This is a genomic window from Parvibaculum sp. (genome assembly GCF_049651025.1).
Lineage (GTDB): Bacteria > Pseudomonadota > Alphaproteobacteria > Parvibaculales > Parvibaculaceae > Parvibaculum.
In genome coordinates, this window is the sequence record NZ_JBASBH010000008.1 from 1 (window position 1) to 42529 (window position 42529).

Sequence of the window (42529 nt, forward strand, 5' to 3'; positions counted from 1 at the left end):
GGTCTCAATGGCGCACCAAATATGAAGAGATGCTTGGCATCCGGCATCACGAAATCGTTCGTCATGGCCGCTATGACGCCACGCGGTTTCAGATCATCGAGTTGGTGCATGGAGACGGCGTAAAGGCGCTGCCGCTTTATGTGCGTGGCGGCACATGGTCTGGCCAGTCGCAACTTGAAGCCTATGCGCAATTGCTGCGCGTGCCTGTCATCGAGACGAGGCGCGATGTCAGAGAGTATCAAGGAAAGCGCTGATCTCGCTATCGCTCTTCAGGCGGAACAGTTTTGCGTGGGGCGCATATTGCGCGATGGCATCGATCGTCAACGCCTCGTGATTTTTCCTGAACGTCCAGATGTAGCGATAAAATTCCAGATCGATCTTCTCCGGGCACCCCGGGGCGAGGTCCGGTCGGTTGCGGCCGAACTGCCTCATCGTTCGCGCAAATGCGCGCCAGATGCAGGTCAGGCGCGGCTGATCTACCCAGACGATCATATCGGCGCGCGGCATACGAATGTCGAAGGTCTTTGCAAAATTTCCGTCGATGATCCAGCGGTCCTGCGCCACCGCCGCTTCGACCTTGGGGCGGAATTCCTCGTAAGAGCTTTCGACCCAGCCGGGTTTCCACCAGAGCACGTCGAGATGCGTCACGGGCAGATCGAGACGCTCGCCCAGGACCCGCGCGAGTGTTGACTTGCCGCCGCCGGAACAGCCGATAATCAGAATACGGTTCATGCGATGATCCCCCCGAAACGCATTCTAAAGCCCTCCCCCCTTGAGGGGGAAGGTTGAGACGGGGAGCGGCGAAGGAAGGTCAGCGTCGTTATTAGAACGCATATTCCTTGAAGGCCGGATCGATCGTGCCGCCCCAGCGCCCGTGATAGGCGTCAAGCATGATTTCGGCAGGGGATTTTCCGCTCTCGATGACTTCTTCCACAGCATGCAGGAAGGTCGTTTCGTCCGACGAGCCTGCGCCGTCGCCCTTTGCGCGAGCCTTGAGGCCGGCGCGGGAAATCTCGACCGCGCGGCGGCCGATGTCGTGCAGGGTGCCATTTCGGAAAGGCGTCTTCAGGCCGAGGCGCGGAACGTCATCGCGGAGCTTCTGGCGTTCGGCATCCGTCCAGTCCTTGACGAGATCCCAGGCCGCATCGAGCGAGACCTGATCATAGAGAAGCCCGACCCAGAATGCCGGCAGCGCGCAGATACGCGCCCAGGGGCCGCCATCGGCGCCGCGCATTTCCATGTAATTCTTCAGCCGCGCTTCGGGGAAGATCGTCGTCAGATGATTGATCCAGTCGCCGCGCGTCGGCGTTTCACCTTCGAGGCCGCGCAGCTTGCCGACCATGAAGTCCCGGAAGGACTGGCCGGTGACGTCAACGTAATGCCCGTTGCGATAGACGAAATACATCGGCACATCGAGCGCATAGTCGACATATTGCTCAAAACCGAAACCGCTTTCAAAAATGAAAGGGATCATGCCGGTGCGGGCGCGGTCCGTGTCGGTCCAGACATACGAGCGATAGGAAAGATAGCCGTTCGGCTTTCCTTCCGTGAACGGAGAGTTGGCGAAAATCGCCGTGGCGAGCGGCTGCAAGGCAACCGCGACACGAAGCTTCTTCACCATGTCCGGCTCGGACGAGAAGTCGAGGTTCACCTGCACGGTGCATGAGCGGTACATCATGTCGAGACCCATGGTCCCGACCTTTTTCATATACTCGGTCATGATCTTGTAGCGGCCCTTGGGCATGACCGGAATCTGGTCGCGCCGCCAGTTGGGCGTGAAGCCGAGACCGAGGAAACCGAGCCCGTGCTCGCCGCCCACCTCTTTCACTTGTGCAAGATGGTCGTGCAATTCTGCACAGGTCTGGTGGAGGGTTTCGACTGCGGCGCCCGACAGCTCAAATTGTCCGCCGGGTTCCAGCGAGATATTGCCGCCGCCCTTCGGGCTTTCCAGACCGATGATCGTCTCGCCTTCGCGGACGGGGAGCCAGCCGAAACGGGTCAACCCTTCAAGCATCGCGCGGATGCCGTGGGGGCCGTCATAGGGGACCGGCGAATTGTCGCTGATATGAAAAGGGAATTTCTCGTGTTCGGTGCCGATGCGCCATTGGTCTTTCGGCTTCGAGCCGCGCTCAAGCGCGGCCACAAGGTCGTCTCTACTGGTAACGGGCTCGGGCCCGGCAACGAGTACGCTCATAAGCGAGCCCCCTGGAGATTTTCAAGAAGACCGTGTTGTTTCGAGCGAGCCCCGCTTCGCATCCGGCCTTTGGCGTTGGCAAGATGTAGGAGCGCCAACCCGGCCTGACAAGCGTTAAAGAGACGGGCCGGTTAACGCAATCTCGCCATTCGCGTCTCTATTTTTCGCAGATATCGCGCCCGGGCCGCGTCTGTGGCGCTGTCCATCTTGAAAAGTGCCATCCAGGCGGTTTTGCAGGGGCGGCCGCAAAGCGCATGGATGCCGCGCATAATGATCCGGCGATGCGGCTCGCCGACATATTTTGCAAACCACCAGGGCGAACCGCAGCTTGTGATGCCGACCAGCAGGCGGATGTTCGTCAAGGCGGGACGGATCACCTTGCCGCCGTCGGCCATATGAAAGGCGATCCCCGGCGCAAAGGTGCGGTCGAACCAGCCCTTGAGGATAGCGGGCAGGCCGTACCACCAGGTCGGGAAGACGAAGGCCAGACCCTCGGCCCATTGAAGGTCGGCAACATGTTTGCGGACCTGAAGGGTGTTTTTCGTCTCGTCCTGATAATCGAGGCGCTCCTGACGGCTCAAACGCGGCTCGAAATTCTCGGCATAGAGATCGACGACGCGCACCTCGTGGCCTGCGCGCGCAAGACCGCGAAGCGCCGCATCGCGCATAGCGGCACCGAAACTTTCAGCGACCGGATGGGCATAAACAAGAAGCACACGCATGAATATCGTCCGTTACCAGTCGCCAAGCACGAGCTGCACAGCAGCAAGCGCCGCAATGGCTGCCGTATCGGCGCGCATGATGCGGGGACCGAGCGAGAGGGCCACAGTGTCCTTGCGCGCATGAAGCCGCGCGCGCTCACCCTCGTCGAAGCCGCCTTCCGGGCCGACCAGAAGCGCGAATGACTGCCCTCGCCCGCCCTCTTTCGCAAGACCTTCAAGAATGGCAAGTGCGCCGCCGGGCGCTGCTCCTTCGTCGCAGAAAAGAATGCGGCGGCCCGGTGCTTGTTCCGTCCAGCGATCGAGAATCGCGTCGAGCTTTTCCGCTTCGCGCACCTGCGGCACCGCAACAAGACCGCATTGCTCCGCCGCCTCGATCACATTGGCCTGAAGTCGCGCATCTTTTACGCGAGAGACAATGGTCCGCCGCGTGATAACGGGCTGGATAAGCCCCGCGCCCATTTCCGTCGCCTTCTGGGCGATGAAATCGAGCCGCGCCTTCTTGACCGGTGCGAAGAGCAACCAGATGTCGGGCAGCTCCATATGCGGGCGGGTGCGCTCGCTCACATGAAGGCGGCAGGATTTTTTCGCGGTCTCCACGATCTCGGCCACCCATTCGCCATCGCGCCCGTTGAACAGCAGGACGCGATCGCCCGTGCCCATGCGCAGCACATTCAGCAGGTAATGCGTCTGGTCTTTTTCAAGCATGATGTCGGCATTGGCCGCCAGATCCGCCTCGACATGGAGGCGCGTCTTGCCGGTGGCGCAATGGAGCGGCGTATCATCGTCATCGTCCAGATCGGTCGGCATGTTCGTTTATCGCCTTCAGGCTGATATGGTCGGCCAGTTATAAAGCTTTCCTCTTATAAAGAACGCCATGCAGACCAGAAAGACCGCACGCGTCCTGCTCTTCGACAAACAGGGGCGACTTCTTCTCATGCAGATGCACGATCCAAATGTCGCAGCCACAAACGGCGAAGTGGCGCGCGACGCCTATTGGGTCACTATCGGCGGCGAGATCGATGAGGGTGAGGATATTCATGCTGCAGCCCTGCGCGAGATCGCGGAGGAAACGGGCCATATGAACGTCAGGCTCGGGCCTGCGGTCTGGTATGGTGAGCATGTGCTGAATGTTCACGGCCAACCGCGGCTCTTTCAGGAAACCTTCGTCGTTGCCTTCACGGACGAGGACGGATTGAGCAACGCCTCATGGACCGATGAGGAGCGCCTTGTCATCAAGGGTATGAAGTGGTGGGACGTGGATGAACTCTATGCCTGCCGCGACACATTCTTTCCGACATCGCTGAAAGAGAATCTGCTGCCGATCCTCGAAGGCATATATCCTCCCGTTATCCTGCGCATTGAGCCGTGATCCCATGTCCCATCCCGATGCCTCTGAAGCTCGCGTTGCCGATGCGCCGCCGCAAAACTGGGTGGATCTTTATGCGCCCGCTTTCGCGCGCCCCTTCATGCGGCTTGCCCGTCTCGACCGGCCCATCGGCACGTGGCTGCTGCTCTGGCCGTGCTGGTGGTCGATTGCGCTGGCGGCAGATGGCTGGCCGAACCTCTGGCTGATGCTTCTCTTTGCTATCGGCGCTGTCGTCATGCGCGGCGCGGGCTGCACCTATAATGACATTGTGGATCGCGATTTCGACGGGCGTGTAGAGCGCACGAAGCTGCGGCCCATTCCAAGTGGCGCTGTGAGCGTGCGGGCAGCCTGGATATTTCTCGGCGCGCAATGCCTTGTCGGACTTGCCGTTCTGCTGTCGCTCTCCATGACGGCGATTGCACTCGGCTTTGCCTCCGTCGCGCTGATCGCGATCTATCCCTTCATGAAGCGCATCACCTATTGGCCGCAGGTCGTGCTCGGGCTTGCGTTCAACTGGGGTGCGCTGATGGGCTATGCGGCGGTGCGCGACACGCTGAGCCTCGCGCCGGTGCTGCTGTATCTCGGCGCGATTGCATGGACCATCGGCTACGACACGATCTATGCGCATCAGGACAAGGATGACGATGCATTGATCGGCGTCAAATCGACGGCGCTGCGCTTCGGGAAAACGACGCATAAATGGATGTGGGGCTTTTACGGCGTCATGGCGGTGGCACTGATTTCCGTCGGCATCGTCGCGCAACTCGGCTCGATCTATTATGCGGGCGTGTTTTTTGCGGGCGCGCAGCTTGTGTCGCAAATCCTGCGGCTCGATATCGACGATTCCGCGCGCTGCCTCACCATCTTCCGGTCCAATCGCGATTTCGGGCTGATCGTCTTTGCAGCCATCGTCGCGGGACGAGTTTTCAGCTAATCGGGCTTCACGTCCATCAGCCGGTCGATCTTGCGCAAGGCGGGAAAGAGCCACATCCACAGCGCGACAATGCCGATGGTACCGAGACCGCCTACAACGACCGAAGGCACGGTGCCAAGCCAGCCCGCCATGACGCCACTTTCAAATTCGCCCAGTTCGTTCGAGGCGCTGATGAAGAGAAGATCGACGGCGCTGACGCGACCGAGCTTGTCCTGCGGCGTGGCGAGCGGGATCAGCGTGGAGCGCACATAGACGCTCACCATGTCGGACGCACCCATCACGAGGAGTGCGCCCATCGAGAGCATGAAATGCTCCGAAAGGCCGAAGACGATTGTCGCGACGCCGAATATCGCGACGCAGCCGAACATGATGAGGCCCGTATATCGCTGCAAGGGCATTGCGATCAGCAGGAAATTGACCAGCACCGCGCCGAGCGCCGGTGCCGAACGCAGCAGGCCGAGGCCTTGCGGACCCACATGCAGAATGTCGCTGGCGTAAATCGGCATCAGCGCCGTCGCCCCGCCGAGCAAGACGGCAAAGAGATCGAGCGAGATGGCGCCGAGAATGATCGGCTTCTGGCGGATATAGGCGATGCCAGCGGTCAAACGCCCGAAGGCCGAGAGCGTCGGATCGGCAGGCTCCTGGCGATGGCGCGTGCGAATGGCGATGAAGGCGACCGCCACTGCGAGAAAGAACACAAGGCAGGTGCCGTAAGCGACGAACGGGCCCCAGATGTAAAGAATGCCGCCAAGCGCCGGGCCGACGATCACCGCGACCTGAAACGAAGACGAGGAAATCGCGATGCCGCGCGGCAACTGCACCTTCGACACGAGAAGCGGGACGAAGGCGCGCAGCGCAGGGCCGGAAAAGGCGCGCGCTGTGCCGAAGATCGCCAGCACCAGATAAAAGGGCCAGATGGAGTGATGCCCCACACCGGTCCAGGTGAGCAATATCAGCAGTGAGACCGAGACGGCTTGCAGAAAATAGCTCGCCGCAATGATGAAGCGGCGGTCGATGCGGTCGGCAATATCGCCTGCTGGCAAGAGCAGCAGCACCATGGGCAGGAATTGCGCGAGGCCGACAAAGCCGAGCGCCATCGGACTCTTGGTGATCTCGTAAACCTGCCAACCGACAGCGACCGACTGGATTTGCGTGCCGAGCGTGCCGAGAAATCGACCAGCAAGAAAGAAGCGAAAATCCCGCAAGCTCAGAACGCTGCGCAAGCTGACGCCGGTGGAAAGGGATTCGCTCATGTCGGATTGGCTCCTGCGGGGGAGCTTTATCGCCGAGTTCGAGCCGGGTGTCGCGGATTTCCCCTCGTCGAAAAGGCAAAACATCGCTGCGGAAAGGCAAATCCGGCATTTCCGAGCCTGAAGCAAAAATGACGCAGGTGTCACATCTTGATTACGGGTCGTATCGGGTTATATTTGTTGCATCGCAGCATTTCTGCGCGATGTATCGAAGAAAGGAAGAACCCATGTTCAGAGAATGGCTCAGTGCAGCAGCGGCCTCTGTCGGATTCTTCACCGGCATGACCTATTGGCACGAACTCCCGACGCGTCAGTTGGCCGTCATTCGCAATGCCTCGACGGTGGCCAGAAAGCCTGTTGCCGATCAGGAATTTGGCCTGCACACCGCGCTCAAGGCGGCGGCTGACTAAGCTGCGCCCTTAAACAACAGAACTTTCGTTCATTCTGTGAATGGGAGTTCTGTTGCGGCGCGGAAATTCAAGTTCATTTATTTATCGGGCCTGTCGTCAAGCTTGACGACTCGTTGTGAACAGTGGTTCAGTGTCCTCCTTGAATGGAGGTTCATGCCTTGGCCTATCGTCGCACCGACACCGTATCCGCGCGCCTTGCCGACAATCGCCGCGCAATTCTCAATGCCGCCCGCGATCTTGTTGCCGAAGGAGGCTTCGCCGCCGCCCAGATGACCGAGGTGGCGCGCAAGGCAGGCGTCGCGACAGGTACGCTTTATCGCTATTTTCCCTCCAAAGAAGAATTATGCCGTCAGGTGTTCCGCGAGGTTTCCGCCCGCGAGATGAACATGCTGGCCGGTATCGCTGCAGGCAACGGCACGGCGACGAGCCGTCTTGAGCGGGTCTTGCGCACCTTTGCGACGCGCGCGGTCAGCGGCAGACGCCTTGCTTACGCGTTGCTCGCCGAGCCCGTCGATGTGGGGCTCGCCGAAGAACGCGCGCGCTTCCGGCGCATGCATGGCGAGATTTTCGCAGGTATCCTGGAAGACGGCGTCGCGGCGGGCGAGTTCTCGCCGCTCAACGCCAAAGTTGCCGCCGCGTGCATAGCCGGCGCTATCCCCACGGCATTGATCGGGCCCCTTGCGCCCGAATCTCATGAACTTGAAGAAAATGGCGGGCGGGTGGTCGAGGAGATCATGCGCTTCTGCCTCGCCGGCGTCGAAGGCGCCGGGGACAAGAAATTATCCGAGGAAAGGGCAAGCGCATGATTGCGGCCACGAAACTTCTGACATCCGAACAGCTTGCCGTCGTGCGTCGGCGCTCGGACTTTCGCGGCCTCCTCGCGGTGGCTCACGCCTGGGGCGTCATATTCGGCGCGGTGGCGATTTTCGTCTGGCTGCCCAATCCGATCACCTTTCTTGCCGCCGTCCTGATTATCGGAACGCGCCAGCTCGGCCTTGCGATCCTGATGCATGACGGCGCACACGGCATTCTCTGCGACAATCCCAGGCTCAACATGTTCGTCAGCCAGTGGCTCTGCGCCTATCCGATGATGGCCGAGACGCAGGCCTATCGCCGCTATCATCTGACCCATCACGCCAATACGCAGCAAAAGGAAGATCCCGATCTCGTGCTCTCGGCCCCCTTTCCGATTACGAAGAAAAGCTTCCGCCGCAAGATGATCCGCGACCTCACCGGGCAGACGGGCTATCAGCAGCGCAAGGCGCAAATCCTCAACGCTCTGGGCAAGCCTGAATGGCCGCTCAGCCAGCGCCTCGAAAACTACTGGCGCAAGCTTGGCCGCGCGACCGTTGCGCAGGCCGTGATCTTTGTGATCCTGGCGCTGAGCGGCCACTGGTATCTCTACTTCGGGCTCTGGGTGCTGCCTTTCCTCACATGGCAGCAGGCGATCACGCGTATCCGCAATATCGCGGAACATGCGATGGTCCCCGACAATAACGACGATTTCCGCAATGCGCGCACGACCAAGGCGAACTGGCTCGAGCGCGCCCTCATTGCGCCCTATTGGGTCAACTACCACGTCGAGCATCATCTGATGATGTGGGTCCCTTGCTACAACCTGCCGAAAGCTCGCGCTTTCCTCATCGCCAACGGCTTCGGCCCGCGCATGGAAACGAAGTCCGGCTACCGCGAGGTTCTACGCATGGCGACATCGCGGCCCGACGATCAGGACCAGCGTGGCGAGCTTGTTCACAATGCGCGCAAGACTCGCGTTCAGGGCGTTGCGACCGAGGGATTCAAGCCCGTGGAGGACGCGATCGCCTGAGGTTGCCCGCGTGACGCAAAGGAAGCCTGAGGTCCGGCGCCTGGCTTTGCGTGTATTCTCCGCACCGTGCTAAACCACTCCCAATACGACATTGTTTTGAGGGAGAGACGTCATGGCCGAAACAGCGCAGCAAGGCGCGGAAGCCGACACAGACGAAGTGCGCGAAGCCCATCGCTTTGACGTGAAGCGGCTTGAAGCCTATTGTCGCGACGCGGTCGACGGCTTCAGCGGCACGCTTGAGGTGCGCCAGTTCTCCGGCGGGCAGTCGAACCCCACTTTCCTTCTGACATCCGATGGGCCGCGTGGCACGAAGCGCTACGTCATGCGCAAAAAGCCGCCCGGCGTGCTGCTCGCCAGCGCCCATCAGATCGACCGCGAATATCGCGTGATGAAGGCCCTGGCCGACAGCGATGTCCCGGTGCCGCACATGTATGCGCTGTGCGAGGATGACAGCGTCATCGGCACGGCCTTCTACATCATGGAATGTCTCGACGGCCGCGTCTTCCGCGATTCAACCATGCCGGAATCGAATGAAGGTGAGCGGCGGGCTGTTTATGCCAGCCTCGCCGAGAACCTCGCCAAGCTCCACAAAGTCGATTACGAAAAGGTCGGCCTCGGCGATTTCGGCAAGCCCGGCAATTATTTCGAGCGCCAGATCGGTCGCTGGATCAAACAATATCGCGGCGCGCAAACGGCCGACGTTCCCGCGATGGAAGAACTGATCAAATATCTGCCCGCGCATATTCCCGACGAGCAATCGGTCACCATTGCGCACGGCGACTATCGCAACGGCAATGTGATGTTCCACCCGACCGAGACGCGCATGATTGCGGTGCTCGACTGGGAATTGTGCACGATCGGCCATCCGCTCGCCGACGTCGCCTATAACTGCATGTACGATCTGTTGGGCGTCGCGGGTGGCGTCGGCCCGATCGACCGGAACCTGACGCCCGGCATTCCGACGGATGCGGAGTTTGTCGCGGAATATTGCCGCCATGCGGGCCGCGACGGCATTGCCGACTGGAACTTCTATCTTGCCTTCTCGATGTTCCGCCTCGCCTCGATCAGTCAGGGCGTCTACAAGCGCGGCCTCGACGGGAATGCAAGTTCGGAACGTGCGATGACGCTGGTCGACGCCTGCGCTAACCTTGCCAATCACGCCTGGGCAACAGTTCAGCGTCCGAATTGAAATTGCCCCACTGTCCGTATGCTTAGCATCGAGTAAACGGACAGTGGGCGGCGCTTCAAGATATATTAAGCCTCCCAGACCTAGCATTGCTCAACTTCGTACACGCACAGGATGTGCGGTATTCGGAAGATAATCGGCTTGGCCGATTGCTGGGGTGGGTAATGGTCGGTCGCAAGGATGCGAAATCTGGAGTCTGCGTAACGCCGAGTTGGCGCAACGATGGCGCTCCTGCCTCCGATTCAGGCCGCTTCTATCGCGCACTCCTTGAAAATACCGGCGACATTGTCACCCTGCTCGATGAGAACGGCATCATCATCTTCCAGAGTTCGGCGGTGATTGAAGTTCTGGGCTATGACGGCACGCGGCTGGTCGGCACATCGGTTCTCGACGGCATTCATTTTGAAGATCGCGAACGCGTAAGGCAGCGTCTGGAAAAATGCGTCGGCTCGCCCGATTGGGTGTCGATGGAGACATTCCGGCTGCCGCATCGCGACGGAAGCTGGCGCTGGATGGAAGCGCGGGCAAAAAACCTTCTCGAGGATGCCGATGTCGGCGCAATTCTCTGCGTTTCGCGCGACGTGACGGAAGCGCGGCGATTGCAGCATCAGTTGCATGAGGCCGAACGATTCGCGCGCTTCGGACATTGGCGCTGGGTCAAGGGCGCACCCTCGCCCACATGGTCGGACGGCGTTTTGAAAATTCTCGACCACACAGCCGTCACAATGCCTTCGGATGGCGACTGGTACAGCAAACTTATCCACCCGGATGACTGCAACGAATTGCTCTCGAAATTTCTCGACGCCTTCGAGACTAAGGAGGCCGTGCTTTGCACGTCACGCTTCCTCGCCCGCGACGGCACCTATCGCTATATCAAGACGCATGCCTATGCCGAACCGGATGCGCGCGATGAAATCGGTGCGCTGGTCGGACTCGCCGAGGACGTCACGCAGGAGGTGATGGCGCAGGAATCGCTTCAGCGCAGCGAGACCAAATATCGGCTGATCGCCGAGCGCGCGAGCGATATCATTCATCACATAGCGCCCGATGGCGACCTTTTGTATTTGTCCCCATCGCTCGAAGCCGTTCTCGGTTATGCGCCGGAAGACTTCCTTCTGTTCAGCAGCATAGACGACAAAATTCATCCCGACGATCTTCCGCGCCTTGCAAAAGCCTATAGCAAGTTCGTGCTCCACGATTCCACGGTGCGCTTCGAATATCGCCTGCGTCACAAGGCGGGCCACTATGTGTGGGTTGAATCGACGATGCGTGCGGTACGCAGCCCGGACGGCAAGATGGAAGAAATTATCGGCATGACGCGCGACATGACCCAGCGCAAGAAGCACGAGATCGAATTGATGGAGGCGCGCGAACGCGCTGAAGCGGCGAGCCGCACCAAGTCGCGTTTTCTTGCCAATATGAGCCACGAACTTCGCACGCCGCTGAATGCGATCATCGGCTTTTCGGATATGCTGCAACTTGAAATGTTCGGCAAGCTCGGCAATCCGCGCTACGTTGAATATGCGCAGCTCATCAATGAAAGCGGCGGCCTGCTCCTCGACCTCATCAGCGACATTCTCGACATGTCGAAAATCGAGGCGGGGAAATACAATCTCCATTGCGAGCCGGTTTGCGTGGAAAGCGTCATGGAGCAGGCGGTGAAGCTTGTACGCGGGCGCGCGGAGGCATCCGGCCTCGTACTTGACGTAAATCTTGCGCCGGGCGCTTCTGAAATGCCGCTCATTGCGGACGCCCGTGCGCTGAAACAGATACTCATCAATCTGCTTTCCAACGCCGTGAAGTTCACGTCTCCGGGCGGTCGGATTTCCGTCGGCGCCACGCCAATCGACTGCGGCATCCGCTTCACTGTGGAAGATAATGGCCGGGGTATCGCCAAGAACCACATTCCACGTCTCGCCCATGCCTTCGAGCAGGTTTCCGACGATGCGGAACTCAGCAAGCAGGGCACGGGCCTCGGCCTCGCCCTTGTGCGTTCGCTGGCGGAACTGCATGGCGGCTCGATATTGATCGAGAGCGAACTGGGTCAGGGCACCTGCGTCAGCGTCTACATACCTGCGGCTGCGGGTTTACAGGCGCAAGCGGCGCAGTAATTACTTTCAGCGCCCCATGACCTTGCGCAATGCGACCGCGAGTTCATCGAGAACGCGAACGACATGGGGGTCGTTCTTCAATCCACGATAATAGGCGCCAAGCGTCGGGACGTGTGCAAAGGGATCGACGGAGCCGAACATCGGCCCGATCTGATCATAGAAATAGAGCATCGGCGCCAGCGTACAATCGGCCAGGCTCAGCCTGTTGCCGATCGCATAGGGCGAGCCATCAAGATAGAAGGCCAGCCAGCGAATGCCCTTGTCGAGTTCAGCAAGCTCGCGATCGACCAGTGCCTGATCGCGGCCCTTGGGATTGATGTGGCCGAACAGCTTCGTCATCGGCTCCATGATATAGAGATCGCCGATGCGCGACAGAAGGCGCATGCGCGCGCGGCCCGCCACATCCTCCGGCCGGAGCGATATGCCCAGCCCCAGATCTTCGAGATATTCGCAAATGACTTCGGATTCAGGGAGCGCCATGCCGTTGTGCAACAGCGTCGGCACCTTCTGCATGGGGTTTAGTTTCTCAAGCTCGGCTTCAAGCTCGGTATTGCCGAAGGCGTCGACGATTTCAGCGTCGATCCCCTTGGCGTAGACGGCGAGACGGACACGCGCCGAGAAAGGTGAAAGCTGGGCATTCAGAATCTTTATGCTCATCGACGCTTCGTCCCCCTTGCCGTCGCGGCCTTCATGCGGGCCATTCCATAAGTAGGTATCAAAACGGCCGACCCACAAGAGCGAGCCGGCCGTTTTCAGTTCATATCATGCGAAGCTTACTCAGCCGCCGCACGCACCTTGTTCGAATACTTCTTGAGTTCGAGCTTGGCGATGGTGCGATTGTGCACTTCGTCCGGGCCGTCGGCCAGACGCAGCGTGCGGATGCCCGCATACATCTTGGCAAGACCGAAATCGGTGGTCACGCCAGCGCCGCCATGAGCCTGAATGGCATCGTCGATGATCTTCAGCGCGAGATTCGGCGCCGCGACCTTGATCATGGCGATCTCGGTGCGGGCGACCTTATTACCCACCGTGTCCATCATATAGGCGGCCTTCAGCGTGAGAAGGCGCGTCATTTCGATGTTGGTGCGCGCTTCACCGATGCGCTGTTCCCAAACGGAGTGATCGGCAAGCTTCTTGCCGAAAGCTTCGCGCGAGAGCAGACGCTTGCACATCATCTCAAGCGCGCGCTCTGCGACGCCGATGGTGCGCATGCAGTGATGAATGCGGCCAGGCCCAAGCCGACCCTGGCTGATTTCAAACCCGCGACCTTCACCGAGAAGCAGGTTTTCGGCAGGCACACGGACGTTCTCGAGGATGACTTCAGCGTGGCCATGCGGCGCATCGTCGAAGCCGAAGACCGGCAACATGCGGACAATCTTCACACCCTTGGCATCAAGCGGCACAAGGATCTGCGACTGCTGGCGATAGGTATCGGCCTTGGGATCGGTTTTGCCCATGACGATCGCGATCTTGCAGCGCGGATCGCCGACGCCCGAGGACCACCACTTGCGACCGTTGATGACATACTCGTTGCCATCGCGCTCGATGCGGGTCGCGATATTGGTCGCGTCCGACGAGGCGACTTCCGGTTCGGTCATCAGGAAGGCCGAACGGATCTTGCCCTCGAGGAGCGGCTCGAGATATTCGCGCTTGTGGCGCTCATTGCCGTAACGCTCAAGCACTTCCATGTTGCCGGTATCGGGCGCGGAGCAGTTGAACACTTCCGAGGCAAAGCCAACGCGGCCCATGATCTCGCAGAGCGAGGCATATTCCAGGTTGGAAAGACCGCCGCCGCGTTCCGATTCCGGAAGGAACAGGTTCCACAGGCCTTCTTCCTTGGCGATCGGCTTCAGATCTTCAAGGATCTGCGGCACCTGCCAGGGATTTCCCGCCGCGCGAAACGCGTCCATCTGGTCGGAATAGGTTTTTTCATTGGGATAGATGTACTTGTCCATGAACCGCTCAAGGCGGGCCTGGAGTTCTTTTGTCTTGTCAGAGAATTCGAAATCCATGAGTGCTCCCTTTATCTATTATGTGAGATGGAGAACGCCGAAACGCCCCCCTCAATGGCGAATGGGGGGACTTTAGCCGGTTGCCTCCGGCAAATCACGACTCAAATGTCCCAAATGCGGGGTGGGGATACGAGCTTGACGCGCGCGTCAGCTTCGCCGCGCCGCAAAAAACTCCCGAAGCAGATCGGCTGCCCGACGTTCGCTCAACCCACCATAGATTTCCGGTGCATGGTGGCAGGTGGAATGCGCAAAAATGCGAGGGCCGTGCTCGACGCCGCCGCCTTTTTCATCTGCCGCACCGAAATAGAGACGCCGCACGCGCGCGAATGAAATGGCCGTCGCGCACATGGGACAAGGCTCAAGCGTCACGTAAAGATCGCAACCGACGAGCCGTTCGGAACCGATCGCAACGCAAGCCTGGCGGATTGCCAGCATCTCGGCATGAGCGGTCGGGTCTTTCAGCTCGAGCGTGCGGTTTCCGGCAGCCGCAATGACGGCCCCCGCCCCATCGACGATCACGGCCCCGATGGGCACTTCCCCGCGCGCGCGCGCAGCCTCGGCCTCGGCAAAGGCAAGCTCCATGGGCTTCAAAACGGGGGCTAGGTCCTGGCTCATGGGCGGACCGTGCCCGGCAGGGCGGGCCTTCGTCAAGCACGGCTTGGGTTGGCGAATGGCACCTGCTAAAGAGAGGGCCATGAACGTCAATAAAAGCACCCGGCCCGGATCGCCCCGCACGCCCACCCTTTCGCCCCCCAGCGACAAGGATGGCGAACGCATCGCCAAAGTCATCGCCCGCGCAGGCATCTGCTCGCGCCGCGACGCCGAACGGCTGATCGGCGAGGGAAAAGTTACCGTCAACGGGAAGGCCATTTCCAGCCCCGCCCTCAACGTCAAGCGCAGCGATACGATCACGGTCGATGGTCAGTTGCTGCCTCGCATGGAGCCGACAAAGCTGTGGCGCTACCACAAGCCCGCCGGGCTCGTGACCACGGCAAAAGACCCCGAGGGGCGCACCACCGTCTTTGAGCGGCTGCCAGAGGGCATGCCGCGCGTCGTTTCGGTCGGGCGGCTCGATATCAATACAGAGGGCCTGCTGCTCCTCACCAATGATGGCGAACTGGCGCGGTTGCTGGAACTGCCGGCCACCGGCTGGACGCGGCGCTACCGCGTGCGCGCCTGGGGCGACATCACGCAGGCGCAGCTCGACAAGCTCAAGGACGGGATCGAGGTCGAGGGCGTGCGCTATGGTCCGATCGAAGCCTCGCTCGACAAGGTGCAAGGCTCGAACGTCTGGCTGACCGTCAGCCTCAAAGAGGGCAAGAACCGCGAAGTGAAGCGCGTGCTTGGCGCGCTCGGCCTGACCGTGAACCGGCTCATCCGTCTTTCCTTCGGCCCCTTTCAGGTCGGCGATCTCCTCGAGGGCGAAGTGGCGCAGGTGCCGAACCGCGTGCTGATGGATCAGCTCGGCGGACAGGGCGCGCAAATTGCGGGGAAGATCGAAGGCGAGGAGCCGGTGCGGCATCAGGATCGCAACAGGACGGAGCGTCCTTCGAAGCCCGTGCCTGCCAAGCCCGCACCGGCAAAGCCCGGAAGCGCGAAGCCGGTTGCGAGCAAAAAGCCGCGCGCCAAGAATTCGGGCGGCGCGAGCTTCATTGGCCGCAGACAGGCCGACGACTTCAAGAAGTCAGACGGACGCAAGAAGCCAGAGGGCTTCAAAAAAACTGAGGGTTTCAAAAAAACTGAGGGCTTCAGGAAGCCTGAGGGGTTCAAGAAGCCCGATACACTCAAGAAAGACGGGGCGGAAAAGCGCGCTGAGGGAAAACCCTTTGCCGACAAGCCGCGCGCGCGCAAGGCAGCGACGGGCAAAGCCGGCGCCGCACCGCGCAAGGCTGGTGGCGAGAAGAAATATTCGGCCACCAATCCCGACCGCAGCCGCCATGCCGACGGCACGAAGAAGTTCAGCAAGAATTACGTTCCCGAAAAGAAGGGCAGTCCGAAGGGCGGCGCACAGAAATCGCGCGCCGACGTCGCGAAGTCCCGCAAGCCCAGCCCGGATAAGAAACGCAAATGAGAATTGTCGGTGGAGCCCATAGAGGCCGCGTCATCGCTGCGCCTCCTGGCGATGTCATTCGCCCAACCGGCGACCGCGTGCGCGAGTCGCTGTTCAACATTCTCGCCCATCACGATTTCGGAGAATTCGATCTCGAAGGTGCGCGTGTACTCGACCTCTTTGCCGGTACAGGCGCGCTCGGGCTTGAAGCCATTTCACGCGGCGCGAGCTTCACGCTTTTCGTCGATGACAGCGCAGATGCTCGCGCGGCGATCCGCGAGAATGTCGAAACGCTCGGCCTCACCGGCAATGCAAAGCTATACAAGCGCGACGCGACAAAGCTTGGACCTCGTCCCGGCAGCGTCGGCCCGCATTTCTCGCTCCTCTTTGTCGATCCGCCCTATCGCAAGGGGCTTGCCGAACTCGCGCTCGTCTCCGCGCGCGAGGGCGACTGGCTCGCGCCCCATGCGCTTTGCGTCGTTGAGGAAAGTGTCGAAGCCAATTTCGTTGCGCCTTCAGGTTTCGACGAAATCGACCGGCGGAAATACGGCCTCACCGAAATCATTTTCCTGACACTGACCGAAGGCTCGCCCAAGTGACGTCCGCGCCGATCCTCACTGCATTCTCGACCATTGCGGAACGCTATGACGCGCTTCTTTGCGACGTCTGGGGCGTATTGCATAACGGCCATACGGCCTATCCCGGCGTCGCGGCCGCGCTTCACGCCTTCCGCGCCAAGGGTGGCCATGTGCTGCTGCTTTCCAACGCGCCACGGCCATCAAGCGAGCTTCCTGGAATGCTCGAACGCATGGGGATCGACGCCAGCGCCTATGACGGCATTCTGACTTCTGGCGATGCGACGCGCGCGCATCTTGCGGGCCACACCTATGGGCGCGATTGCTACCATATCGGCCCCGATCGCGATGTGCCGCTTTTCGACGGCACGGGCGTTTCGCGGGTCGACGAAGACCACGCCGCCTTTGTCCTCGTCACCGGACCTTTCAACGACGATGTCGAGGGGCCGGAGGACTATCGCGAGCAGTTCACGCGGCTTGTAGAACGCAGGCTGCCGCTCGTTTGCGCCAATCCCGACATCGTGGTCGAACGCGGCCCCCGGCACATCTATTGCGCAGGCGCGCTGGCGCGGCTTTATGAAGAGCTCGGCGGATCGGTCACCTATTTCGGCAAGCCGCACGGGCCGATCTATACGGTTGCACGGCAAAAGCTCATGCAGATCGCGGGACGCCCGTTTCCCGACACGCGCATCCTTGCTGTGGGCGACGGGGTGGCGACCGACATGAAGGGCGCGAATGCCCAAGGCATCGACGCGCTGTTCATCACCGGTGGCATTGCGGCGGCAGACTGCGGGGCCGATCCGGAAAGGCCCGAACCCGAACTCGTGGCGCAGGTCAGCGCCAAAGCAGGCATTCACCCAATTGCCGCCATGGCGCGATTGGTCTGGTAAACTGAAGATGAACGACGCTTCATCTCTTGTGATTTTACAAGCGCCCGAGATAAAGTGCGCGCCCTCACGTTCCGAAAACGGCAAACAGGCCTGATGCATATTCTTCGCCACTACTCGCCCGTGCCGCGACCGCTTCAGGGCGGCGTTTATGCGCTTGGCAATTTCGACGGCGTACATCGCGGGCACCAGAAGGTGATCGGTGAGGCGGCGCGGGTTGCGCGCGAACTCGGCGCGCCGCTCGGCGTCCTCGTTTTCGAGCCCCATCCCCGGCAGTTCTTTTTTCCCGATGAGCCGTTCTTCCGCCTGACGCCTTTTCGCGCCAAGGCGCGGCTTCTCGAAAAGCTCGGCGTCGAAATTCTGGCTGCCCTGCCCTTCGATGCCGAGATGGCAAAAAAGCTCGCGCCGGAATTCGTACTCGATGTGCTGGTCAACGGGCTCAACGCAACGCATGTCGTCGCCGGTTACGATTTTCGTTTCGCCAAGGGCCGCACGGGCGATGCCGCAGTGCTTTCCTATATGGGCGGCGAAGAAGGTTTCGGCGTATCGATCGTCGGCGAGGTTGCCCATGAGGGCGAGCCATATTCATCGACACGCATTCGCGAAAAGCTGGCGAGCGGCAATCCGCGCGGCGCAGCGGAACTGCTCGGCCATTGGTGGACTGTCGAATCGCATGTGATGACCGGCGATCAGCGCGGCCGCACCATTGGCTTTCCGACGGCAAATCTGTCGCTTGAAGATCATGTTCAGCCGGCGCTCGGCGTCTATGCGGTGCGCGTCGAAATCGAAGACGGGCCGCATAAGGGCTTCCATGACGGCGTTGCCAATCTGGGGCGGCGGCCGACCTTCGACAAAAAGGACATTGTTCTCGAAGTTCATCTGTTCGATTTCGCCGGCGATATTTACGGCCAGCATGTCGCTGTTTCCTTCGTCGACTATCTGCGACCGGAACTGAAGTTCGACGGGCTCGATGCGCTGAAAGCGCAGATTGCCAAGGACAGCGCACGCGCACGCGAAATCCTCGCATCCTTGCCGCACGAGTACGCCGATCTCGCGCTGTCGAAATGACCACTCCCGATCCAGTCGCCTTCATCCGCGCCAACACGATCTTGCACGAACCGCCCCTGATCCCGGAGATCAGGCTTCATCTCGCCAGCGAAATCGTGCCCATCTGGCAGATGACGGAGGAAGAACTCGAACGCACCGGCCTTCCGCCGCCGTTCTGGGCCTTTGCCTGGGCAGGCGGTCAGGCGCTTTCACGCTATATTCTCGACCATCCCGACGTCGTGCGCGGCAAGCGCATCCTCGATTTCGGTTCGGGCTCTGGCCTCATCGCTATTGCGGCCATGAAAGCAGGCGCGCGTTCAGTTCTTGCCGCCGACATTGATCCCTTCGCCGCCACTGCCATTGCGCTCAACGCCAAGGTGAATGATGTTTCAGTTGTTGTGACGGATGAGAACCTTATCGGCACCGCCAATCAGGGCTGGGACGTCGTGCTCATCGGCGACATGTGTTACGAGCGCCCGCTGGCCGAAAGTATTGAAATCTGGGTTCGCAATATGGTCGCGCAAGGCACCACGGCGCTGATCGGCGATCCCGGCCGGACCTATCTTCCGAAAATGGGCCTCGACAAGCTGATCTCTTATGCCGTCAAAACGACGCGCGAGCTTGAAGATACCGATGTTCGGAATACGAGTGTCTGGCGGATCGTATAAATGAACTTAAATTCATACTTTTGGTGAGCGGGTCAACGCCTTGGCTGCGGATGCGATCAGCAACAGCGTCCCGCCTGCCACCAGCAGATCGATGCCTAAAAGAATGCCGAGGGCGTAAAGCGATTGCTCCGGTAGCAACCAGAGCAGGATTGCCGCAAGCAGAAGACTTGAAACACCATTCACAAGTATCCAGCCCCATCCCGGAAAAGGATGAATCTGGGTTGCAGACAAAATTCGGATGATGCCGTCAGCGGCGAGGAAGCCGGCCAGGAGCAGCGTCAGGCTCAACGCACCCGCCACCGGATTTGCTAGAAACATCACGCCGACGCCGATGCTGAGAAGACCGGCCAGAAGGTTCAGCACGATCACGGGAGCGCCGCGCACGGAGAATGCGTGCACGATCTCGACGATGCCGGAGACGACCAATATCCAGCCGACGAATATGGCTGCGGCCAGGGTTCCGAAAAAAGGAAAGGCGATCGAGAGGATGCCGCCTATGACGAGCAGCCCGCCCGCGACGAGATAACGCCGCCGATATTGATGAATAACGCCTGCAATTGCAGATCCGGGATCGTTTACTGGACGCGCATCAGACATGGTGCACCCTGCTTTCATTATAAGTATAGCAGAGTCGCGCACTGCCTTGAACTCAAATTCACTTCTATCCGTTCTATTTTGGAACCAGCCCTTGCGAAAATGATCTTTGCTTGAGCGTGTCCGTTCCTGCAAAACAATCGAACCGGAATTCACACGGCGAGAAGGACTAACGATGACCGATCATGTGTTCGTGACGCTCGAAAACGGCGTTCAAACGTTGACGCTCAACCGGCCGGAGAAAAAGAACGCGCTGACGCCCGAAATGTACGGGGCGCTTGCCGATGGAATCGAACGGGCCGAGCGCGATCCGAAAATTCTCGTGACGCTCATCACCGCCGCTGGCGACGCCTTCACGGCGGGCAACGATCTGGGAGATTTTGCCAAGGCGGGCGCGACGCCAGCCGACGACAAGCCGGCGACGAAGCCCCATGTGACGCGCTTTCTGGAAAACATCGCCGAGGCGGAAAAGCCGATCGTGGCGGCAGTCAACGGTCTCGCGGTCGGCGTCGGCGTGACGATGCTGCTTCATTGCGATCTGGTCTATGCGGGCGCGAGCGCGACATTCCAGATGCCTTTCGTCAATCTCGGCCTGGTGCCGGAGGCGGGCTCAACCTTCCTGTTGCAGCGGCTCATCGGCATTCAGAAGGCGGCAGACCTTTTCCTTACGGGCAAGAAGATCGGCGCGGAGAAGGCGGAGGCGCTTGGTCTTGTCGCGGAAGTGTTCCCCGACAATGCGCTGCCCGGCGAAGCGCTGGCGCGCGCTCAGGCGCTTGCCGCAAAAGCGCCGAATGCGGTCAGGATCACCAAAGCCTTGCTGAAGGGGAAGGATCGTGCCCGCGTTGCCGAAGCGCGCGAGGCGGAAGCAAAACATTTCGGTGCGCAGCTTCGTTCGGCGGAAGTGAAGGAAGCGATCAGCGCATTCTTTGAAAAGCGCGCGCCCGATTTTTCGAAGCTCTCTTGATCCGCGGCGGCGGCACACCGACGTAGCACTAACCATTACAATTCAAAGGGAGGACAGTTCATGCCGCTTACGATGCATCAGGCTTCGGTTCCGATCATGCTGCAGATGTTTGGCAGCCTCACGGCCATTATCGACAAGGCGGCTGCACATTGCGAAGCGCGCGGGATCGACCCTGCCGTGCTGGTCAACTATCGGCTCGCGCCGGACATGTTGCCGTTCAAAAGCCAGATCCAGATCATGACGGATCAGGCAAAGGGCGCAGTCTCGCGGCTCGCCGGCGTCGATATTCCTTCATATGCCGACACGGAAACGAGCTTCGACGATCTCAAGGCGCGGATCGCGAAGACAGCCGACTATGTGAAGAGTTTCAAGCCTGAACAGATCGACGGATCGGAAGATCGGGAAGTTGTTCTGAAAATCGGGCCGACGGAACTGAAGCTCACCGGCCGCCAGTATTTCCTTCACTTCTTCCTGCCGAATTTCTATTTCCACGCGGCAACGGCGCACGACATTTTGCGTCATGCGGGCGTGCAGATCGGCAAGCGCGATTTCATCGGCTCTATCTGAATTAGATCGCTGAGAACAAAACCCCGGAGCATGCTCCGGGGTTTTGTTCTTCAGTAGGCTGTCGGACGGCTGCCAGTCGAAAGGCGTTGCGGCCAAAGGCGCGGACGGCCCGTGACGCCGAAGGTCATGGGACGGCGGGCGGAGAGCGGGTTCGCGCCCGCATGAGGTTGTGGCGCGTCGATGCGCAACGCGCCGAGGCGACGCTCGGCCGCCTGCAATTCGCCCTGACGGTCTTCAAGCAAAAGCGGCAGCGCAAGCGTGCGGCCCCATGAACGCCAACGCGCGGCGACATCCGCGCCATCGAACGAGGCGTGAAGCGCGATCGAACGGCGCTCGTCGTCGCGATGCACGAGCTGCACGAGAATGACGGGTTCGGCACCCTTGGCACCGCGCCATGCGACGCGCAGCGCCACGCCGCGATAGGCGGAGATGGGCTCGCTCCAGACGAATGGCCCGAGGATCGGCGAGGAATCCGTCGCCTTCACAGCGTCGCTATGAATGACCGCATAGCGAATGAAGCCGAAGAGGCGCGATATGGTTTCATTGGCGGGAATGGTGATCCGCTGCGGAAGCATGAAGGGATCGGAATCGATTTCGCCACTTGCCCAGCGCTTGCGCGACTGGTGAGGCTTTGCCGCCTGTCCCATGATCCAACCTCAAAACCGATGTAAGTTGTGCCAAGGCTAGACAGTCAAAGTTGGCATCCTGTTAACGGCCGCACGAAACAGGGCTTACAAAGCGTAAAATTCATCCGATTTGGCTTCACCGCGGCTTTCCGGCATTCTCGCGCCACATTGTCTGCCGTCCTTCGATCCGAGAGGCCCATGTCTTATTCCTCGCTCCGCGATTTTCTCGACAAACTCGAAGCCGAAGGCGAACTCGTGCGCGTGAAGGAGCCCGTCTCGACCGTCCTTGAAATGACGGAAATCCAGACGCGCCTGCTCGCGGAAAAAGGCCCGGCGGTCATTTTCGAAAATGTGCTGAAGGCGGATGGCACCGCCTCGCCCATGCCGGTGCTGGTCAATCTTTTCGGTACGGTCGAGCGCGTGGCGCTTGGCGTGACGATGCCTCGTTCGGATGGGGGCGGCGTCGAGCGGCGTTCGGCAAAGGACATGCGCGAAGTCGGCGAAATGCTGGCCTTTCTGCGCCAGCCCGAACCGCCGGGCGGTTTCCGCGAAGCCTTTTCGATGCTGCCGCTTCTGAAGACCGTGATGACGATGAAGCCGAAAACGCTTTCATCGGCGCCATGTCAGGAAGTGGTGCTGACGGGCGACGATATCGACCTCAATGCGTTACCGATCCAGACCTGCTGGCCCGACGAGCCCGCGCCGCTGATCACCTGGCCGCTGGTCGTGACCAAGGGCCCGGGGGACAAGCGCGAGGACGATTTCAATCTCGGCATCTACCGGATGCAGGTGCTGGCCAAGAACAAGACCATCATGCGCTGGCTCGCCCATCGCGGCGGGGCGCAGCATCATCAGAGATGGAAGGGCGAGAAGTCGGAGCCGCTTCCGGTCGCCTGCGTGATCGGCGCGGATCCGGGGACAATTCTGGCGGCGGTGACGCCGGTGCCCGATACGCTCTCGGAATATCAGTTTGCGGGGCTGCTGCGCGGCTCGAAAGTCGAGCTTGTCGAGTGCAAGACTGTGCCACTTCGTGTGCCTGCTCATGCAGAGATCGTGATCGAGGGTCACGTGTCGCTGGATGAGTATGCCGACGAGGGTCCCTATGGCGACCACACCGGATATTACAACTCGGTCGAGAAATTCCCGGTCTTCACCGTGTCGGCCATCACCATGCGCCGCAACCCGATCTACCTTTCGACCTTCACCGGCCGTCCGCCGGATGAACCTTCAGTTCTTGGCGAAGCATTGAACGAGGTATTCATTCCTTTGCTTCAGCAGCAGTTCCCGGAAATCATCGATTTCTGGTTACCCCCGGAAGGCTGCTCCTATCGCATCGCCGTGATTTCGATGAAGAAGGCTTATCCCGGCCATGCCAAGCGCGTGATGATGGGGGCGTGGTCCTATCTGCGCCAGTTCATGTACACGAAATGGGTCATCGTCGTGGATGACGACATCGACGCGCGCGACTGGAAGGAAGTCATGTGGGCGATCTCGACGCGCATGGACCCGGTGCGCGACGTGACGCTGATCGAGGGAACGCCCATCGACTATCTCGACTTCGCGAGCCCTGAATCCGGCCTCGGCGGAAAGATCGGCCTCGATGCCACCAATAAATGGGTGCCGGAGACGAAGCGCGAATGGGGCCGCGAAATCCGCATGGACCAGAACGTCATCGACGAGGTGACGCGCAAATGGGCGAAGCTCGGATTACCGGGCACGGGGAAGCCGATCTGGAAGTAATGGCGGGTTGTGCGGCGCGGATCGTTTGATCCGTTTTGCCGACCTATCGGCATTGGTTAAGGCCCCGGAAAGTTTGACGGCGGAACCTCGGCTCATCTCCAGATGCGAGGTGAGCCGTGGAACTTTTTCGGGCGTTGCGTTTCGTCTTTTCGTTCTGTCTTGTCGTCGCCCTGCCCGCTTGTGCACAGACGCGTGCGCCAACAGAGGCAACGGCGGCGCTTGCTCCGCTGCCGCGTTTCATGCCGACGGGAGAGTTTGTTGCGCCGCCTTCGGGCTTCATTGATTTTTGTCGCCGCAATAAGAGCGATTGCGATGGCGGCGACGCTTCACCCGTCGAGCTTGAGCTGACGGGTGAACGATGGGCGGAACTCAATGCCGTGAATGACGAGGTGAACGGATTTCCAGAAATTTCCGATGAAGCAAATTACGGGCAGCGCGAATATTGGACCTATGCGGGCGCGCATGGCGGCGATTGCGAGGACCTGGCGCTTCAAAAGCGACAACTACTCATAGAGAAAGGCTGGCCCGCCGATGCGCTTTTGCTGACGGTGGTGACGGCGTGGGAGGGCGCGGGCCATGCCGTTCTGCTCGTCGCAACGGATCGCGACGAATATGTTCTCGACAACAAGAACTGGGCGATCATCTCGTGGCGGGATGCGCCTTATGCGTGGATCAAACGCCAGTCGCGCGAGCGACCCTCTGTCTGGGTCAGTGTCGATGTGAAGGCCATGCAGGTCGCGGAGACGGCTTCGCTGAAGTGACGTCGCAAAAGAAGCCGTCTCCCCGGGCTTGACCCGGGGTCCATCTTTGCCGCGATGTCTGAAGGAAGATGGATGCCGGATCAAGTCCGGCATGACGATGAGGGGGAGGCCACGGGATACATCGGGCCGCGCAACGCTCCGAGAGGCAGATGGGTCCCGGGAACAAGTCCCGGGACGACGCTGAGTTTTTGGCGACACCTCGCCTATTCGTCTCCCCGGGCTTGACCCGGGGTCCATCTTTGCTGCGATGTCTGAAGGAAGATGGATGCCGGATCAAGTCCGGCATGACGATGGGCGGGAAGAACCGGCGGCTCTTTGCAGAATTGCTCTACGCCGCCTGCCCTTTTGTCTTGATCATCGAGACGATGATGCCTGCGGCGAGCAGGCCGAAGGTGACGCCGAGCGACAGAAGCGCGGGCACCTTGTCGACGAACTCGGCGTAGAAAATCTTGCCGCCGATGAAGACCAGAACGGCAGCGAGCGCATATTTCAGATAGGCGAAGCGATGGATGACGGCGGCGAGCGCGAAGTAGAGCGCGCGCAGGCCGAGCACGGCGAAGATATTGCTCGTGTAAACGATGAAGGGGTCTTGCGTGATCGCGAAAACGGCGGGAACGCTATCGACGGCGAAGACGAGGTCGGCACATTCGATCAGGACAAGCGCGAGAAGAAGCGGCGTTGCATGCCAGACGACGCGGCCGGTCTTGCTGTCGGGAATACATACGGTGAAGCTGTGGCCGTGCAGCTTGTCGGAAATACGTATGTGGCGCTTGAGATATTTCACCAGCGGGTGGTTCTCGATCGGCCGCTCATGATCCTTCGCAAAGACCATGCGGATGCCGGTGACGACGAGGAAGGCGCCGAAGATGTAAAGAACCCAGTGAAACTTCGCGATGAGCGCCGCGCCTATGCCGATCATGATGCCGCGCATGACGATGACGCCCAGAATGCCCCAGAAGAGCACGCGATGCTGATAGACGCGCGGGATGGCAAAGGCGGTGAAGATCAGCGAGATCACGAAGACGTTGTCTAGAGAGAGCGATTTCTCGACGAAGAAGCCGGTGAAAAAATTGAGACCGTCTTCATGTCCAAGCGTGTACCAGACGCCCGCGCCGAAAATGCTCGCGACTGTGATGTAGCCCGCCGAAAGCCAGAGGCTTTCGCTGACGCCGATTTCCTTGTCTTTCTTGTGAAGGATGCCGAGGTCAAATGCGAGAAGCGCGAAGATGACGAGAAAGAAAGCTCCCCAAGCCCAAAGCGGGGTGCCAAGCCATTCCATGGTGGACCTATCTCATATGCACGCCGCGGCCGCGCAAATGAATTTTCAGGTCCGACATCGCGATGGACGCCTCCATCGCCAGAGGGGCCCGGACCTCCTCTAGTGCATTAGATTTGGCGTATATCACACCCGAATTCAACTGTCGCGGGGTGCGACGCGCTGCCGCTTTTCAGGCTTTGGGTTTTACGAACTCGGCCTGAATGAACACACGCACATCATTGCCGACCGCCGGCCACCATGCGGACAGGCCCCATTGCGAACGGTTGAAGCTGCCTGTCGCTGAAAAACCCAGCGTATCCCTGCCTGTCAGCGGATCGGGGGCGCTGCCGTTGAAGGTGACGGCAAGGGTTACGGGGTGTGTGCGCCCGCGAATTGTGAGGTCGCCCGTCATGTCGCCGGTTTTCGCGCCGGTGCGCTTGATCGAGGTGCTGGAGAAAACGATCTCGGGCGATTTTGCGGCATCGAACATGTCGGGCCCAGTGAGCATCTTGTCGAGCTCGGGGTCGTTGGTATCGACACTTGCCGCGTCGATGCGGACCGTCACGCGGCTTTTTTCCGGCGCAGCGGGCACGGCATCGAGCGTCGCCGCGACCTTGTTGAAGCGCGTGACGAAACGCGAATAGCCGAAATGATCGACGTCGAAAATGACGCTCCAGTGATGCGGGTCGAGCTGATAGGTGCCCGCAGGCGCCTTCACCGGGTCGTTGTTCACCTCATGCGTCACGACTTTCAACGCCGTGCAGGAGCAAAGCGAGAAAGCCAGAAGCAGGGCTGCGATTTTTCCCGGCGCGGTTTTCATTTTCTTGTCGCGTGGAGATCGATCTTCACCTTGATATCGAGGCTCGCAATGGTGGAGGCGGAAAGCTGCTGCGTGTCGCCGACGCCGAAAGCGAGACGCTGCAGCGTCGTTTCGCCTACCACATGGGCCTTGTCGCCAGTGATGGTCAGGGTGAAGGGCAGCGCGACCTTCTTCGTGATGCCCTTCAACGTCAGCGTGCCATCGGCCACATATTTGTCGCCGCCGCTATGGCTGAAGCTCTTTGCCTCGAAGACGGCATCGGGAAATGCCGAGACATTGAACCAGCCCTCCTGCGGCAAAAACTCATCCGTCTGCGTGTCGCCGGTCTTGCAGGAGCCGGTATCGATCTTGACGTGGACGGATGATTGCGCGAGGGCCGCCGGATCGAAGGCGATGTCGGCTGTGAATTTCGCGCAATGACCGGCAAGCGGCTCGCTGCCGCTTTTCGTGCCTTCCCAGGCGATGGTGTTCGGGTCGGACACGGCGGCCCATTGCGTGACGGCGAGCGCCGGCGTGGTGAAAGCCATGACGGCTGCAAAGACAAGAATGCTTTTCACGGGCGCGACCTCTTTTCAAAAAGCGCCCACGTGGGGAGCATGCGGGCAAGCACATCGTCTTTCAGAATGAAATGATGCTTCAAAGCAGCGCCGATATGAAGGAGGACCAGCGCGATGGCGCTCCAGGCAAGGCCCCAATGCACCCATGAGGATGCTGCGCCTATCGCCGCCTTGTGTGTGCTGGCGGCAATGAAGCCGAGATGGGGCAGCTTCACATAGCCGTAGAGGATCGTCGGTATGCCGAGGGGCGAGGCCGATACGGTGATCCAGCCGGTGAGCGGCATGACAAGCAGGGCCACGTACAGGCCGTAATGCGTCAGATAGGCGGCGGCGCGCTCCCAGGGCTTCAGCGTTGCGGGGAGCGGCGGCACGCTGCCTGAAAGCCGCCAGAGAAGGCGCAGCACGACGAGCAGAAAAATCGTGACGCCGAGCGACTTGTGCAACTGGTAGAGCGGAAACGTGCGGGGATGGGTGAGCGGCAGGTTCGTCATGGTGAGGCCGATGCCGACCATCGCAAGAAAAAGCAGCGCGATGAGCCAATGCAGGGAGACGGCGACCAGGCCGAAGCGAATAGTGGTGTTTCGAAGCTGCATCGAACCTTCTTCTCCGCTGTCTGCACCGCATCATGATTATTGCAGCAGACAATCCCAAGTCACGTCTTCTTGAGGCGATCTGCGGCTTCGCTGACGGGTGCCATAATCCGTGAGGCCATGCTAGCTTTCGGGCGCAGAAAAACGAATCACGCCACGGCACAAAAGATGCTGCCGCGACCGCATCGGAGGGTCACATGCTGAGCTACTCGCTCGAAATCGTCGGCGTCTATGTCGGCATCAATCTGCTGATTAACCTGTTCCTTGCCTATCGCGTCTCGGCAAATCGCGTCCGCTCCAATGTGATGACGGGCACCGGCGACGATACGGGCCTCTACAATGCCAATCGCGCCCATGTAACCAATGTCGAATACACGCCGATCATTCTCATCGGCATGGTCGGGCTGCATCTCCTGTCCGGCTCGATCTATGTGATCCATGCCGTCGGCCTGCTGCTGACGGTCGGCCGCATCCTGCATGCGATCGGCCTGACGACAGCCGCCTCGAATTCCACGCCGCCGCGCCTCATCGGCACGGTGCTGACCTGGATCGCACAGCTCGTTGCGGGCGTTGCCTGCCTTTATTACGCGCTGCTCTGATACAGGGAGCGTCTGGCGTCCCTATCCCGCCGGGGCCTCGACCTATATAAGTGTCGGGGCCCTTGTTCGTTCGGGGGCCACTTCATCCTCAACAGAGAGCCGAGCGCCCATGTCCAGGACGCAATCCGCGCCATCTTCGCAAAACAGCGTCCTTGAAGACGCCGCCATGCTTGTCGAGCGCGCGCGCAAGGCGGGCGCGGAGGCAGCCGAGGCGATTGTCCTTGAGGGTCAGTCGCTTGGCGTGTCATGGCGGCTGGGCAAGCTTGAGGATGTGGAGCGGTCGGAAGGCCGCGATGTGGGCTTGCGCGTCTTTATCGGGCAGCGGCAGGCGACAGTTTCAACCACCGATCTTTCGGAACGCTCGCTCGGGCCGCTGATCGAGCGCGTGGTCGCCATGGCGCGGATTGCGCCGGAGGACCCCTATGCGGGGCTCGCCGACAAGGCGCTGCTGGCGCGCAACATCAAGTCGCTCGACATTGACGATGCGGCGCATGTGCCGACCGCCGAGGAGCTGGCGGATGCGGCCAGCGAGGCGGAAGCGGCGGCGCTGGCCGTCGCGGGCGTCACCAATTCCGGCGGCGCGGGCGCGAGCTGGGGACGCTCGGGCGTTGCGCTTGTGACCAGCGAGGGGTTTTCAGGCTCCTATTCCGGCACATCATTTTCCGTCTCCTGCTCGGTGCTGGCCGGTGAAGGCACGGGCATGGAGCGCGATTACGATTATTCCGCCGTGCGCCATCTGGCCGATCTCGAAGCGCCGGCAGGCATTGGCCGCTCGGCAGGCGAGCGCGCCGTGCGCCGCCTCAACCCGCGCAAGGTGAAGTCGCAGGCCGTGCCCATCATCTACGATCCGCGCGTTTCGGCGGGGCTGGTCGGGCATTTCGCGGGCGCGATTTCGGGCGCGGCGGTGGCGCGCAAGACGAGCTTTCTGCAGCACTCCATGGGCACGCGCGTTTTCGCCGAAGGCATCGCGATCATCGACGATCCGCACAGGCCGCGCGGGTTGCGCTCCAAGCCCTTCGACGGCGAAGGCGTTGAGAACCGGATGACGCGGCTGGTCGAGGACGGCGTTCTGACGACATGGATTCTCGACACCTCGTCGGCTCGCCAGCTCGGCCTCACGACGACGGGCCATGCGGCGCGCGGCACGGGCGGACCGCCCTCGCCTTCCACGACCAATCTCTACATGGCGCCAGGCAAGCTTTCGCCGGAAGAACTCATTGCCGATATCAAGGACGGTTTCTACGTCACGGAACTGATCGGCATGGGCATCAACGGCGTGACGGGCGACTATAGCCGCGGCGCGTCGGGCTTCTGGATCGAGAACGGCAAGCTCAGCTTTCCGGTCAGCGAGATCACGGTGGCGGGCAATCTCAAGACCATGTTCCTCAACATGACGCCTGCCAATAATCTGGTCTTCCGCGACGGCACGAACGCGCCAACCATTCGGGTTGAAGGAATGACCGTTGCAGGCACCTGACGAAGGCCATGGGCGCGAAGAAGACCGCGAATTGCTCGTCGCTGCCGTGCGCGAAGCCGGGCGCATTGCACTTACCTATTACCAGACCAAACTGAAGACCTGGATGAAGGGCAGTGACAGCATCGTCACGGAAGCCGACATTGCGGTCAACGATCAGCTTTACAGGGATCTGGCGCTTGCCCGCCCCGGCTATGGCTGGCTTTCGGAAGAGACGGAAGACGATATGGTGCGGCTTTCGCGCACGCGGGTCTGGGTCGTCGATCCCATCGACGGCACGCGCGCCTTCGCCAAGGGCAAGCCGCATTTCGTGATCTCCGTTGCGCTGGTCGAAGATGGACGGCCGGTTCTGGCGGCGCTGTTCAATCCGGCAACGGATGAATTTTTCGAGGCTGTGACAGGTGGCGGCGCGACGCTGAACGGCGAGCCCATTCGCGTCGGCGACAGGGCCGTCATCGAAGGCGCGCGCATGGCGGCACATGCGCCCATGTTCAAGCATCCGGCATGGCCCGAGCCCTGGCCCGAAATGGAAATCATCGAGCGCAATTCGGTCGCCTACCGGATCGCGCTCGTCGCCTGCAATGCGGCGGATGCGGCGCTTGCCCTCAACACGAAGAACGACTGGGACCTCGCCGCCGCCGATCTCGTGCTGAACGAGGCGGGCGGACTGCTGACCAGCCATGACGGCAAGGTGCTCATCTATAATCGCGAATTGCCGCGCCATCGGAGCCTGCTGGCGGCCGGCCCGAAGCTCCATGAGGCGCTCATGGCCCGTGTGGGCCTGCTGACGCTGCCTGCCTGAGCCGTCGCGCCTTACGAACCCGCGTGGAAATATGTAGAATAAGATGGCTCAGTCCGGGCGCGTCCGAAGAGGCAGGCTATGTCAAAACAGCTACTGCACCTCGTCCTTGGCGGTGAACTCAAGGAGCTTGGCGGCACCGAGTTCCGCGATACAAACGCTGTGGATATTGTCGGCATTTTCCCCAACTATGCGAGCGCATACACTGCGTGGAAATCGGCGGCGCTTCGCACCGTCGACAATGCCCATATGCGCTACTTCATCGTTCACCTGCATCGCCTGATGGACCCCGGCACAGACAAGGAAGACCACCACGAATGAACGGCAACCGCAGCGTCGGCCTCGGCGCATCTCCTGCAGTCAAGGCACCCGGCACCTCGCTCTCCATTGCCATGCTCTTCGTGTTTCTCGCGATTGTATTCGGCTGCGCAGCCGCAGGCGGCGCCGTGACGGTGGGCAATATCGACAACTGGTATGCAGGCATCGCCAAACCGGCCCTGACGCCTGCGAACTGGGTTTTCCCGATCGTCTGGAATTTCCTGTTCTTCCTGATGGGGGTTTCGGCCTGGCTTGCCTGGCGGGCTGCGGGCAGCATCAATGCGGCGGGCGGCGCCCTGTCGCTCTTCATCGCCCAGCTCATGCTGAATTTTGCCTGGAGCGTGATTTTCTTCGGGCTGCACAATCCCGGCCTCGCCCTGATCGAGGTCATCGTTCTTGATGCAGCGATCGTCGCGACGATCTGGTCGTTCCGGCAGCACAGCCTGCTCGCGGCGCTGATCCTCGTGCCCTATCTTGCCTGGAGCCTGTTTGCGACCTATCTGACGCTCGCGGTCTGGCTACTCAATCGCTAGGGCCGGGCCGCTTGCCGGAGCCAAAAAGCTCAACAGGCGCCTGTATTTACCATTGCGCGAGGGCGGCACCCATGGTGGCGCCGCCATGACCGGCATGTTAAGGTCCGCTCGCATTGCAACACGAGGCTGCAGTTGAACGAGACGACCTTACCGGGGCAAGAAGCCGGCGGGGCCACGGATGAGCGCCGGGCGCCTGCGCAAGGTCGTGCAATGCCGCCGCCCGATCTTGCAACCTTCAGCGTGCTGAAACGGACGACGCGCGACTATTTGCTGCCGAACTGGAAGCTCGTTCTCGTGTCGCTGGTTGCAAGCGCCGTGGTTGCCGCCTCGACGGGTGTGCTGCCGCTTCTCATCAAATATGTCTTCGACGATGTTCTGACGCAGAAGAACCAGGCGATGCTGGTGTTGATCGCGGTTGCGACCATCGGCGCCAGCGCCTTCAAGGGCGCGGCCTCCTATGCGTCGAACCTCACCAAGAACGCCATCGGCCAGAGGATCATTTCCGCGATCCAGACGCGCATGTTCGCGCGGATCGTCAAGGCCGATCTTGCATGGGTTTCGGGCACGCATTCGGGCCGGTTCATTTCGAGCTTCATGAACGATTCCTCGCGTGTGCGCGACGCCGTTACCATGTCGGTGATCGACTTCACGCAGAACCTGCTGACGGTCGTTGCGCTGATGGGCGCAATATTCTTCATGAACTGGAAGCTCGCGCTTCTGGCCTGCTCGGTCATTCCCTTCGGCATTCTCTATATGCGCAAGCTCGGCAAGAAAACGCGCAAGGCGAGCCGCAAGAGCCTTGAAGGCACGGGCGATCTTTCGGCGCTGATTTCGGAAGCGCTGGGCGGCATTCGCGTCGTCAAGGCCTATGGGCAGGAAGATCGCGAGATTGCGCGCGTCGAGCAGACGGTGAAGACCGTGCTGCGCCACATGATGCGCGGCTTCCGCGCCAAGGCAGCCGCAAGTCCGCTGACCGAGGCGCTATCGGGCGTCGGCATTGCAGGCGTCATCTATTTCGGCGGCATGAGCGTCATTCACGGGCCGCTGACGTCGGGCGAACTCGTCGCTTTCATTTCGGCGCTGATGCTCGCCTATCAGCCGCTCAAGGCCGTCGCGAACACGCAGACAATCATGCAGGAAGGCGTCGCCGCCGCGACGCGCGTTTTCCCCATTCTCGACATCGAGCCGGACATCATCGCGAACCCGAATGCACAGGCTCTGCGCGTGAGCGAAGGCGCCGTGCGCTTTGAGCATGTGAGCTTTGCCTATGGCGACGGCACGCGGGCGCTTGACGATATCAGCATCGAGATTCCCAAAGGCCATACGGTGGCGCTTGTCGGCCCGTCCGGCGGCGGCAAGAGCACGACGCTCAATCTCGTTCCACGCTTCTACGATCCGACGCAGGGACGCATCACCATTGACGGGCAGGATATTCGCGACGTGACGGTCGCTTCCTTGCGTCAGGCAAGCTCGCTGGTCACGCAAGACCCCTTCCTCTTCGACGATACGGTGCGGGCCAATATCGCCTATGGCCGCCCCGATGCGAGCGACGAGGAAATTGCCGAGGCGGCGCGCAATGCAGCCGCGCATGATTTCATCATGGCGCTTCCTCGCGGCTATGACACATCGGTCGGCGAGGCGGGCTTTCGGCTTTCGGGCGGACAGCGCCAGCGCATCGCCATTGCGCGCGCCATGCTGAAAAACGCACCGATCCTGCTGCTCGACGAGGCGACATCGGCGCTCGATACGGCGTCCGAGTTGCAGGTGCAGAAGGCGCTCGGCACCTTGATGGAAGGGCGCACGACGCTTGTCATCGCGCATCGCCTCTCGACAATCAAACATGCCAACAACATTTATGTAATCGATGGCGGCCGCGTGCTCGAACAGGGCACGCATGGCGAGCTGGTTGCCAAAGGCGGGCTTTATGCAGAACTGTCCCGCTCGCAATTTGCACCGGACGACGAGGCGGCGGACGACGCGCTGCTCGACGCGCCGCAAGCCGCCGTCGCGGGAGAATGAGCTTCGCGATGGTCGGTAAACGCATTGTCCAGAGTGAGGCATTCAAGACGGCGGTCGGCTTCACCGCTGCCATGCTCATCAAATTCGTGCGGCGCACCAGCCGCTTCGAGGTTCGTCGCGGCGATATTGCCCAGCGCTTCTGGACCGGCGACGAGCCGTTCATCGGCGCGACCTGGCACGGACAGAACCTGATCCTGCCGACCTTCTGGCACAATTGGCGCGAGATGCGCATTCTGGTTTCGCGGCATGGCGACGGCGAAATCGTCTCAAAGATCATGCATTTTCTCGGCGTCGGCACGATCCGCGGCTCGGGCGTGCCCAAGGGCGAGGAACGCCGCCAGAAGCAAAAGGGCAAAGGCGGCGCGGGCGCATTGCGCGCCATGGTGCGCGCGCTTGGCGAAAATATTTCCGTCGGCATGACCGCCGATCTGCCGCCCGGCCCGGCACGCCGCGCAGGCGAAGGCATTGTGATGCTGGCGCGGCTTTCAGGGCGGCCCATCGTTCCCGTCGCGGCGACGACGCGGGCGCGCATTCGCCTCAACAATTGGGACAAGTTCACGATCAACCTTCCCTTCTCCAAGGGCGCGCTTGTGTGGGGCGAGCCGATCTATGTGCCGCGCGATGCCGATCCTGAAACGCTCGAAGCCGCGCGGCTGCATGTCGAGGAACAACTCAACGCGCTGACGGAAGAAGCCGACCGCATTGTCGGGCGTCTTCCCAGCCGCGAGGACGAGGGAGCGCACAAGTCTTGAGCGCGATAACGACGCAAGCGCCCACGACGCAGCGTCGAAGCTTCGGCCTTGCCGCCTATCGGCTTGCGACACGCGCCATCGGGCCTGCCGTTCCATATCTGCTTTCGCGGCGCCTCATGCGCGGCAAGGAAGACGAGACGCGCATGGGCGAGCGCGTGGGCATGGCGTCACTTCCCCGCCCCGACGGAACGCTTGTCTGGATCCATGCAGCGAGCGTGGGCGAATCTCTTTCCGTGCTGCCGCTGATCGACGGATTTCTGAAAGCGCGCGCGAGGCTTCACGTCCTCATCACCACCGGCACCGTGACATCGGCGCGGCTGATGGAAGAACGTTTGCCGGACGAAGCGTTCCATCAATATGTGCCGCTCGATCATCCCGATTATTGCGCGCGGTTTCTCGACCATTGGAAGCCCGATCTCGGCATATGGGTCGAATCCGAATTCTGGCCGAACCTCATCGTCGCGACGCATGCGCGCGGCACGCCGCTGGCGCTGGTCAATGCGCGCATTACCGAGCGCAGCTTTCAGGGCTGGCAACGTTTTCCCGCCACGATCCGCAATCTGCTTGCGCGGTTTTCCGCCGTGCTGGCGCAGGATCAGGCGAGCGCCGCGCGGCTGCGCGCGCTTGGTGCGGCCAATGTCGTGACGCCCGGCAATATCAAGCACGACGCCGCGCCGCTGACGGCGGATGAGGATGAGCTTTCGCGCCTGCGTGGCGCTATCGGCGCGCGGCCCGTCTGGCTTGCGACCAATACGCATGAGGGCGAGGAAGAAGTCGCCGCCGATGTTCACGCGCTGCTTGCCCCGACGCATCCCGATCTGCTCACGCTGATCGTGCCGCGACATCCGGCGCGGGGAGACGCGATTGCCGCGGAATTGCGCGCGAACGGGCTTGATGTCGCGCAACGCTCCAGCGGCGATGCGATAACGCCGCAAACGGATGTTTATCTCGGTGACACGCTGGGTGAGCTCGGGCTTTTCTACAGGCTTGCCGATATTGTTTTCATCGGCGGCACGCTCGGGGCTGTCGGCGGGCATAATCCTTTCGAGCCTGCGCGGTTGCGCTCGGCGCTGATTGCGGGGCCCAGCGATTTCAACTTCGCCGAAGCCTTTGCGGGCTTCGCGGCGAGCAACGCGCTGCTTCGCATTGCCGATGCGAGCGAACTGGCAAGCGCCGTCGCCCTGCTTCTCGACAACAGTGAGGAGCGCGACCGTCGCGCTGCGGCGGCTGAACATATCGTCAGCGCGTCCAGCGATGCGACGCGCACCACGCTCGACACGCTGATGGTGCTGCTGCCCGCGGAGCTTGCGGTGAAAGGCATGGGCGCCCATGCGTGAACCGCGCTTCTGGCAGCATCCGCGTGGCGGCGGGGGATCGGTTCTCCCAAGCCTTCTCGCGCCTGCCGCATGGGCATGGGGCGCGGCGGGGCGCATGCGTCGCCGCTATACGGTGGCGCAGCATGCCGCCGTTCCGATCATCTGTATCGGGAATATTTCGGCGGGCGGGACGGGCAAGACGCCGCTGGCGCTGACGCTGGCCGAACGGCTCATCAAATCCGGCGAGGCCGTGCATTTCCTGACGCGCGGCTATGGCGGGCGCGAGAGCGGGCCGCTGCGCGTCGATCTCATGCGCGATACGGCGGCGGATGTGGGCGACGAGCCGCTGCTGCTTGCAGCCGTTGCGCCGACATGGGTTTCGGTGAACCGCGCGGAGGGCGCGGCTGCGGCGGCGCGGGCGGGCGCAAAGCTCATCATCATGGATGACGGGTTTCAGAACCCGTCGCTTGCGAAAGATATTTCACTGCTGGTGGTCGATGCCCATGCGGGCCTTGGCAATGGCAGGCTCATTCCTGCCGGGCCGTTGCGCGAGCGCGTGGCCGATGCGCTGGCGCGGACCGGCGCTATCGTCATTGTCGGACATGGACATGCGGCAGACGATCTGGCGGCGCGGGCCCGCAACCGCGCATTGCCGGTGTTTCGCGCGATCCTGCGCGCCGCGCCCGCACCGCAACTCGACGGCGCGCCGGTGCTTGCCTTTGCGGGGATCGGGCGGCCTGAAAAATTCTATATGACGCTGCGCGAGCTGCATGCCGATCTCGTCGGCATGGTTGATTTTCCAGATCATCACATGTTCAGCGAAGCGGATGCGCAGAGCCTTCTGGTGCGTGCGCGCGATCTCAATGCGACGCTGGTGACGACGGAGAAGGATCGCGTTCGCCTGCTGCATGCGCCGGAGGGAAGCGCGCGGGCGCGGCTGCGCGATGCGGTGAAGACCATCACCATACGCGCGATCATCGACGATTTTGCCGCCTTCGAGACGCTTATCCGCGATGCGATCGCGCTGGCTCGCCGACCGGCGAGACGCTGAGCGGCAGGCGCATGGCAAACAAGGATTTCCAATATCGCGTCGAGGCGCTGCTGCTCAAGGTGACGCTGGCGCTTTTCCGCCTGCCCGGCCTCGATCGCGCTTCGGCCATCGGCGGATGGCTTGGCCGCAGCATCGGGCCGAAGCTCGGCATTACGCGCCGCGCGCGACGACGGATCGCGCGCGCCATGCCGGAGCTTTCGGAAGCCGAAGTCGAGCGCGTCGTCGTGGCCATGTGGGACAATCTTGGCCGCGTCGCTTTTGAATATGCTCATCTCGACAAGTTCTATCGGCCCGAGGAGCGGCACCGCATCGAGGTTGTCGGTATCGAGGAGCTTCACGCGCATGTGAAAGCTGGCCGGGGCGGCATGCTGCTGTCAGGGCATTTCGGCAATTTCGAATTGCTGCCGATCGCCATGCATCTGGAAGGGCTGGAGGGCGGTCAGATTTATCGCCCGGCCAATAATCCTTACGTCAATGCGTGGATGCTCGACATGCGCAGCGCCGAGACGGGCGCGGTGCAAATTCCGAAGGGCCGCAAGGGCGCGCGCGATCTGGTGACGCTGCTGCGCGAGAATAAATTCGTGGCGATGCTCTACGATCAGAAGATGAATGACGGCATCGAGGCGAAGATGTTCGGCATTCCGTCGATGACGACGCCTGCACCGGCGGGGCTTGCGGTGCGCAATGGCACGGTGCTTTTTCCCGTTTGCATCGAGCGCAAGAGCGGCGCGCATTTTCGCGTGACCGTCTATCCGCAGATCGAAGCCGATCCCGGCGCCGATCCGGCAAGCGAGATCGTGCGCATCACGCAGGTGCTGAACGATTTTCTGGAAGCGCGTATTCGCGAGAAGCCGGAGAACTGGTTCTGGCTGCATAATCGCTGGTCGGAATAGTCGAGGCTGAGCGAGCGTCAGTCGCCGCCGACATTCATGCCTTGCTGCACGCCCTTTGCGGTGACGCCGCCGACCATCAAGGATGGATCGACACGCGCGCCGCGCCAGAGCATGCCCCAATGCAGATGCGGGCCGGTCGCCCTGCCCGTTCCGCCGACTTCGCCGATCTTCTGGCCCTGCTTCACGCGCTCGCCCGGCTTCACGTCGATGCGCGACATATGCATCATCTGGCTATAGACGCCCTGACCGTGGTCGATGAAGACGAGGCCGCCTTCAAAAAACATGTCGGGTTCGGCGAGGCGGATGATGCCGTCGGCGGGCGCGACGATGGGCGCGCCTTTCGGCGCGGCGACATCGACGCCGTAATGGGGATTGCGCGGCTCGCCGTTGAAAATGCGCTGGCTGCCGAAGACGCCGCTGATCGGGCCGCCGGACGGCCAGATGAATTTTTCGGCGAACCATTCTTCATTCGTGTCGCGCGGGCGCGAGGCGGCCTTCAATGCCTGTTCGCGTTTGATGCGCGCGATCTGCTCGGGCGGCGGCGTCACATATTTGGGCGCCATGCCCTTGATGCTCTGCACGTTCCAGGCGCGGGGCGCGATGGCGAGGTCTTTCGTCTCCGTCTGGCCTGAGGGCGAGGTGACGATGAGCGTCGCCTTTGCGCCGTGATCGCGGTCGAAGCCGATGGCGAAGAGGCCATGTTCGGAAACGATAAGCGCGTCGCCATCAAGCGTCACGCGCGCGCCGGGCTCCGTCTTGCCGACGACAATCGCGCCTTGCTGCAGCGGGCCTTTGAGCGAGACATCGGCACGGGCCGGCAATATGGCAAGGCTCGCGGCGAGCGCGACAGCCAGAGCGGCGATGCGATTCATTTAACTGGATGCTTTTCCTGATGGCGCTTCAGCGACGCCTCGGGGCTTGAATAAGCCTCCTGCAGATCGACGCTCCAGTAACGCAGATCGTCGAGGAGAATCTGCGCACCTGTCACGGCGCAAATGACATATGCGCCCGGACGCACGACGTGAAATTCGCCGTCGCCATATACGATTTCGGCCTGGCCGCCGCTGTTTTTGTCGATCCTGTTCATAAATACATTCTAGCCTGTGGTGCTTCCGGCATCAAATCTCTCGTTCGTTATTGTGAGATCCACAGGGCCGTGGCAATCCAGTCTACGTGACTTCATGAAAATAAATGCGTCGTCCCGGGACTTGTTCCCGGGACCCATCTTCCCTCACTCACCGCCGGTCCGCCATGGATCCCGGGGACAAGCCCCGGGATGACATCGTCGGAGGTAGCGAGTGCCTTTGATCTCTGCCTTGCAGCATCCTGAAGTCGATACGCCTCAAAGCAGGCTGCCTTGCGGGCCGGTATCTTCACTTTGCTTCTTGCGCGGGCGAGCCGGTGCAGCGAGCGGAGCATCGCCGCTGACGACAACGCCGAGCTTGTCTTGCGCCGCGAATTCGATGCTGAGCGCCTCGCCCGGCTTTCGCCCTGCCGAGCCGCGAACGGGTTTGCCGTCGCCAGCGCGGACCACGGCGAAGCCGCGCTCCAGCACGCCCTGATAGGAATAGGACTCCAGCAGCTTGCCCATGCCGTCGAGGCGGCGGCCAAGATCGGTGAGGTGGCGACGCTCGGCGGCGATGGCGCGGGCATCGAGCTGGCCGAGGCGCTTCTTGCCGTCGGCGATGCGGAAGCGGATGAGCTGCGTGCCGAGCTTGCCCTCGATGCGATGGAGACGCGCGCGCTTTACTTCCGCCGCGCGTTTCAGGGCAAGGCCGAGACGCTCGCTCGCATTGTCGAAACGCTGACGCGGCAGGGCTATCAGATCGGTCAATCGCGGCAGGGCGCGAACGAGGCCGCGCAATTGCGTGCGGCCATTTTCGAGCATGCGCATTTCAGCGCGCAGCATACGGCGCTCAAGATCAAGCACGGCGGCGATGCTGTCGGCGCGCACGGGCACGGCCATTTCGGCGGCGGCGGTCGGCGTGGGCGCACGACGGTCGGCGGCGTAGTCGATCAGCGTCGTATCGGTTTCATGGCCGACGGCGGCGATCAGCGGAATGTCGCTCGCGGCAGCGGCGCGCACCACCACTTCCTCGTTGAAGGCCCAGAGGTCTTCGATGGAACCGCCGCCACGCGCGACGATGAGAAGATCGGGGCGCGGGATCTTTCCGCCGGGCTTCAGCGCATTGAAGCCCGCGATTGCGGCGGCGACTTCGCCTGCCGCCGTCTCGCCCTGCACGCGCACGGGCCAGACGAGAACATGGCGCGGAAAGCGATCTGCAAGCCGATGCAGGATGTCGCGGATGACGGCGCCGGTCGGGCTGGTAATAACCCCGATGACATCGGGGAGATATGGCAGGGCCTTCTTGCGCTCCGGCGCGAAGAGACCTTCGGCGGCGAGCTTCTTCTTGCGCTCTTCAAGGAGCGCCATCAAAGCGCCGATGCCTGCCGGTTCAAGCTGCTCGATGACGATCTGGTATTTGGAGCTGCCGGGATAGGTGGTGAGTTTGCCGGTTGCGATGACCTCAAGACCCTCGGCGGGCTTGAAACGCAATTTCCCGTAAACACCCTTCCAGATCACCGCTTCGAGCCGCGCGCCTTCGTCTTTCAACGCAAAGTAGCTATGGCCGGAGGAATGCACGCCGCGAAAGCCGGTGATCTCGCCGCGCACGCGGACATGGCCGAATGTCTCCTCGACCGTGCGCTTCAGGGCGAAAGAAAGCTCGCTGACCGAAAACTCATGCGCATTTCCCGCCGATGCGCCTGAAATCTCGCCGGTCGAGGGGTGGCCTGAGGCCGATTTGCCTTTGACGGGCTGAGACATAAATGAGGTCCGGGTCAGGATTTCGGCGGGCTTGCCTCTGTCGTGTCGCATGTTACAAGTTTTTGCGTCAAAGCCGAATGCGGCTCTACCAATCCGAGAAGGATTTATCAGACGGCATGAATGTTCTTGTCATCGGCTCGGGCGGCCGGGAGCACGCGCTTTCCTGGAAAATCGCGGCAAGTCCGCTTGTCGAGAAACTCTATTGCGCGCCGGGCAATGGCGGCATAGCGCAGGTTGCCGAATGTGTGCCGCTGAAGCCGCTGGATTTCGACGCCATCGTCAAATTCTGCCGCGACAAGGATATCGGCTTCGTCGTCGTCGGCCCTGAAGACCCGCTGGTCGCCGGGCTTGTCGACAGGCTCGATGCCGAGGGCATCAAATCCTTCGGGCCGAGTGCGGCCGCCGCGCAGCTTGAAGGCTCCAAGGGCTTCACCAAAGACCTCTGCGCCGAGTTCAATATTCCCACCGCCGCTTATGGACGCTTTTCGCAAGCCGCAGCGGCGAAGGAATTTGCCCGTGCCAAGGGCGCGCCCATCGTCGTCAAGGCGGACGGGCTGGCAGCCGGCAAGGGCGTCATCATCGCCATGACCATCGGCGAGGCGGAAGAAGCCATCGACGAGATTTTCAGCGGCCGTTTCGGCAAGGCTGGCGCCGAGGTCGTGATCGAGGAATTCATGGAGGGCGAAGAGGCGAGCTTCTTTGCGCTTTGCGACGGCACGACAGCGCTGGCGCTTGCAACCGCGCAGGATCACAAGCGCGTCTTCGACAATGATGAAGGCCCGAACACGGGCGGCATGGGCGCTTATTCGCCTGCGCCGGTGCTGACGCCGGAGCTTGTCGAGCGCGTGATGCGCGAGATCATCGAGCCGACGGTCGCCGCCATGAAGTCGCGCGGGACGCCGTTCAAGGGCGTGCTCTTTGCCGGGCTGATGCTGACGAAGGATGGGCCGAAGCTCATCGAATATAATGCGCGCTTCGGCGATCCCGAGACGCAGGTGCTGATGACGCGGCTGGCCTCCGACATTCTGCCCGCGCTCATCGCCTCGCATGACGGGACGCTTGGCGATGTCGCGCTGAACTGGAAGGACGAGGCGGCGCTGACCGTCGTCATGGCGGCCAATGGCTATCCGGGCGACTACGCCCGGGACACGGAGATCGGCGGGCTTGAGGCTGCGAGCGGAGTGCCGGGCGTTCAGGTCTTTCATGCCGGCACGCGGGCCGATGGCGGGCGCATTCTTGCCAATGGCGGGCGCGTGCTCAACGTGACGGCAACGGGCAAGACGGTCGGCGATGCGCAGGCGCAGGCTTACAAGGCCGTGGCGCTGATCGACTGGCCGGGCGGCTTCTGCCGCAAGGATATCGGCTGGCGCGCGGTTGCCAGAGAAAAACAGCCTGTCTGACCGAAAGGTTGATATGAGCGCTTGAAGAGAAGTCCGTACACAAATAAAAAGGTAACGGGGAGATTCAGTTCATGAGTAACGCCACTACGGACGGGGCAGCAGAGCAGAGCCGCCAGGACCAGTTTGCGGGCACCAAAGAGGTTGCCGAGAGCCATCGCTTCGACGAGAAGCGCCTCGTGACCTATATGGAAGCCCATGTGGAGGGCTTCAAAGGCCCGCTGACAGTTCAACAGTTCAAGGGCGGACAATCGAACCCGACCTACCAACTCATTACGCCGTCACGCAAATATGTTCTGCGCCGCAAGCCGCCGGGGAAGCTGCTGCCTTCGGCCCATGCCGTCGACCGCGAATACAAGGTAATTACCGCGCTGCATAATGTCGGCTTTGCCGCGCCGCGCACCTATTGCCTTTGCGAAGACGACAGCGTGATCGGCACGGCATTCTACATCATGGACATGGTAGAAGGCCGCGTGCTGTGGGAACCGCTGCTGCCCGGACAGGACCCGGCGACGCGCTGGAAGATTTACGACTCGCTCAATGCGACGCTCGCGCATCTGCACACGATCGATTACGAGGCGGCGGGCCTTGGCGATTTCGGCAAGCCCGGCAATTATTTCTCGCGTCAGGTTTCGCGCTGGTCGAAGCAATATGTCGCGTCGGAAACCGAGACCATCACGGAAATGAACCGGCTGATGGAATGGCTGCCGGAGAATATTCCGGTGGAGGATTCCGTCAGCATCGTTCATGGCGATTATCGTCTCGACAATACGGTGCTGCATCCGACCGAGCCGCGCGTCATTGCCGTTCTCGACTGGGAGCTTTCGACGCTCGGTC

46 protein-coding genes are annotated in these 42529 nt (G+C 61.4%); 29 read left to right on the forward strand and 17 right to left on the reverse strand.

Annotation, left to right across the window (positions count from 1 at the left end; all coding sequences use genetic code 11):
* The coding region (locus WA943_RS00565; protein ID WP_424467626.1) for a hypothetical protein at positions 1–254 on the forward strand (254 nt) is incomplete at its 5' end.
* On the opposite strand, the gene WA943_RS00570 is transcribed toward WA943_RS00565, so the two are convergent.
* The 4 genes from WA943_RS00570 to WA943_RS00585 form a co-directional block, all read right to left on the reverse strand.
* Positions 229–732: a topology modulation protein gene (locus tag WA943_RS00570; protein WP_424467628.1), complete on the reverse strand. Its 504-nt coding sequence runs from the start codon at positions 730–732 to the stop codon at positions 229–231. The genes WA943_RS00565 and WA943_RS00570 overlap by 26 nt on opposite strands.
* Positions 733–823: 91 nt before the next feature.
* On the reverse strand, positions 824–2194 hold the full coding sequence (locus tag WA943_RS00575; RefSeq protein WP_424467630.1) for a glutamate--cysteine ligase: 1371 nt from the start codon (positions 2192–2194) through the stop codon (positions 824–826).
* Between the two features lie 131 nt (positions 2195–2325).
* On the reverse strand, positions 2326–2916 hold the full coding sequence (locus WA943_RS00580) for an NAD(P)H-dependent oxidoreductase (protein WP_424467632.1): 591 nt from the start codon (positions 2914–2916) through the stop codon (positions 2326–2328).
* Positions 2917–2928: 12 nt separating this feature from the next.
* Positions 2929–3723: a 16S rRNA (uracil(1498)-N(3))-methyltransferase gene (locus WA943_RS00585; RefSeq protein ID WP_424467634.1), complete on the reverse strand. Its 795-nt coding sequence runs from the start codon at positions 3721–3723 to the stop codon at positions 2929–2931.
* 67 nt (positions 3724–3790) lie between these two features.
* On the opposite strand from WA943_RS00585, the gene WA943_RS00590 reads away from it, so the two are divergent.
* Entirely contained in the window at positions 3791–4285 is a 495-nt protein-coding gene (locus WA943_RS00590) for an NUDIX hydrolase (protein WP_424467636.1), read from the forward strand.
* Positions 4286–4289: 4 nt separating this feature from the next.
* Positions 4290–5216, forward strand: a complete 927-nt coding sequence (gene ubiA / locus WA943_RS00595) for a 4-hydroxybenzoate octaprenyltransferase (protein WP_424467638.1) — start codon at positions 4290–4292, stop codon at positions 5214–5216.
* On the opposite strand, the gene WA943_RS00600 is transcribed toward ubiA, so the two are convergent.
* Positions 5213–6469 (reverse strand): MFS transporter, encoded by a 1257-nt coding sequence (locus WA943_RS00600; protein ID WP_424467640.1) that lies wholly within the window; start codon positions 6467–6469, stop codon positions 5213–5215. The genes ubiA and WA943_RS00600 overlap by 4 nt on opposite strands.
* A 224-nt stretch (positions 6470–6693) precedes the next feature.
* On the opposite strand from WA943_RS00600, the gene WA943_RS00605 reads away from it, so the two are divergent.
* The 5 genes from WA943_RS00605 to WA943_RS00625 all read left to right on the forward strand — a co-directional run bounded on the left by WA943_RS00605 (position 6694) and on the right by WA943_RS00625 (position 11998).
* Positions 6694–6876, forward strand: a complete 183-nt coding sequence (locus WA943_RS00605; RefSeq protein ID WP_424467642.1) for a hypothetical protein — start codon at positions 6694–6696, stop codon at positions 6874–6876.
* Between the two features lie 158 nt (positions 6877–7034).
* On the forward strand, positions 7035–7682 hold the full coding sequence (locus WA943_RS00610; RefSeq protein ID WP_424467644.1) for a TetR/AcrR family transcriptional regulator: 648 nt from the start codon (positions 7035–7037) through the stop codon (positions 7680–7682).
* Positions 7679–8701, forward strand: coding sequence for a fatty acid desaturase family protein (locus WA943_RS00615; RefSeq protein ID WP_424467646.1), 1023 nt, complete (start codon positions 7679–7681; stop codon positions 8699–8701). The genes WA943_RS00610 and WA943_RS00615 overlap by 4 nt, the downstream gene beginning before the upstream one ends.
* A gap of 112 nt (positions 8702–8813) precedes the next feature.
* Complete coding sequence (locus WA943_RS00620; protein WP_424467648.1) at positions 8814–9890, forward strand: phosphotransferase; 1077 nt, start codon at positions 8814–8816, stop codon at positions 9888–9890.
* Between the two features lie 161 nt (positions 9891–10051).
* Positions 10052–11998, forward strand: a complete 1947-nt coding sequence (locus WA943_RS00625) for a PAS domain-containing protein (RefSeq protein WP_424467650.1) — start codon at positions 10052–10054, stop codon at positions 11996–11998.
* Between the two features lie 6 nt (positions 11999–12004).
* On the opposite strand, the gene WA943_RS00630 is transcribed toward WA943_RS00625, so the two are convergent.
* The 3 genes from WA943_RS00630 to WA943_RS00640 all read right to left on the reverse strand — a co-directional run bounded on the left by WA943_RS00630 (position 12005) and on the right by WA943_RS00640 (position 14625).
* Positions 12005–12655: a glutathione S-transferase family protein gene (locus WA943_RS00630; RefSeq protein WP_424467652.1), complete on the reverse strand. Its 651-nt coding sequence runs from the start codon at positions 12653–12655 to the stop codon at positions 12005–12007.
* Between the two features lie 116 nt (positions 12656–12771).
* Positions 12772–14010 (reverse strand): acyl-CoA dehydrogenase family protein, encoded by a 1239-nt coding sequence (locus tag WA943_RS00635; RefSeq protein ID WP_424467654.1) that lies wholly within the window; start codon positions 14008–14010, stop codon positions 12772–12774.
* A gap of 147 nt (positions 14011–14157) precedes the next feature.
* On the reverse strand, positions 14158–14625 hold the full coding sequence (locus WA943_RS00640; protein ID WP_424467656.1) for a nucleoside deaminase: 468 nt from the start codon (positions 14623–14625) through the stop codon (positions 14158–14160).
* 79 nt (positions 14626–14704) lie between these two features.
* Between WA943_RS00640 and WA943_RS00645 the strand changes: the two genes are divergently transcribed.
* From WA943_RS00645 to WA943_RS00665, 5 genes are all read left to right on the forward strand, one after another.
* A complete protein-coding gene (locus tag WA943_RS00645; protein WP_424467658.1) occupies positions 14705–16081 on the forward strand; it encodes a pseudouridine synthase in 1377 nt (458 codons plus the stop codon).
* A complete protein-coding gene (gene rsmD, locus WA943_RS00650; RefSeq protein ID WP_424467660.1) occupies positions 16078–16659 on the forward strand; it encodes a 16S rRNA (guanine(966)-N(2))-methyltransferase RsmD in 582 nt (193 codons plus the stop codon). The genes WA943_RS00645 and rsmD overlap by 4 nt, the downstream gene beginning before the upstream one ends.
* Positions 16656–17525, forward strand: a complete 870-nt coding sequence (locus WA943_RS00655; RefSeq protein WP_424467662.1) for a TIGR01459 family HAD-type hydrolase — start codon at positions 16656–16658, stop codon at positions 17523–17525. Before rsmD ends, WA943_RS00655 begins: the two co-directional genes overlap by 4 nt.
* A gap of 93 nt (positions 17526–17618) precedes the next feature.
* Positions 17619–18590, forward strand: coding sequence for a bifunctional riboflavin kinase/FAD synthetase (locus tag WA943_RS00660; protein ID WP_424467664.1), 972 nt, complete (start codon positions 17619–17621; stop codon positions 18588–18590).
* Positions 18587–19237: a class I SAM-dependent methyltransferase gene (locus WA943_RS00665; protein ID WP_424467666.1), complete on the forward strand. Its 651-nt coding sequence runs from the start codon at positions 18587–18589 to the stop codon at positions 19235–19237. The genes WA943_RS00660 and WA943_RS00665 overlap by 4 nt, the downstream gene beginning before the upstream one ends.
* 12 nt (positions 19238–19249) lie before the next feature.
* Here the strand turns inward: WA943_RS00665 and WA943_RS00670 are convergent, their stop codons facing one another.
* Entirely contained in the window at positions 19250–19987 is a 738-nt protein-coding gene (locus WA943_RS00670; RefSeq protein ID WP_424467668.1) for an HdeD family acid-resistance protein, read from the reverse strand.
* Between the two features lie 19 nt (positions 19988–20006).
* Here WA943_RS00670 and WA943_RS00675 point away from each other — a divergent pair, with 19 nt between their 5' ends.
* Together WA943_RS00675 and WA943_RS00680 are read left to right on the forward strand one after the other, a co-directional pair.
* Positions 20007–20795 (forward strand): enoyl-CoA hydratase, encoded by a 789-nt coding sequence (locus WA943_RS00675; protein WP_424467670.1) that lies wholly within the window; start codon positions 20007–20009, stop codon positions 20793–20795.
* Between the two features lie 60 nt (positions 20796–20855).
* The gene (locus tag WA943_RS00680) at positions 20856–21362 is read left to right on the forward strand and encodes a DUF1993 domain-containing protein (protein ID WP_424467672.1); all 507 of its coding nucleotides are present in this window, start codon (positions 20856–20858) and stop codon (positions 21360–21362) included.
* 50 nt (positions 21363–21412) lie between these two features.
* On the opposite strand, the gene WA943_RS00685 is transcribed toward WA943_RS00680, so the two are convergent.
* Complete coding sequence (locus WA943_RS00685) at positions 21413–22009, reverse strand: DUF6101 family protein (RefSeq protein WP_424467674.1); 597 nt, start codon at positions 22007–22009, stop codon at positions 21413–21415.
* Positions 22010–22186: 177 nt separating this feature from the next.
* Between WA943_RS00685 and WA943_RS00690 the strand changes: the two genes are divergently transcribed.
* A complete protein-coding gene (locus WA943_RS00690) occupies positions 22187–23728 on the forward strand; it encodes a UbiD family decarboxylase (protein ID WP_424467676.1) in 1542 nt (513 codons plus the stop codon).
* Positions 23729–23844: 116 nt separating this feature from the next.
* Positions 23845–24489: a transglutaminase-like cysteine peptidase gene (locus WA943_RS00695; RefSeq protein ID WP_424467678.1), complete on the forward strand. Its 645-nt coding sequence runs from the start codon at positions 23845–23847 to the stop codon at positions 24487–24489.
* 328 nt (positions 24490–24817) lie between these two features.
* On the opposite strand, the gene WA943_RS00700 is transcribed toward WA943_RS00695, so the two are convergent.
* The 4 genes from WA943_RS00700 to WA943_RS00715 form a co-directional block, all read right to left on the reverse strand.
* Positions 24818–25768 (reverse strand): TerC family protein, encoded by a 951-nt coding sequence (locus WA943_RS00700; RefSeq protein ID WP_424467680.1) that lies wholly within the window; start codon positions 25766–25768, stop codon positions 24818–24820.
* Positions 25769–25937: 169 nt separating this feature from the next.
* Positions 25938–26567 carry a YceI family protein gene (locus WA943_RS00705; protein ID WP_424467682.1) on the reverse strand — a complete coding sequence of 210 codons (630 nt, stop codon included), beginning with the start codon at positions 26565–26567 and terminating at the stop codon, positions 25938–25940.
* Positions 26564–27124 carry a YceI family protein gene (locus WA943_RS00710; RefSeq protein WP_424467684.1) on the reverse strand — a complete coding sequence of 187 codons (561 nt, stop codon included), beginning with the start codon at positions 27122–27124 and terminating at the stop codon, positions 26564–26566. The genes WA943_RS00705 and WA943_RS00710 overlap by 4 nt, the downstream gene beginning before the upstream one ends.
* Entirely contained in the window at positions 27121–27717 is a 597-nt protein-coding gene (locus WA943_RS00715; protein WP_424467686.1) for a cytochrome b, read from the reverse strand. Before WA943_RS00715 ends, WA943_RS00710 begins: the two co-directional genes overlap by 4 nt.
* Before the next feature lie 194 nt (positions 27718–27911).
* Here WA943_RS00715 and WA943_RS00720 point away from each other — a divergent pair, with 194 nt between their 5' ends.
* The 10 genes from WA943_RS00720 (at position 27912) to WA943_RS00765 (ending at position 37468) form a co-directional block, all read left to right on the forward strand.
* Positions 27912–28313, forward strand: coding sequence for an MAPEG family protein (locus WA943_RS00720; RefSeq protein WP_424467688.1), 402 nt, complete (start codon positions 27912–27914; stop codon positions 28311–28313).
* Positions 28314–28422: 109 nt separating this feature from the next.
* Complete coding sequence (locus WA943_RS00725) at positions 28423–29790, forward strand: TldD/PmbA family protein (RefSeq protein WP_424467690.1); 1368 nt, start codon at positions 28423–28425, stop codon at positions 29788–29790.
* On the forward strand, positions 29777–30589 hold the full coding sequence (locus tag WA943_RS00730; protein ID WP_424467692.1) for a 3'(2'),5'-bisphosphate nucleotidase CysQ: 813 nt from the start codon (positions 29777–29779) through the stop codon (positions 30587–30589). Before WA943_RS00725 ends, WA943_RS00730 begins: the two co-directional genes overlap by 14 nt.
* 78 nt (positions 30590–30667) lie before the next feature.
* Positions 30668–30907: a DUF4170 domain-containing protein gene (locus WA943_RS00735; protein ID WP_424467694.1), complete on the forward strand. Its 240-nt coding sequence runs from the start codon at positions 30668–30670 to the stop codon at positions 30905–30907.
* A complete protein-coding gene (locus WA943_RS00740; protein WP_424467696.1) occupies positions 30904–31437 on the forward strand; it encodes a TspO/MBR family protein in 534 nt (177 codons plus the stop codon). The genes WA943_RS00735 and WA943_RS00740 overlap by 4 nt, the downstream gene beginning before the upstream one ends.
* A gap of 210 nt (positions 31438–31647) precedes the next feature.
* Positions 31648–33456, forward strand: coding sequence for an ABC transporter ATP-binding protein (locus WA943_RS00745; protein WP_424467698.1), 1809 nt, complete (start codon positions 31648–31650; stop codon positions 33454–33456).
* Positions 33453–34208 (forward strand): lysophospholipid acyltransferase family protein, encoded by a 756-nt coding sequence (locus tag WA943_RS00750; RefSeq protein ID WP_424467700.1) that lies wholly within the window; start codon positions 33453–33455, stop codon positions 34206–34208. The genes WA943_RS00745 and WA943_RS00750 overlap by 4 nt, the downstream gene beginning before the upstream one ends.
* On the forward strand, positions 34205–35545 hold the full coding sequence (locus WA943_RS00755; RefSeq protein WP_424467702.1) for a 3-deoxy-D-manno-octulosonic acid transferase: 1341 nt from the start codon (positions 34205–34207) through the stop codon (positions 35543–35545). The genes WA943_RS00750 and WA943_RS00755 overlap by 4 nt, the downstream gene beginning before the upstream one ends.
* Positions 35538–36575, forward strand: a complete 1038-nt coding sequence (gene lpxK, locus WA943_RS00760; RefSeq protein ID WP_424467704.1) for a tetraacyldisaccharide 4'-kinase — start codon at positions 35538–35540, stop codon at positions 36573–36575. Before WA943_RS00755 ends, lpxK begins: the two co-directional genes overlap by 8 nt.
* An 11-nt stretch (positions 36576–36586) precedes the next feature.
* Positions 36587–37468 (forward strand): lysophospholipid acyltransferase family protein, encoded by an 882-nt coding sequence (locus WA943_RS00765; RefSeq protein WP_424467706.1) that lies wholly within the window; start codon positions 36587–36589, stop codon positions 37466–37468.
* Between the two features lie 17 nt (positions 37469–37485).
* On the opposite strand, the gene WA943_RS00770 is transcribed toward WA943_RS00765, so the two are convergent.
* The 3 genes from WA943_RS00770 to xseA all read right to left on the reverse strand — a co-directional run bounded on the left by WA943_RS00770 (position 37486) and on the right by xseA (position 40295).
* Positions 37486–38340 (reverse strand): M23 family metallopeptidase, encoded by an 855-nt coding sequence (locus WA943_RS00770; protein ID WP_424467708.1) that lies wholly within the window; start codon positions 38338–38340, stop codon positions 37486–37488.
* Positions 38337–38555, reverse strand: a complete 219-nt coding sequence (locus WA943_RS00775) for a DUF2093 domain-containing protein (protein ID WP_424467710.1) — start codon at positions 38553–38555, stop codon at positions 38337–38339. Before WA943_RS00775 ends, WA943_RS00770 begins: the two co-directional genes overlap by 4 nt.
* Positions 38556–38810: 255 nt before the next feature.
* Positions 38811–40295 carry an exodeoxyribonuclease VII large subunit gene (xseA, locus tag WA943_RS00780; protein ID WP_424467712.1) on the reverse strand — a complete coding sequence of 495 codons (1485 nt, stop codon included), beginning with the start codon at positions 40293–40295 and terminating at the stop codon, positions 38811–38813.
* Between the two features lie 116 nt (positions 40296–40411).
* Here xseA and purD point away from each other — a divergent pair, with 116 nt between their 5' ends.
* Both purD and WA943_RS00790 read left to right on the forward strand, forming a co-directional pair.
* Positions 40412–41695 carry a phosphoribosylamine--glycine ligase gene (purD, locus tag WA943_RS00785; protein ID WP_424467714.1) on the forward strand — a complete coding sequence of 428 codons (1284 nt, stop codon included), beginning with the start codon at positions 40412–40414 and terminating at the stop codon, positions 41693–41695.
* A 71-nt stretch (positions 41696–41766) separates the two neighbouring features.
* A partial coding sequence (locus WA943_RS00790) for a phosphotransferase family protein (protein ID WP_424467716.1) occupies positions 41767–42529 on the forward strand: 763 nt, incomplete at its 3' end.

Excerpts from the sequence above, each read along its gene's own strand:
- WA943_RS00570 (WP_424467628.1), bottom strand. The coding sequence starts at position 732 with ATGAACCGTATTCTGATTATCGGCTGTTCCGGCGGCGGCAAGTCAACA.
- WA943_RS00575 (WP_424467630.1), bottom strand. The coding sequence starts at position 2,194 with ATGAGCGTACTCGTTGCCGGGCCCGAGCCCGTTACCAGTAGAGACGAC.
- WA943_RS00580 (WP_424467632.1), bottom strand. The coding sequence starts at position 2,916 with ATGCGTGTGCTTCTTGTTTATGCCCATCCGGTCGCTGAAAGTTTCGGT.
- WA943_RS00585 (WP_424467634.1), bottom strand. The coding sequence starts at position 3,723 with ATGCCGACCGATCTGGACGATGACGATGATACGCCGCTCCATTGCGCC.
- WA943_RS00590 (WP_424467636.1), top strand. The coding sequence starts at position 3,791 with ATGCAGACCAGAAAGACCGCACGCGTCCTGCTCTTCGACAAACAGGGG.
- ubiA (WP_424467638.1), top strand. The coding sequence starts at position 4,290 with ATGTCCCATCCCGATGCCTCTGAAGCTCGCGTTGCCGATGCGCCGCCG.
- WA943_RS00600 (WP_424467640.1), bottom strand. The coding sequence starts at position 6,469 with ATGAGCGAATCCCTTTCCACCGGCGTCAGCTTGCGCAGCGTTCTGAGC.
- WA943_RS00605 (WP_424467642.1), top strand. The coding sequence starts at position 6,694 with ATGTTCAGAGAATGGCTCAGTGCAGCAGCGGCCTCTGTCGGATTCTTC.
- WA943_RS00615 (WP_424467646.1), top strand. The coding sequence starts at position 7,679 with ATGATTGCGGCCACGAAACTTCTGACATCCGAACAGCTTGCCGTCGTG.
- WA943_RS00620 (WP_424467648.1), top strand. The coding sequence starts at position 8,814 with ATGGCCGAAACAGCGCAGCAAGGCGCGGAAGCCGACACAGACGAAGTG.
- WA943_RS00625 (WP_424467650.1), top strand. The coding sequence starts at position 10,052 with ATGGTCGGTCGCAAGGATGCGAAATCTGGAGTCTGCGTAACGCCGAGT.
- WA943_RS00630 (WP_424467652.1), bottom strand. The coding sequence starts at position 12,655 with ATGAGCATAAAGATTCTGAATGCCCAGCTTTCACCTTTCTCGGCGCGT.
- WA943_RS00635 (WP_424467654.1), bottom strand. The coding sequence starts at position 14,010 with ATGGATTTCGAATTCTCTGACAAGACAAAAGAACTCCAGGCCCGCCTT.
- WA943_RS00640 (WP_424467656.1), bottom strand. The coding sequence starts at position 14,625 with ATGAGCCAGGACCTAGCCCCCGTTTTGAAGCCCATGGAGCTTGCCTTT.
- WA943_RS00645 (WP_424467658.1), top strand. The coding sequence starts at position 14,705 with ATGAACGTCAATAAAAGCACCCGGCCCGGATCGCCCCGCACGCCCACC.
- rsmD (WP_424467660.1), top strand. The coding sequence starts at position 16,078 with ATGAGAATTGTCGGTGGAGCCCATAGAGGCCGCGTCATCGCTGCGCCT.
- WA943_RS00660 (WP_424467664.1), top strand. The coding sequence starts at position 17,619 with ATGCATATTCTTCGCCACTACTCGCCCGTGCCGCGACCGCTTCAGGGC.
- WA943_RS00665 (WP_424467666.1), top strand. The coding sequence starts at position 18,587 with ATGACCACTCCCGATCCAGTCGCCTTCATCCGCGCCAACACGATCTTG.
- WA943_RS00675 (WP_424467670.1), top strand. The coding sequence starts at position 20,007 with ATGACCGATCATGTGTTCGTGACGCTCGAAAACGGCGTTCAAACGTTG.
- WA943_RS00680 (WP_424467672.1), top strand. The coding sequence starts at position 20,856 with ATGCCGCTTACGATGCATCAGGCTTCGGTTCCGATCATGCTGCAGATG.
- WA943_RS00685 (WP_424467674.1), bottom strand. The coding sequence starts at position 22,009 with ATGGGACAGGCGGCAAAGCCTCACCAGTCGCGCAAGCGCTGGGCAAGT.
- WA943_RS00690 (WP_424467676.1), top strand. The coding sequence starts at position 22,187 with ATGTCTTATTCCTCGCTCCGCGATTTTCTCGACAAACTCGAAGCCGAA.
- WA943_RS00700 (WP_424467680.1), bottom strand. The coding sequence starts at position 25,768 with ATGGAATGGCTTGGCACCCCGCTTTGGGCTTGGGGAGCTTTCTTTCTC.
- WA943_RS00705 (WP_424467682.1), bottom strand. The coding sequence starts at position 26,567 with ATGAAAACCGCGCCGGGAAAAATCGCAGCCCTGCTTCTGGCTTTCTCG.
- WA943_RS00715 (WP_424467686.1), bottom strand. The coding sequence starts at position 27,717 with ATGCAGCTTCGAAACACCACTATTCGCTTCGGCCTGGTCGCCGTCTCC.
- WA943_RS00720 (WP_424467688.1), top strand. The coding sequence starts at position 27,912 with ATGCTGAGCTACTCGCTCGAAATCGTCGGCGTCTATGTCGGCATCAAT.
- WA943_RS00725 (WP_424467690.1), top strand. The coding sequence starts at position 28,423 with ATGTCCAGGACGCAATCCGCGCCATCTTCGCAAAACAGCGTCCTTGAA.
- WA943_RS00735 (WP_424467694.1), top strand. The coding sequence starts at position 30,668 with ATGTCAAAACAGCTACTGCACCTCGTCCTTGGCGGTGAACTCAAGGAG.
- WA943_RS00740 (WP_424467696.1), top strand. The coding sequence starts at position 30,904 with ATGAACGGCAACCGCAGCGTCGGCCTCGGCGCATCTCCTGCAGTCAAG.
- WA943_RS00745 (WP_424467698.1), top strand. The coding sequence starts at position 31,648 with ATGCCGCCGCCCGATCTTGCAACCTTCAGCGTGCTGAAACGGACGACG.
- WA943_RS00750 (WP_424467700.1), top strand. The coding sequence starts at position 33,453 with ATGAGCTTCGCGATGGTCGGTAAACGCATTGTCCAGAGTGAGGCATTC.
- lpxK (WP_424467704.1), top strand. The coding sequence starts at position 35,538 with ATGCGTGAACCGCGCTTCTGGCAGCATCCGCGTGGCGGCGGGGGATCG.
- WA943_RS00765 (WP_424467706.1), top strand. The coding sequence starts at position 36,587 with ATGGCAAACAAGGATTTCCAATATCGCGTCGAGGCGCTGCTGCTCAAG.
- WA943_RS00770 (WP_424467708.1), bottom strand. The coding sequence starts at position 38,340 with ATGAATCGCATCGCCGCTCTGGCTGTCGCGCTCGCCGCGAGCCTTGCC.
- WA943_RS00775 (WP_424467710.1), bottom strand. The coding sequence starts at position 38,555 with ATGAACAGGATCGACAAAAACAGCGGCGGCCAGGCCGAAATCGTATAT.
- xseA (WP_424467712.1), bottom strand. The coding sequence starts at position 40,295 with ATGTCTCAGCCCGTCAAAGGCAAATCGGCCTCAGGCCACCCCTCGACC.
- purD (WP_424467714.1), top strand. The coding sequence starts at position 40,412 with ATGAATGTTCTTGTCATCGGCTCGGGCGGCCGGGAGCACGCGCTTTCC.